The organism is Ensifer sp. EB106-05-01-XG146 (genome assembly GCF_058791875.1).
On sequence record NZ_JBYTDX010000001.1, the window covers coordinates 2666464 to 2722630 of the forward strand.

Below are 56167 nucleotides of genomic sequence, written 5' to 3' on the forward strand. Positions count from 1 at the left end.
GCACCGGCAAGACGGCCGCCTTCGGCCTGCCGATGATCGAGAAGCTCGTTGCCGAAGGCAAGCGCCCCGATCCGCGCAACATTCGCGCCCTGGTTCTGGCGCCGACCCGCGAACTGGTCAACCAGATCGCCGCCAACCTCAAGCTGTTCGTCAAGAAGTCACCGCTGAAGATCGGCGTTGTCGTTGGCGGCGTCTCGATCAACAAGCAGACCGAACAGCTCGCCCGCGGTGTCGACATCCTGGTCGCAACCCCCGGCCGCCTGCTCGACCTCGTTGCCCGCAAGGCCGTGACGCTGACGCAGGGCCGCTACCTGGTTCTCGACGAAGCCGACCAGATGCTCGACCTCGGCTTCATCCACGACCTGCGCAAGATCTCCAAGCTGGTGCCGAAGAACCGCCAGACGCTGCTCTTCTCGGCCACCATGCCGAAGCAGATCGCCGAGCTTGCTGGCGAGTACCTGACCAACCCGGTCAAGGTCGAAGTCACGCCTCCGGGCAAGGCTGCCGACAAGGTCGAACAGTATGTTCACTTCGTTCCCGGCAAGGACCTGAAGACGACCATCCTCAAGAAGACGCTGACAGAGAACCCGGACGGCCTGTCGCTGATCTTCAGCCGCACCAAGCATGGCGCCGAGAAGCTGATGAAGCATCTCGACCACGTCGGCTTCAAGGCCGCCTCGATCCACGGCAACAAGAGCCAGGGCCAGCGCGAGCGCGCGCTCAAGGCCTTCCGTGACGGCGAGATCCGCGTGCTGGTCGCGACCGACGTCGCCGCCCGCGGCATCGACATCCCCGGCGTTACTCACGTCTACAACTACGACCTGCCGGAAGTGCCGGATGCCTATGTTCACCGCATCGGCCGCACCGCGCGCGCCGGCCGCGACGGCATCGCCATCGCCTTCTGCGCGCCGGACGAAATCCGCCTGCTGCGCGACATCGAGAAGCTGATGGGCATCAACATTGCCGTTGCCAGCGGCGAGGCTCCCGCCGACCAGGCGCGTCCGGCCAAGGGCCGCGGCGGCCGTGGCAACAACGGCGCCGGCCACCGCAAGGGCAATGGCGGCGGTCACCACCAGAACGGCGGCCGTCCGCCGCGCCGTGAGCGTCCGGCCGGCGAGCCGGTTGCTGCGACCAGCGGCTTCACCGGCGACGACCTTTTGCGCGACGAGCGTCGCCCGCAGCGCCAGGAGCGCCGTGATCACGGCCATCCGCAGACCGACGGCCGTGGCGAAGGCAACCGCAACCACGAAGGCAAGAAGCACCACGGACGTCCCGGCCAGAAGCAGGGCGACCGTCGTGAGCGCAACCATGGCGGCCGCAACGAAAACCGTGGCGGTGGCGAGCGTCGCGAAGGCGGCCAGGGCCAGCGTCGGGGCAATGGCGGCAATCGCGGCCACCAGGGCTGACCGAGGCGCTGCGCGTCAACCGGGCGCGCAAAAGCCAGCGTAGAACTTTGAAATGTGAACGGCGGGCCGCTTCGGCCCGCCGTTTTAGTTTTGGGCCATGCGCATGTCGCAATTGCAAAACCGCTTCACACTCTCGCGCGTCGTGCTTCACGCCTGCTTGCGGTTGGTGAGATAGACGCCAGCAACGGCAATGATGGTGCCGATGACCATCGGCAGCGTCAGCGCTTCGCCGAAGAAGAGCCACGCCTGCACGGCGGCAAGCGGCGGCACGAGATAGATCAGCGACGCTGCGCGCGACACCTGCCCTCGACGGATCAGATAAAGCAGCAGCGCGATCGCGCCCATCGAGAGCCCGAGAACCGACCAGGCAAGTGCCAGAACCACCTGGAGGTTCCAGGTGACGTGCAGGTCTTCGAGCATCAGCGCCAGCGGGATCGTCACGATCAGCGCGCCGAGATATTGCAGCGCTGCGATGGTGCGGATGTCACCGCTCTGCAGATGGCGCTTCTGGTAGAGCGTGCCATAGGTGACGGCGCCCATGCCGAGCACGTTGATGATCACAGGCAGAAAGTGGATCGGCGTCGCCCCCGTGTCGATCGCCAGCACCTTCGGCAGGACGGCAAGCGCAATGCCGAAGAAGCCGAGCACCAGCCCGAGCTTCTGCTGCGTGCTCAGCCTCTCGTCGATGACGAAGGCCGCGGCGACCGCGGTCATCAGCGGCTGCAGGCCGGCGATGATGCCGGAAATGCCGGCCGGCACGCCCTCGCCGATCGCCCACCAGACCGACCCGAGATAGAGCCCGTGCAGGAACATGCCGGACACGATCGCATGACCGGCCATTTTCCAGGACTTCGGCCATCGTGCGCCGGTGACGACGCAGAACAGGATGAAGAGCGCGATCGCCAGCGTGTAGCGCAACACGAGAAAGGTCAGCGGATCTGCGTAGACCGCAGCATATTTCGCCACCACCCAGCCGGTGGACCAGAGCAGAACGAAGATGGCGGGAGCCAGACGGGCGAGCATGGTGAGCCTATCGGAATGACGGCGGCAGGTGGAAGCAATGAACCGCCCTCGCTGAAGCGCGTCGGGCTGTTGTAACGCTTTGATCTGCCGCTGATTTCGCGCTCAAATCCCTCCGATTTAAGCACTCATGCAAGTATCCGCGCCGGTATCGATGGTCAAAGCAATTTTTCTGATGGGAAGCATCAGCCAATCGGAACCATCAGCCTGAGCGAGGATAGCGACAGCGAGACGAAACCGGGATCGTACTCCTCGCGATAGTGCAGCAAGGCGGTATCGACCGCGTGGCCTTCGGCCGCGATCCAGTCGAACATTCTCTGGTAATGGGCAAAGACGTCGCCGCTATCAGGGTGATGCAGGGCCGTGACGAAGCGCATGGCCGGCAGGTCGACAAAGCCTGGGTGCACGGTCGTCTCTGCCAGGTCGGAAACATAGCCGACGAGATAGCGGAATCCATCCGGGCGATCGTTCCAGGAGATGCCGACCAATGCTGCATGATCGCCTGGGTGAAGATGCTGGTGATGCCCCTGCATTTCGGCGATCAGCCGGCGAACGGCACCATCGGCCGCCTCGCCGAAGGTGCCCTCCCAGAACGATCCGGAAATGCGCTGTGCGGGTCTCTCGACGATTTCGAACACCATGGTCACCTCTTAAAAAAGAGATCCTGCAGCGATTGCCAGGGGTCTCCCGCATGGCAAGCCCTGGAGCAAAACGGAATTTGCCTCAAAGCAGTTCCACGAAGGCCCGCGCCGCGTGGCTGAACTGCCTCTCGCGGTGGGTCAAAAGCTCGAAGCTGCGCTCAGCCAGTTCGAACGGCAGTTCCACGAGCCGGCCGCTATCGACGAAAGGTTGTGCTGCGAGCCGGGAAACGGCCGTGACGAAAGGACCGCTTTCGACCGCCGTCAGCACCGCCTCGTTCGAGGGCAGCTCAAGCTCGATCCTGAGCCGATCGACGTCTGCTCCATGATCATTCATCGATTGCAGGAACATTGCCCGCGTGCCGGAGCCTTCCTCGCGCAGCACCCAGCGCGCAGAAAGCAGCATTTCCAGATTGACGGCAGCCCCAACGAACGCGTGCGAGGGCGCGGCATAGACGGCGATGCGATCGACGGCGACGCGGCGATGGTCGAGCTTGGCGCCATCCACGCGCCCCTCGACGAAGCCGAGCTGCGCCGTGCCCTCTTCCACCGCCTCGGCGACGACGGCCGTGTTGCGCACGGTGAGCTTCACGTCGACCTGGGGATAGTCGTGGGTGAAGCGGGCAAGGCGCGACGGCAGCCAATAACTCGCGACCGTCTGGCTGGCGGCGATCGACAGTTCGCCGCGGCGAAGCTCCGAGAGATCGCGCAGGCAGGCGGTGGCGGCGAGCGCCCGGGCGAGCACCGCCTTTGCCTCCGGCAGGAAGATCTTGCCGGCATCGGTCAGCGTCAGGCCGCGGCCGACGCGATCGAACAATCTGATGTCGTGCTGGGTTTCGAGCGCCGCGATGGCCGCGCTTGCGGCCGACTGCGTGACGTTCATCGCCTCGGCGGCTTTGGTCATGTGCAGCCGCTCGGCGACCGCGACGAAGATTTTAAGCTGATCGAGTGTCATGGAAGATCAATCGCAAAAATCGATCAGAATGACAAGAATAATCCGTTAGACTGATTCATGGATGAGCGTAGGTTGCGCCCATGTCCAGATCGCATTCCCCATTTCGCTCCCAATTTTCCTCAGTCGCCTCCCGCCTGACGTGCATTCTTCCGGGCCTTTTCCTCTGCTGTCTCGTCGCACTTGCGGCCATCGGTCTGGAATGGATCGAGCGGCGCTGGACCGGCCGCGCTTGGCTGGAAGCGCTCGTTCTCGCGATCCTTCTCGGCGCTATCGTCCGCACCCTCTGGACGCCCGGCCCCCGCTTCCTCTCCGGCATCCACTTCTCGGCGAAAGTCCTGCTGGAGACAGCGATCGTGCTAATCGGCGCGATGCTGAGCTTCGACGCGATCGCAGCGAGCGGGCCGACCCTGCTCGTCACTATCGTCGCCATGGTTCTTCTGTCGATTTCCACCGGCTACCTGATTGCGCGCATGCTCGGGCTGCCGAAACGCCTGGCGACCTTGATTGCCTGCGGCAACGCCATCTGCGGCAACTCGGCGATCGCCGCCGTCGCACCGGCCATCGGTGCCCGCGGCGAGGAGGTCGCAGCTGCAATTTCTTTTACCGCCATCCTCGGCATCGCCGTCGTCCTGTCGCTGCCCTTCGTCGGCGGTTGGCTCGGCATGACGCCCCAGGGCTACGGCGTCTTTGCCGGCATGACCGTCTATGCCGTACCCCAGGTCCTGGCCGCGGCCAGCCCCTTCAGCCCGCTCTCGGTCCAGGTGGGCACGCTGGTCAAGCTCGTGCGCGTGCTGATGCTCGGCCCCGTCGTCTTCTGCTTCTCGCTAATTGGCAGCCGCGATACCGAGCCGGAATGCAAAGCGCCCAGACAACGGAAGTCGCGCCTCGCCACGATCCTCCATTTCGTTCCCTGGTTCATTCTGGGTTTCCTCGCCGTTGCGATCGCCCGCAACAGCGGCGCAATCTCCGACACACTCGCGACCGACGCCGTGACGGTCTCCACCTGGCTGACGGTCATCGCGATGGCCGCCCTCGGCCTTGAGGTCGACATCCGCGCGCTCGCCCATTGCGGGCCGCGTGCAAGTGCTGCCGCCACATTGTCGCTGCTGGTGCTCTGTCTCCTCGCGGTCCTCGCGATCGTCTGCCTGGGTCTCGGCTAGCTTCGGCGCCCGCGTCCAAATTTAGAGCAAGTGCATATTTCTTGCCCACCCGGTCGCAACCACTTTCTGCGACCGGATGCGGCTGCCCTGTCGTTGGGCAGATTTCCCCGCGAACGGGCGCTTCTGGCGTGGCCAACTTTCTTTTCAGGCGACTGAGCACGCTTCTTGCATTGCAACCAGCCTTGTACTCAAATGGTCAAAAATAAGGGGACCACGCCTTTGGCATTTGACGAAATGATGAATGCGGACAGCAGTCCGCGCCAGCCATATTCGACCTATCATGATTGGTATGCCAGCCAGGACAGAAATCGGCTCATAGCGAAATCCAAGGACGCCGAGAACATCTTCCGGAAAACCGGCATCACCTTCGCGGTCTACGGACACGCAGACAGTTCCGAAAAGCTCATCCCCTTCGATCTCATCCCCCGCATCATCTCCGGCCGCGAATGGCGCAAGCTCGCCCAGGGCATCGAACAGCGGGTCATCGCGCTCAACGCCTTTCTCGACGACATCTACCACAAGCAGGAAATCATCCGCGCCGGCCGCATCCCGCGCGAACTGATCGAAAAGAACGAAGCCTTCCTGCCGCAGATGATCGGTTTCCGCCCGCCGGGCGGCGTCTATACCCATATCGTCGGCACCGACATCGTCAGAACCGGCGAAGACCAGTTCTACGTTCTCGAAGATAACGCGCGTACCCCATCCGGCGTCAGCTACATGCTGGAGAACCGCGAAACGATGATGCAGATGTTCCCGGAACTCTTCCATCAAAACCGCGTGCGCCCGGTCGAGAACTACCCCTACCTGCTGCGCCAGAGCCTTTCTTCGCTCGCACCTCCCGGCTGCAGCGGCAAGCCGCGCGTCGCGGTGCTGACGCCCGGCATCTACAATTCGGCCTACTACGAGCACGCGTTCCTCGCCGACCAGATGGGCGTCGAGCTCGTCGAAGGATCGGACCTGCGGGTGATCGACGGCAAGGTGAAGATGCGCACCACCCGCGGCTACGAGGCGATCGACGTGCTCTACCGCCGCGTCGATGACGACTTCCTCGACCCACTCACCTTCCGACCGGATTCCGCCCTCGGCATTCCAGGCATCATGGACGTCTACCGCGCCGGCAACATCACCATTGCCAACGCGCCCGGCACCGGAATTTCCGACGACAAGGCGATCTATTCCTACATGCCCGAGATCGTCGAGTTCTATACCGGCCGCAAGCCGCTCTTGGAAAACGTCCCGACCTGGCGCTGTTCCGAGCCGCAGAGCCTCAAATACGTGCTCGAGCATCTGGAAGAGCTGGTGGTCAAGGAGGTCCACGGCTCAGGCGGCTACGGCATGCTGGTAGGCCCGACGGCGACCAGGAAGGAACGCGCCGTCTTCGCCGAGAAGCTGAAAGCCCGCCCGACCAATTACATCGCCCAGCCGACGCTTTCCCTTTCCACCGTGCCGATCCTCGTCAACAAGGGCATCGCGCCCCGGCACGTCGACCTTCGCCCCTATGTCCTCGTCTCCGACAAGGTCCAGATCATCCCCGGCGGCCTGACGCGCGTGGCGCTGAAAGCCGGTTCGCTCGTCGTGAACTCCAGCCAGGGTGGCGGGACCAAGGACACCTGGGTGCTGGAGGACTGAGAGATGCTCGGAAGAACTGCAAACGGCCTCTACTGGATGTTCCGCTATATCGAACGCGCCGAAAACAGCGCCCGGCTGATCGATGCCGGCCTGCGCATGGCGCTGACCCGCAGCGAGGCAACGGAGGGCGACTGGGACGGTGTGCTGCAAAGTGCGGGCGTGCGCGAACTTTATGACGAGGTGCACGAGACGCTGACGAGCATCGACGCGATCGACTTCCTGCTGCGCGACCGGGCCAATCCCTCAAGCGTGATGTCCTGCATCGAGGCGGGGCGTCACAATGCCCGCATGGTGCGCACGGCGCTGACGCGCGAAACCTGGGAAGCCACCAACGAGTGCTATCTCGAGATGAGGGCAATGCTGTCGAAGAAGGCGCGCCCGACGGACATGCCGGAGATCATCGACATGATCAAGCGCCGCGCCGGCCTCATCCGTGGCGCCTTCCACGGCACCATGCTTCGAAACGAGATCTTCAATTTCTCGCGCATCGGCACCTTCATCGAACGGGCCGACAACACCGCCCGCATCCTCGATGTTAAGTATTATGTGCTCCTGCCGGCGGTCGCCGCCGTCGGCTCGTCGATGGACAATGTGCAGTGGGAATCGATTCTGCGCTCGGTCTCGGCGCATCGCGCCTATGGCTGGGTCTATGACGCCGAGCTCCGCCCCGCCAACATCGCCGACTTCCTGATTTCCAACGGCCGCATGCCGCGCTCGCTTGCGTATTGCTACGAGAAGATCGCCAGCAACCTCGGCTACCTCGAACGGGAGTATGGCGAACGCCATGCCGCCCACGAGACGGCCGACCGGACGCTAGCGTCGCTGCGCAGCCAGTCGATCAAGGACATCATGGATCAGGGGCTGCATGAGTATCTCGAAGAATTCATCAGCCACAACAACCGTCTGGGACAGGAAATCTCCGACGGCTACCGATTCTACTAGAGCAGTTTCAGCGAAAGTGTAACGCCGTTTCGCGTTTGGAATTGCGTAAAAACAAGGAGATAGAGCGCTTTCACAACTCCGTTTTGACCGGAAGCGTTCTAGATCGGAGGATGGCATGCACCTGAAGATCAGCCACACGACCGAATATCACTATGACGAGCCCGTGCAGTATGCCCTGCAGCGCTTGCGGCTGACGCCGCTCACCCAGGTGGGCCAGACCGTGCTCGGCTGGGAGACCCTCGTCGATGGCGCTGCGATCGAAGTGAACTACGACGACCACTTCGGCAACCGTGTTCACCTCGTCAGCATCGACGGCGACCGCGAAACGATCCATATCACGGCCTCCGGCGAGGTCCACACGGAGGACCGCGCCGGCGTCTTCGGCCCGCACCAGTCTTATGTGCCGCTGTGGCTCTTTGCACGCGAAACACCGCTTACCAAGGCCGGAAAGCTCATCCGCGAGCTCGCAAAATCCGCCGAAGGTGACACCGCCCTTGCCCGCATGCATGCGCTGATGGAGACGATCCACGAGGCGGTGACGTACAAACCCGGCGAGACCCATGCGGAAACGACGGCCGAGGATGCGCTGGAAAGCGGCCAAGGCGTCTGCCAGGACCATGCCCATATCCTGATCGCAGCGGCCCGCTCGCTCGATCTACCGGCGCGCTACATCTCGGGCTACCTGATGATGGAGGGGCACCCCGAACAGACGGCCAGCCATGCCTGGGCCGAGGTGCATCTCAACGGGCTCGGCTGGGTCGGCTTCGATGCAGCCAACAAGATCTGCCCAGATGATCGCTATGTCCGCATCGCCTCCGGCCTCTGCTACCGCGACGCCGCCCCCATCTCCGGGCTGATCCACGGCGAGGCGAAGGAGACGCTGAAGGTGTCGGTCACGGTCGAACAGCAGCAGCAAAGCCAAAGCCAAAGCCAGAATCAAAGCCAGGCCCGGGGCCAGAGCCAAAATCAGAGTCAGTAGGTCGGAGACGGGGCGGCGGCGACGCCCCGTCGAAGCTACCGGATGTTCCGACTACCGCGAGGCGCTCGCCTGCAGGATGCGGCAGAGCGAAACCAGCCCGCTGTCATAACCGCCGCCAACGACATCGCGACAGCGTTTGATCAGCTTGACCCGCTCGCCGGCGGGCAGTGCATTGAACGCGGCCATCGAAGCGCCTGGTGAAACCGAGCCTCCCGAACCGCCTCCGGTTCCACCGCCAACGCTGCCGTCACCCCCGGAGCTCCCGCCGCCGGATCCCGTTCCAACTCCCACGCCGAGCCCAAGCCCGACGCCGTTGCCGCCGCCTGCATTGGCCTTGAGACCAGCAGTCAGGCCATTCCGTCCACCGACCGTGGCATTGACCGAAGTGTTGAGCCCTTTTCCGCCGCCAAGGCCGACATCGGCATCCGCGTTGATGCCATTGGCGCCGCCGGCGCTCGCCTGCACATCGGCGTTGACGCCTTGCGCACCGCCGATCGAGGCGTTTGCGTTGGCATTGACGCCGTTTGCGCCGCCGAGCGATGCGTCGATATCGGCCTTAAGGCCGTTCGAGCCACCAAGTCCGACATTGGCGTTCAGCCCGCTCGGGCCACCGACGGACACGCCGACGCCAAGACCGTTCGCACTCTGTGAAAATGCCGGCTGGGACAGCGCCACCGTCGCAAGAAGACCGAGCGACAACGCAAGAACATTCCTCCGCATGATCGTCCTCCTAACAAGGTCAGGGTCGGAATGGCCCCGACAAAGGGGATACGTCGCAGGATTGCTGCCGGTTGCAGCGGATCAGCCGAAAAGCGAGGGTTTTGCCCAGTGTGGATAACACACGGCAAAGATGCGGCCGAAGGCGTGTCTTTTCGAAACGATGGCCTTGGCACCCAAACAGGATCGCCGCACTGAAAGTGGTGCGGTGATCGTTCTGAGGCTCTTAGCCGATCAAAGGACGTCTGATGACGCTGGAAGGCTGGCCAATGGCCCGAAAAAACCGATGATGCGCGTAATGCGCGTCGCGTTGGGATCGAGGAATGCGATGTCCAGACCCTCGGGGAAAGATGATCCGTCGGGCATCACAAATCGCCAGGCGAAGCGTGCGATCCCATGATGAACATCCACGTCGCTTGTCCGAGTAATACGCGCGCCCGGGTGCCCAGCCTGAATACCTGCAATGTGCGCGAGCAGTTCTTCTGCACCGGCGGCATGAACCGTCGGGTCCGTGTACGTTGCGCCATCGGCCCAGATCGGCACCAGCAACGCCCGCCTCTGCTCGGCGTCCTCCGACGACCAGGCAGCGCAATACGAATCGATAAGATCTGTTAACGGCACGCTTCTTCACTCCCTTAGATCATAGGTTCCGACACGCTCCGACGGCCAAGCCGAGGCGCATGCTCCTTCTCGCCGCAAGATAGCTGACGGCTGTTCGGCTGCTGCATTTATCCTTCGATCGTCTCCGATCAATGGAGCACTGCCGCGGCCGCCCACCTGCAGGCACGCAACGTCGCGGGGGAAAACTATGACGTCGACGCTGCGACGCCAATACGCACCGCGCGGTCAGTGGTTACCCAGAGGTAAGGGAAGATGAACAGGCCCGCCGACTAGGGCTGATTGCAGCGATGAAGACGGTCGCGGGTCAGTGCCAGCATAAAAGTTACAGGTCCCGTCCCGCGACGATGCTTGCGGGTGCGCCAAGCCTGCTCAGCTCGCAGCGGCCTCCTCGACGCTGGCACCTGGGACCGTCGCACCGCAATTACGGTGCGACGGCGGCCTTTGCGCGTCTGATATGACGCGAGCTGTGTTGAGCGCCAAAGACAAGAGCGAACTGTCCGCTCTCGCGCCGACAGCGTCAGTGGCTGTCGCGGTTCATCGGAATTTCCGCGCCGCGCGGACCGACGAGGAAGTCGAGATCCGCGCCCGTGTCGGCCTGCATCACGCTCTTGACGTAGAGGCCGGCATAACCACCCTTGAGCGGCATCACCGGCGACACCCAGGCAGCGCGACGACGGGCCAGTTCTTCGTCGGAGACATCGAGATGGATGGTGCGGGCCGGCACGTCGACGGCGATCATGTCGCCGTTTTGAACCAGTGCCAGCGGGCCGCCATCGGCCGCTTCCGGCGCCGTGTGCAGGATGACCGTACCGTAGGCCGTGCCGGACATGCGCGCATCGGAGATGCGGATCATGTCGGTAATGCCCTTTTTCAGCACCTTCGGGGGCAGGCCCATGTTGCCGACCTCGGCCATGCCCGGGTAACCCTTCGGGCCGCAATATTTCAGCACCATCACGCAGGTCTCGTCGATGTCGAGATCATCGCGATTGATGCGGGCGTGGTAGTCCTCGATGCTCTCGAACACCACCGCCCGGCCCTTGTGCTGCATCAGGTGCGGCGATGCGGCGGACGGCTTCAGCACGCAGCCCTTGGGCGCAAGATTGCCGCGCAGCACCGCGATGCCGCCGGACTTGGTCAGCGCTTTGTCGCGCGGCACGATGACGTCGTCATTGTAGTTGACGACATCCTTGACGTCGTTCCAGATCGTGTCACCGGTGACGGTCACAGCATCCTTGTGAAGGAGGCCCATTTCGCCCACGGCCTTGATCACGACCGGCAGGCCGCCGGCATAATAGAACTCCTCCATCAGGTACTTGCCCGACGGCTGCAGGTTGACGATCGTCGGCACGTCGCGGCCGAGGCGATCCCAATCGTCGAGACTGAGGTCGACACCGACACGGCCGGCAAGCGCCAAGAGGTGCAGCACGGCGTTGGTCGAGCCGCCGACAGCGCCGTTGACGCGAATGGCGTTCTCGAAGGCCTGCTTCGTCAGGATATCCGAAGGCTTCAGATCCTCCTTGACCATGTCGACAATGCGGCGGCCGGAGAGCTGGGAGATCACCCGGCGGCGGGCATCGACGGCAGGGATCGCCGCATTGCCGGGCAGGGTCATGCCGAGCGCTTCGGCCATCGAGGCCATGGTCGAGGCCGTGCCCATGGTCATGCAGCTGCCGGCCGAGCGGGCCATGCCCTGCTCCGCATCCATGAATTCGGCGAGCGACATCTCGCCGGACTTCACCATTTCCGAGAACTGCCAGATCGCCGTGCCTGAGCCGACATCCTTGCCGCGCCACTTACCGTTCAGCATCGGGCCGCCGGAGACGAGGATGACCGGAATGTCGACGCTCGCAGCCCCCATCAGGAGGCTCGGCGTGGTCTTGTCACAGCCCCCAAGCAGCACGACGCCATCGACCGGATTGCCGCGGATCGCCTCTTCGACGTCCATGGCCGCAAGATTGCGGAACATCATCGCCGTGGGCCGCAGCGTGCTTTCGCCAACGGAAAACACCGGGAATTCGACCGGGAAGCCACCGGCCTCGTAGACGCCGCGCTTCACCCGCTCTGCGAGATCACGCAGATGCGCGTTGCACGGCGTCAGCTCCGACCAGGTGTTACAGATGCCGATGATCGGCCGGCCATCGAAGGTGTCGGCGGGCAGGCCCTGGTTCTTCATCCAGGAGCGGTGCATGATGGCATTCTTGCCGGTACCGCCGAACCAATCCTGCGAACGCAGCTTGCGCGGCCATTCAGCTTTCTTCTTCATCTCTTCCTTCCTTGTGCGGCCCGCACCGTTCACGCGGGCCCGATGACGGCGTGCTTCAGGCGAGCGTGTAGGCCGTCTTGACGGTGGTGTAGAACTCGGCGGCGTAGCGCCCCTGCTCGCGCGAGCCATGGGACGAGCCCTTGCGCCCGCCGAAGGGCACGTGGAAATCGACGCCCGCCGTCGGCAGGTTGACCATCACCATGCCGGCTTCGGCATTGCGCTTGAAATGGGTCGCGTGCTTGAGGCTGGTGGTGGCAATCCCCGAGGACAGACCGAAGGGCGTGTCGTTGGCGACCGTGAGTGCCTCATCGTAGTCCTTGACGCGGATGACGGCTGCGACCGGCCCGAAGATCTCTTCCCGAGAAATGCGCATCGCGTTCGTCGCTTCGGTAAACAGCGCCGGCTGCAGGTAGAAGCCGGGCGTGTCGCGCTTCAGAAGCTCGCCGCCGAAGGCAAGCTTGGCGCCTTCCTGTCGGCCGATGGCGATATAGTCGGTGTCCTGGTTGAGTTGGCTCTCATCGACCACCGGACCGATCTGGGTGCCGGCCTTCAAGGCGTCGTCGATCACAAGCCCCTTCATCCGTTCGCCCATGGCCGCCACGAACCGATCGTGAATACCCTCGGTGACGATGAGGCGCGAAGATGCCGTGCAACGCTGGCCGGTCGAGAAGAAGGCGGAATTGACCGCCGCCTCGACCGCGACCGCAAGATCGGCGTCGTCAAGCACGACGAACGGGTTTTTGCCGCCCATTTCCAGCTGGTATTTGCGATTGTGTTCGACGGAGGCGAGCGCCACGCGTTTTCCCGTGCCGGTCGAGCCGGTGAAGGTGATGGCGTGAATGTCGGGACTGTCGAGCATGGCCTGGCCGACGACCGAGCCCTTGCCCATCACGAGGTTCAACACACCCTTCGGCAGGCCGGCGCGGTGAAGAATGTCGACGATCGCCCAGGAACTGCCGGGCACCAGTTCGGCCGGCTTGAAGACGACGGTGTTGCCGTAGCAAAGCGCCGGCGCGATCTTCCAGGCGGGAATGGCGATCGGGAAGTTCCAGGGCGTGATGATGCCGACGACACCGACCGGCTCGCGGGTGATCTCGACGCCGATATTGGGTCTTGCCGACGGCAGCACTTCGCCCGCCAACCGCAGGCACTCGCCGGCGAAGAAGTCGAAGATCTGGCCGGCGCGCACCGTCTCGCCGATGCCTTCGGCCAATGTCTTGCCTTCCTCGCGCGACAAGAGCTTTCCGAGTTCGTCCTTGCGCGCAAGGATCTCGTCGGCGGTCTTCCTCAGGATCGCGTGGCGCTCGAGAATACCCGAGCGCGACCAGGCCGGAAACGCCGCCTTGGCGGCAGCGATCGCTGCGCGCGCATCGTCCGCCGACGCGTGGGCGTATTCGCCGACCACGTCGTTGGTGTTGGATGGGTTGATGTTGGCGACCCCGTCACCGCCGACCCATTCGCCGGCAATCAGGTTCTGGTGCAAAGTCATGGCCTCAGGCCTCCTTCATAGATGCGCATGACCGTCCCTCGCGAACGGTCGCGCTTAGGAGATGTGTCAGAGCTGGCGGATCGCGACCTCTTCGTCAGCTGCGATCGCGAGAGCGTTGCGGAGCGGAAGGCCGAAACCATCGGCCTCGATCTCAAACACGTCACCTTCCTCGGTGCGGATGCCATCACCGAAGGACAGCGTCGCCGTGCCGAACATGTGCACGTGGATGTCGCCCGGCTGGCGGAACAAGCCATACTTGAAATGGTGATGCTCGAGATTGGCGAAGCTGTGCGACATGTTGGCTTCGCCCGACAGGAACGGCTTTTCCCACAGCACCTTGCCGCCACGCAGGATACGCGACAAGCCGCGAATGTCCTCCGGTGCGACACCAATGCGGATCTCCGGACCGAAGCTCGCCTGGCGCAGCTTCGAATGCGCGAGCCAGAGATAGTTGACCCTCTCGGTCTTGTGGTCGGAGAATTCGTTGGCAACGGCAAAACCGATGCGGAACGGAACGCCCTTCTCGGAGATCACATAGATGCCGGCCATTTCCGGCTCTTCGCCACCATCCTCGGCAAAGGCGGGCGAGACGAGCGCATTCCCCGGCGCCACGGCGGAGGTGCCGTTGCCCTTGTAGAACCATTCCGGCTGCACGCCTGTTTCGCCGGCCCTCGGCTTGCCGCCTTCGAGCCCCATGCGGAACATCTTCATCGAGTCGGTCAGGGTTTCCTCGGCCGCCTCGCTCGTCTTCTTGTGCATGGCGTCGCGGGTCGCAGCCGAGCCGAGATGGGTGAGACCCGTGCCGGTCAGGTGCAGGTGTGCCGGATCCGGATGAGTGATCGGCGGCAGGAAGCGCCCCTCCGCATAGGCCTTTTCGAGGTCGACGGCGGCGCCGAGCCCCTTGGCCTCGATCGTCTGCTTCAGGCTCCGTCCGGCATTGGCCGCTTCCATCGCCAGCGCATAGACGCTTGTCGCGCCGTTCACCGCATGCGCCGCCTCACCCGGCAGCCGTACCGCCACCGTGATCGACCCGTCTTCGTTCCTGATCTGCGAAATCAGCACGATGCTATCCTTCCTATCGTCTTGGGTCGCTGTGTTCGCCTCTTCAAGGCAAAAGCGTCCCCGTGGGTGGCTTTCGCCACCCAATTCCGGCGGACCAATCCGCCGATCCTGGCAGCTGTGGCTGCCGGTGAATGTTACTGGTTCGCGTCGGGTCTTATGGCTTTCCGCTCAACCCTTGTTCTTGTTGTAGACATCGAAGAACACGGCAGCGAGCAGCACGAGGCCCTTGATCAACTGCTGGTAATCGATGCCGATGCCCATGATCGACATGCCGTTGTTCATCACGCCCATGATGAAGGCGCCGATGACGGCCCCGATGATCTTGCCTACACCGCCCGACGCCGAGGCACCGCCGATAAAGCAGGCCGCAATGACGTCGAGCTCGAAACCGACGCCGGCCTTCGGCGTTGCCGAATTGAGGCGAGCGGTGATGATCATGCCGGCGAGTGCCGCAAGCACGCCCATGTTGACGAAGGTGTAGAAGGTCAGCCGCTCGGTGTTGATGCCCGAAAGCTTGGTCGCCTTGACGTTGCCGCCCATGGCATAGATGCGGCGACCGATCGTCGAGCGCGTGGTGACGAAGGTATAGAGCGCAATCAGCACGGCCATGGCGATCAGCACGTTCGGCAGGCCGCGATAGGTCGCAAGCTGGAAGCCGATGAACAGCGCCACGGCAGCGATGACAGCCATCTGCACGGCGAAGAAAATGAACGGCTCGTTCTCCGTGCCGTGCTGCTCGTTGATCTTGCGGTCACGAATGCCCGCGTAGATCGCGTAGCCGACGAGCGCGATGACGGCGACGAGCGCCACCATGTTCTGAATGGTCTCGGGCGCCGGATTGAGGAAATAGAGGAAATCCGGAACGAAGCCGGTCGACAGCAGCTGGAATTCCTTCGGGAACGGACCGATCGGGCGGCCGCCGAGCACCACATAGGTGAGCCCGCGGAACACCAGCATGCCGGCCAGCGTCACGATGAAGGACGGGATCTTCTGGTAGGCGACCCAATAGCCCTGGGCCGCCCCCATGATGCCGCCAACGATCAGACAGGCGGGAATGACGATGATGGCGGGCAAGCCCCATTTCACCAGCATGATCGCCGAGATCGCGCCGATGAAGGCGACGATCGAGCCGACCGACAGGTCGATATGCCCGGCAACGATGATCAGCAGCATGCCGAGCGCCATGATGACGATGAAGGAGTTCTGCAGCACCAGGTTGGTGATGTTGACCGGCTTGAACAGCACGCCGTTGGTGACGAACTGGAAGAACAGCATGATCACCACGAGCGCGACGAGCAGGCCGTATTCGCGGATGTTGTTCTTGAGATAGTCCCCGATCGAGGGCTTGTTGTTTTGGGTGCTCGTATCGGCGACCATTAGTGTTTCTCCCCTGAACGCATGATGGCACGCATGATGGATTCCTGGCTCGCTTCCGCCTTCGAAAGCTCCGCGACGATGCGGCCCTCGTTCATGACGTAGATGCGATCGCAGGTTCCAAGCAGCTCCGGCATTTCCGATGAGATCATCAGGATGCCCTTACCCTCGGCGGCAAGCTGGTTGATGATGGTGTAGATCTCATACTTCGCGCCGATATCGATACCGCGTGTCGGCTCGTCGAGAATGAGAACTTCCGGATTGGTGAACAGCCATTTGGACAAGACGACCTTCTGCTGGTTGCCGCCCGAAAGGTTGACCGTTTCCTGATAGATCGAGTGCGAACGGATGCGCAGCTTCGAGCGATAGTCGGAGGCGACCTTCGCTTCCTTGCGATCGTCGATGACGCCGTTCGCGGCCACCGCCTTCAGATTGGAGAGCGTTGTGTTCTCCTTGATGTTGTTGATCAAGACGAGCCCGAGCTGCTTGCGGTCCTCGGTGACATAGGCAAGCCCCGCATCGATCGCACGCGGAATGGTGCTGACGTCGACGGGCTTGCCGCGCATCGTCACGTCGCCGGTGATCTTGTGGCCCCAGGACTTGCCGAAGAGGCTCATCGCCGTTTCGGTGCGCCCTGCCCCCATCAACCCGGCGATGCCGACGACCTCTCCGGCGCGCACGGTGAAATTGACGTCGTGCAGGAACTGCCGGTCGCGGTGCTGCTGGTGGAAGACGTTCCAGTTCTTCACTTCGAGCAGCGTCTCGCCGATCTTCGGTTCGCGCGGCGGATAACGATCTTCCATGGCGCGGCCGACCATGCCCTTGATGATCCGGTCTTCGCCAATGTCTTCGCTGTGACAGTCGAGCGTTTCGACCGTGCCGCCGTCGCGCAGGATGGTGATCTGGTCGGCAACCTTCCGGATCTCGTTCAGCTTGTGCGAAATGATGATCGAGGTCATGCCCTGGGTGCGAAACTCCATCAGCAGCTTCAAAAGCGCATCGGAATCGGTTTCGTTGAGCGAGGCGGTCGGCTCGTCAAGGATCAACAGCCGCACCTTCTTCGAAAGCGCCTTGGCGATCTCGACCAGTTGCTGCTTGCCGACACCGATGTCGGTGATCAACGTCGCCGGGGATTCGCTCAAGCCAACCTTCTTCAGCAGTTCCTGCGTACGGGCAAAGGTCTGCGGCCAGTGAATCACACCGTTGCTGGCGATCTCGTTGCCGAGGAAGATGTTCTCGGCGATCGACAGCAGCGGCACCAGCGCCAGTTCCTGGTGGATGATGATGATGCCGAGGTCTTCGCTGTCGGAAATCGTCGAGAAGCGGCGGGCTTCGCCGCCATAGTGGATTTCGCCATCATAGGTGCCGGCGGGATAGACGCCGCTCAGCACCTTCATCAGCGTCGACTTGCCGGCGCCGTTTTCGCCGACGAGTGCGTGGATCTCGCCTTCGCGGACCTTGAAGCTGACATTGTCCAGCGCCTTGACGCCCGGGAACGTCTTGGTGATGCCCCGCATTTCAAGAATGATATTGTCCATGTTCAGTCATTCCAGCGGCAGTCTTCAAGAGAGTACCGGCTCCGTCATCTGGATAAAAGGGCCCGCGCGCATGCACGGGCCCTCACGCTCAAAAAGATCAGTTGTTGATCTGGTCTTCGGTGTAGTAGCCCGAGCTGACGAGCACGTCCTTGATGTTGGACTTGTCGACGGCAACCGGCTTCAGCAGGTAGGACGGAACCACCTTGACGCCGTTGTCATAGGTCTTGGTGTCGTTCACTTCCGGCTCCTTGCCTTCCATGATCGCGTTGACCATGCCGACGGTGACCTTGGCGAGTTCGCGCGTGTCCTTGAAGATCGACGAATACTGTTCGCCGGCAAGGATCGACTTGACCGACGGCAGTTCGGCGTCCTGGCCGGTGACGGCAGGCATTGCCATGTCGCCCGAACCGTAGCCGACGCCCTTCAGCGCCGAAATGATGCCGATCGACAGGCCGTCATAGGGCGACAGAACGCCATCGACCTTGGCGTCGGTGTAGTTCGACGACAGCAGGTTTTCCATGCGGGCCTGGGCCACGGCACCGTCCCAACGCAGCGTGCCGACCTGGTCCATGCCCTTCTGGCCGGACTTGACGACGATCTTCTTGCTGTCGATCAGCGGCTGCAGGACCGACATCGCGCCGTCGTAGAAGAAGAAGGCGTTGTTATCGTCCGGCGAACCACCGAAGAGCTCGATGTTCTTCGGCTCGGTTGCGCCGTCGAGCTTGAGACCCTGGACCAGCGACGTTGCCTGCTGCACGCCGACCTGGAAGTTGTCGAAGGTGGCGTAGTAGTCGACATTGCCCGAGTCGCGGATCAGGCGGTCATAGGCGATGACCTTGACGCCGGCGTCGTGGGCCTTCTGCAGGATGTCGGAGAGCGTGGTGCCGTCGATGGCGCCGATGACGAGAACCTTGGCGCCCTTGGTCACCATGTTCTCGATCTGAGCGAGCTGGTTCGGGATGTCGTCGTCAGCAAACTGCAGGTCCGGCGTGTAGCCAGCTTCCTTGAACAGCTTCTCCATGGTCTCGCCGTCGGAAATCCAGCGGGTCGACGTCTTCGTCGGCATGGAAATGCCGACCGTGCCCTTGTCCTGCGCAAATGCCGGTGCAGCGAAGGACGCGATCGAAATCGCGGCGGCTGCGAGAAGCGAAGTCATCAATTTCATCAGTTCTCTCCCAAAAAAGTTGAAGCCGGCAGGCGAGAGCCTTTCCGTCTATGCGCAGCAATCCGCCGCCCGAGATCTTCGTCTCCGGCAGCGGATCAAGGTGAAGGAGAGGCCTCCCCGCCTCGCATGCTCCTACATGCGCTGGCACATAAGCAAAAACTGGAATGAAACCATATAACTGTCAAATACAATATTGCTTTGAATACATACCAAAAATGATATATCGAGCGCAAACAGTGTGATTTTTGAAAATCCCTGAAAACCAAAGAAAAAAACGCAGAGGTTGAAATGCGCGATCAGAAACCGAGCACCGCCGGCGAACTCTTCGATTCGACGCTTTTCCGCTCGGGCCTGAAGATCAGCCACCTCCGGCTGATTCTGGCGATCGACGATCACCGCCGCATCAGCGCCGCCGCTGACGCCCTCGGCATCTCGCAACCGGCGGCCTCGCGCATGCTCTCGGAAATCGAGACCATGCTGAAGGCGCCGGTCTGCGAACGCGTTGCCCGCGGTGTCCTGTTGACGCCCTATGGCGAAGCGCTGGCGCGACGCGCGCGCAGCATCTTTCTGGAACTCCGGGAGGCATCGCGCGAGATCAACGAGTTGAAGACCGGCAGCGGCGGCTCGGTTTCGCTCGGCTCGGTCACAGGCCCGGCGCTCAATCTCGCCGTGCCCGCCATCCGTCAGGTGATGACCGCCTATCCCGGCATCGAGATCAACGTCCAGATCGAAAACAGCAACGTGCTGGCAAGGGAACTGCTCGCCGCCCGCCACGATTTCATCATCGGCCGCATCCCCGACGACCAGCCGCCGCGGCTCTTCAACATGGTAGAGATCGGCTACGAGGAGGTTTGCCTGATCGTGCGCGACGGCCATCCGCTGCTCGACAAGCCCATGGTCGTCGCCGAGGACCTGCCCTCCTATGACTGGGTATTCCAGCCGCCCGGCACCCTTCTGAGACGCGCAGTCGAAGACAGTTTCGTGGCGGCCGGGGTGAGACTGCCGGCGACGGTGATCAACACCTCCTCGATCATCCTGACGCTGTCGATGGTGCGCAACACCAACGCGATTGCACCTGTGGCACTCGACGTCGCCAACCTGATTGCCGGCAACGGTACGCCGGCCGGCGAAATCCGCATCCTGAAGACCGAAATCCCGATCCGAATCAAACCCTATGGGCTGATCACTGCCGAGGGACGCGCGCTGCCGCCGAGCGCCAAGCTGCTCTACGACCTGATCCTCAAGCAGGGCCGCGCCTGATCAGCCCGGGCATGATCAGTCTGATCAGCCCGAGATAATCTCCGCCTGCCATGGTGCGCCGCGATCGGAGACGTCATGTTTGGAATGTCAGTCTTTCAGTCGGTGCTCGAGCGGCTGAAATCGGAAGAGGATATCGAACCGGCACCGGCCGAAGCGACGCGCGTCGCCACGCCTTACGCCCCGGCATTCGACAACGCCTTTGCGGCCGAAAGCGCCCGCTCGGCGGCCTTCGGCGCCGTGGAGCGCGCCTATCTCGATGCGTCCTTCGTGGAGCCGCCACCTCCGCCGGTGATGCCGGACTATCTCAGCCGTACGACCCTTGCCGACGTGGCCGAGGAACTGGCCCTTGTCGACAGCGAAACACAAATGACGCTTGCGGCAAAGCGCCGGGCCTTCGCGGCCCTGAACCATCCGGACCGTCTGCCGGCCGCGTTTCGCGCCAACGCCACCGTGCGCATGAAACTCGCCAACATGCTGATTGACGAAGCCGCAAAGCAGATGCGCGCCATCACCCCGGCGCCGTGAACCTCAGCCGGCAGCGTCGCTCCCGTCGCCCTTGCCTTGCCCCTCGTCCCCAGCTTTCTCGACGCCCTTCTCGCTCGGCTTGTAGAAAACCAAGAGAGCCGCCGAGGCATAGGCGGTCACCGCGAGGAAAATCATCCCCCACATCGCTTGCTCGCCCAGGAACTCGACCACTGTCCAGACGCCGCAGAAGCCCACGATCAGCAGACGGATCCACAGTGGGCGGTAGAAGGGATGGTCCGGATCGATGAATTTGAGCATTCTGTCCTCTGGTGGCCTTGTCGCGTGCGTCCCATTTAGGGGAAATTCGTCGCTGACGGCAAGGCCATGGCCTCCGACTCCCTTGACGGACGCAATAAAAATGGAATAAAAATTCCGAAATAATCTACATCGGCGACTTCATTCTAAATAGGAAGTTGCCGAGTAGAAACGGAGGTATCAAGGGAGAGGTGCTGAGCGCAGCGTTCCAACGCGCGGTCTTTCGTGGCAATTCTCCAAACCATTCGCGGAAGCAGCGTTCCGCGGCGCCTTTGCGCGATGAGCGCCGATCATCACGCCCCTTCCCGGTCGCGAACCGGAATTCGAGAGAAACAGAGATGACAGTCAGATTTGGTCTTCTGGGCGCCGGCCGCATCGGCAAGGTTCATGCGAAAGCCGTCAGCGGCAATCCCGACGCTGTGCTTGTTGCCGTCGCCGATGCCTTCCCCGCCGCCGCCGATGCCATCGCCAAGCAGTATGGCTGCGAGGTCCGCACCATCGAAGCGATCGAAGCGGCCAAGGACATCGACGCCGTCGTCATCTGCACGCCGACCGATACCCATGCCGACCTGATCGAACGCTTCGCCCGCGCCGGCAAGGCGATCTTCTGCGAGAAGCCCGTCGATCTCGACGCCGAGCGCGTGAAGGCCTGCCTCAAGGTCGTGAGCGAAACCAAGGCCAAGCTGATGGTCGGCTTCAACCGCCGCTTCGACCCGCATTTCATGGCCGTGAAGAAGGCGATCGACGCCGGCAAGATCGGCGATGTCGAAATGGTGACGATCACCTCGCGCGATCCGGGCGCCCCGCCGGTCGACTATATCAAGCGTTCGGGCGGCATCTTCCGCGACATGACCATCCATGACTTCGACATGGCCCGTTTCCTGCTCGGCGAAGAGCCGGTCTCGGTGACGGCAACCGCTGCCGTTCTCGTCGACAAGGCGATCGGCGAAGCCGGCGACTACGACAGCGTTTCGGTCATCCTGCAGACGGCGTCCGGCAAGCAGGCGATCATCTCCAACTCCCGTCGCGCCACCTACGGCTACGACCAGCGCATCGAAGTCCACGGCTCGAAGGGCGTGGCTTCCGCCGAGAACCAGCGCCCGGTCTCGATCGAGATCGCCAATGGCGACGGCTACACCCGCCCGCCGCTGCACGATTTCTTCATGACCCGCTATACCGAAGCCTATGCCAACGAGATCGAGAGCTTCATCGCCGCGATCGAAAAGGGTGCGGAAATCACGCCGTCCGGCAAGGATGGTCTCGCGGCTCTCGCGCTTGCCGATGCGGCTGTAAAGTCCGTCGTCGAAAAGCGCCAGATCAGCGTCGCCTGAGCCTTCGACCGACGACCGATCAAGGAAAAAGGCCGGGCGCCATATGCCCGGCCTTTTTCGTATCCGCACTGCCCGGCCGCGGCCGTTTCAACCGTCGGCGCGCGCCGGCACCTTCTCCCGGCGCGCGGTTTCCTGGCCGGTGCTGGGCGCGGCACCCGGCCGACCGGAGAGAAAGCCCTGTATCTGCAGGCAGCCCTCCTCCGCAAGGATCTGTCTTTGCCGTTCGGTTTCGACGCCCTCGGTCACGACCGCGAGCCTAAGGCTGTGGCCAAGCGCGATGATCGCCCGGACGATCGCCTGCGCCGAAGGGTCCTTTTCCAGCGCCGCGGTGAAGCTGCAGTCGATCTTCAGCTTGTCGAAGGGGAACGTCTGAAGGTTGCTCAGCGACGAATGGCCGGTGCCGAAATCGTCCATGACGATCCGCACACCAAGGACCCGTAGCCGCACCAGCACTGCCAGCACGTCCTCGCGATTGTGCATCAGCGCCGCCTCGGTGATCTCAAGTTCGAGCCGCCAGGGATTAAGGCCGGTGCGGCGCAGGATGTTCGCAACCTGGTCGAAGAGGTTGGGCAAAAGGAACTGGACCGGCGAAATGTTGACGGAGATCGGCAGGGGCTCGTTCCACTTCGCCGCTTCCGTGCAGGCTTGCTCCAGCACCCATTCGCCGATCTGGATGATCGAGCCGCTCTCCTCGGCAATCGGGATAAAGACATCCGGGCCGATCAACCCGCGCTGCGGATGCTCCCAGCGCAGCAGCGCTTCGTAGCCGATGATCCGGTCGCTCTGGACTTCGACCAGTGGCTGGTATTCGAGGAAGAATTGTCGGCGGAGCACCGCATGGCGCAGGTCGTTTTCGATCTGGCGGCGGGTGCGTACCGCCTCGTCCATCTCCCGGTCGAAGAAGCAGGCGATGCCCTTGCCGCTCTGCTTGGCGCGGTAGAGCGCCGTGTCGGCATTGTTGCGCAACTGATCCGCCGTCTGCCCGTCTGCCGGAAAGATCGCAGCCCCGATGCTGACGCCGACGGCGGTCGGGTCACGATTGGTGTCCATCTCGGCAGCAAACAGCGCCAGGATCCGGTCCGTCAACTGCCGCGCCGCCTCCGGCTCCCTGCCGCCCACCTGGATGATCGCGAACTCGTCGCCGCCGAGCCGGGCGATCGTATCCTGCTCGCCGACGGCTGCGCGCAGGATATCGGCGACCTTCATCAGGATGCGGTCGCCCTCGCCATGGCCGAAGATATCGTTGACCGCCTTGAAGCGGTCGAGGTCGAGGCAGAGGATCGCCAGTTCCTCGTTTCTCGCAGCCGCCGCCGCCAGCGTCTGGCCCAGCCTGCGGTCGAAGAAGGCGCGGTTCGGCAGGTCCGTCAGCGCGTCATGATGGGCGAGATGTTCGATCGTGCGCTCGGCTTCCTTACGCGCCCGCAGGTCACGCACGAAGATCACGTCACATTCCCGGCCGCGATACTCGATCGTACGGCACATGAACTCGACGGGAATGGTGCGCCCTTCTGCGTTCAAGAGGTCGATTTCGCCCGGACCGTCGCCGTGTCTGTGGGCGTCCAACCCCTCCTCGCCGAAGACGAAGATGTCTGCCGGGTGCCGTCCGGAAAGCTCCGAAAGCTTGCGACCTGTCAGGCCCGCGAAGCGCTCGTTGGCGTCCACGATTACGCCATCGAAGACGATCGCCATGCCTTCGAGCGATGCATTGGCGAGTCCGCGCAGATCCGTCAGATGCCGGTCGAGGAAGAGCGCGCCGAAGGCGAGCACGATCAATGTGGTCGAAGCGGCAATGACGCCGCCTGCAAGCCAGGCGGGATGGATGGTATCGGCAACGGCGACATTGGCCTCGGGCACCAGCGTGATGCCGCTCATCGAGGTGAAGTGCAACGCGCAGATGCCGACGACCAGCAGGAGCGACGCGACGACCAGGCGCCGCACGCCGCGCAAGAGCTGAAAGGCGTAGAGCGCGGCACCGGCCAGCACCGTCCCGGCGAGGACTGCGGAGACGGTGGATTGGGGATCGTAGGCAATATGTCCCTGGATCTCGATTGCCCGCATGCCGGTAAAGTGCATCGCCGCGATGCCGGCGCCGAGCAGCAGGCCACCGCAGGTCATCGAGAGATGCGAGCGCCCGCCAAGACCGATCGCAAAGGCCATCCAGGACGCTGCGATCGCCACGGCCACCGACAGGAGCGTGCCCCAGGCGCCATAGGCAACGGGAACGCCGCCGTCATAGGCGAGCATGGCGATGAAATGGGTGGACCAGACGCCGATACCGCAGGCAAAACCGCTTGCCGCGATCCACAAACCGCGTTGGCTGCCTTCGCTTCGTTGCGCGCGCAACAGGAGCAGCATCGTCGCGACGCTGCCTGCCAGGCAGACGATCGCGGCAACCAGGATGAGGCGCCAGTCATGATCGTCGCGTATGCATGCAATCACTGAAAACATAATCGTCTCCCGCGTCAGGGTCACCTTGACAAGGAGTCGCTAAATAACCGTAAATTGTATCACTGGAATTGTTCGCCTTCGGTACAACCCCAAAAATGGTTGCCCGAAAATTCGCCTCAACCGTGCATCGCCGATCCGCCGACGCTGGCGATGTCGCCATCGATCACACCCAGCGCCCGCGCCAGGTGCCCCTCGAAAACCAGGCGCTGCTCGTCGGCAACGACCGTGATTTCCGGCGGCCCCTGAAGACGGATCTGCATCGATTGGGCAAGCCCCTCCTCGATCCCGGGCAGCATCAGATCGAAGTATCGGATGCCGGGTCCGGTGACATGGACCGGCATGCGCTCGTAGAGGCTCAACATGCGCGAGATGCCGTTGCCGAGCGCGATGCCGGCCTGGCGAAAGGCATAGCCGGCCATGCGGTGGCCCTGTCGTGCGCTGGCGGCAATCTTGTCGAGCTCCGTCACCGGAACGAACTTGGCGGGGATCGTATCTGCCGGCACTTCGAACGCCGCGCGCAGGATGCCGTAGAACCCGGCCGCCGCCTCGATGCAGCCATAGGCGCCGCAGCGGCAAAGGCCCGCGGACGGCGCGTGCAGCATGTGGCCGAAATTCGGCGCGCTGACATCCATATCGCCGCTCTGGCTCTTGCGGGCAACACCAAGGCCGATGCTGTGGCCGAGCGAGATCGCCGCAAGCGCCCTGAAGCCGCTCTCCGGCTTGCGCTCTGCCTGGGCGGCGAGGGCCTGCGCGACCAGAAGGGTTTCGTTGCTGAGCATGACCTTCGCCCGCCAGTCCGGCGCGAGCAGCGCGGCGAAATCCAGTTCCTCCCGCCCGAACACCGGCGACCACAAGAGCCGCGCGGACGCGCCGTCGACCAGGCCCTTGCTGCTGATAGAGACGGCCAGTACCTGGTTCCGCTCCAGTCTCGACCGCTGCAACAGGCGCTCGAGCGCATCGACGAATGCCCGGGCGAAAGGGGCCGTACCGCGCTCGTCGTGGTTTCGGCTTTCGTCGAAGCGGTCGAGCAACGTGCCGCCGTAGTCGACCAGCGAATATTGCACGATGTCGGACGAGATCCGAACGACGATCAGATGACCGTGATCGCGGCGTGGCGTGAACAGCACCCGCGGCCGCCCGCGCCCGCCCTGGACCTGCTGCTCTGCCTTGGCGAGCGCACCAGCCTTTTCCAGTTCCGCCGTGATCGCCGAAACGGTCGCGGAGGCAAGCCCGGTCTCGGCAGAGATTTCCGTATGGGAGAGATTGCCGGCGCGCCTGAGCGCCGCAAGGACCAACGCGCTGTTTTGCTGACGCACGAGCTCAGTGCTGGACTTGGTCAGCATGAGACGTCCCTGTCAGTGGCGGATCCTTCGAACACATGCCCCTCCCAAAGCATCTGTTGAACGGCAAGACAAGGAGCAGAACGCCTTGTCGACAGCCTTGTGGCACCGATTTTCAGGGCGGTCGAGAAACATCGGACGCGACCGCTCGCGGAGCACCTTGTTGATGCCGCAACCAAGCTTTCGCACCGTGTTGACAGCCTCAAAAATCCATGACATTCATTTTCTCGACTGTCGAGAAAATAATTCCGCACAATGTAGCGGCACGATCTACGACAGCGTCTTAAGGCTGGCGGAGGATGGTGCGGGAGGTTCGCACGCTTGGCCGGCCCTCACTCGGGAGGATGAAATGAAAACCGTTTTGAAGCTGATGGCAGGGGTTGCCGTCATCGTTTCCCTGCATTCCGTTGCCCAGGCGAAGGACCTGGTCGTCGGCGTATCCTGGTCCAACTTCCAGGAAGAGCGTTGGAAAACCGACGAAGCCGCCATCAAGGCAGCCCTCGAAGCCTCGGGCGACAAGTACATTTCCGCTGACGCCCAGTCGTCCGCCGCCAAGCAGCTGACCGACATCGAGTCGCTGATCGCTCAGGGCGCCAACGCACTGATCGTGCTCGCCCAGGACAGCGACGCCATCGGCCCGGCGATCGAAAAGGCCGCTGCCGAAGGCATTCCGGTCGTCGGCTATGACCGCCTGATCGAAAACCCGGCCGCCTTCTACATCACCTTCGACAACAAGGAAGTGGGCCGCATGCAGGCCCGCGAAGTGTTCAAGGTCAAGCCGGAAGGCAACTATGTCTTCATCAAGGGCTCGTCCTCCGACCCGAACGCCGACTTCCTCTTCTCCGGACAGATGGAAGTGCTGAAGGAAGCCGTCGACGCCGGCAAGATCAAGAATGTCGGCGAAGCCTATACCGACGGCTGGAAGCCTGAAAACGCCCAGAAGAACATGGAGCAGTTCCTGACCGCCAACGACAACAAGGTCGATGCGGTCGTCGCTTCCAACGACGGCACCGCGGGCGGTGCGGTCGCAGCCCTCGATGCCCAGGGCCTGGCCGGCTCCGTTCCGGTCTCCGGCCAGGACGCCGACAAGGCGGCCCTGAACCGTGTTGCTCTCGGCACGCAGACCGTCTCGGTCTGGAAAGACAGCCGTGAACTCGGCAAGCGCGCCGCAGAAGTCGCCGTCGAACTTGCCGGCGGCAAGAAGATGGAAGAAGTCTCTGGCGTCACTACCTTCAACGGCGGCCCGAAGGGCGTGGCCATGCAGTCGGTCTTCCTGGCTCCCCTGCCGATCACCAAGGACAACCTGAACGTCGTCATCGACGCGGGCTGGATCTCCAAGGCTGAAGCCTGCCAGGGCGTCAAGGGCGACGTCGCGGCCTGCAAATAAGCCGCACCAGCAGAACTGAGCGCTGACAAAAGACAAGCGCCGCAACGCAACCCGTTGCGGCGCTTGCGCAAGGTGCGGACGCGGCGGACAATACCGCTACCGCGACCGCACAATCAGCACGAAGGCTCGGTTTCTGCCGTCGTACCGGACTTGTCGCGTCCACTTGGGGCTCTTGGTGCCACTGACGCGATGACATCAACAACATAAGTGGGGGGAAGGCACGTCCATGGCCGACATCACACAAGGCAACACAAAGGGCGCACAGACAAATCGCGCCCGTACAGCGGACGAGAACCCGGTAAAACGTTTCTTCCGCGCCACCGAGATCGACACCCGGCTGCTCGGCATGGTCGGCGCGCTCGTCATCATCTGGGTCGGCTTCCAGATCATGACCGGCGGGCTGTTCCTGACGCCGCGCAACCTGTGGAACCTGACGGTTCAGACCTCCTCCGTCGCCGTGATGGCGACCGGCATGGTGCTGATCATCGTCACCCGCAACATCGACCTCTCCGTCGGCTCCGTGCTCGGCTTCTGCGGCATGGTCATGGGGGTCATGCAGGCGAAGTTCCTGCCGCAATATCTCGGCCTCGAACACCCGGCCATCTGGATCATCACCCTTCTGAGCGGCATCGCCGTCGGTGCCGCCATCGGCGCGCTGCAGGGCTCGATCGTCGCCTTCCTCAACGTGCCCGCCTTCATCGTCACGCTGGGCGGCCTGCTCGTCTGGCGCGGCGCCACCTGGTTCGTCACCAGCGGCCAGACGGTCGCGCCGATGAACGCCACCTTCCGCCTGATGGGCGGCGGCACTGAAGGCTCGATCGGCGCAACGGCAAGCTGGATCGTCGGCATCCTTGCCTGCATCGCCATCGTCGCCGCCATCCTCAATTCGCGCAAGCAGCGCAAGCGCTTCCGCTTCCCGCTCCGTCCGATCTGGGCGGAGTATTTCCTGGCGATCCTCGGCTGTATCCTGGTTCTCGGCGCGATCGCCGTTGCCAACAGCTACTACTGGCCGACCAACATCGCCCGCAAATATGCCGACGCCAACGGCATCGCCTGGCCGGACGGCGGTCTGCTGATCTCCCACGGCATTGCCATTCCGGTGCTGATGGCGATCGCCGTCGGCATCGTCATGACCTTCATCGCCACCCGCCTGCGTTTCGGCCGCTACGTCTTTGCGCTCGGCGGCAACCCGGAAGCGGCCGAACTCGCCGGCATCAAGACCCGCTGGGTTACCGTCAAGATCTTCACGCTGATGGGCATCCTCTGCGCCATCGCCGCGGCGATCTCGACCGCCCGCCTCAATGCGGCAACCAACGCGCAAGGCGAACTCGACGAGCTCTACACGATTGCTGCAGCCGTCATCGGCGGCACCTCGCTTGCCGGCGGCGTCGGCACGATCGCCGGCGCCATGATCGGCGCGCTCGTCATGCAATCCCTACAGTCGGGCATGGTGCTCTTGGGGATCGACAGTCCGTTCCAGCGCATCGTCGTCGGCGTAGTCCTCGTCGTCGCCGTCTGGCTCGACACCGTCTACCGCGCCCGCGCCAAGTAAGGAGTACGATCCATGAAAGACCAACGCACTCCGCTTGTGGAAATGAAGAACATTTCCATCTCCTTCGGCGGCATTCACGCCGTGGACAACGCCTCCGTCGACCTCTACCCCGGAGAGGTCGTGGCGCTGCTCGGCCACAACGGTGCCGGCAAGTCGACGCTGATCAAGATCCTCTCGGGCGCCTACAAGCGCGATGCCGGCGAGATCCTGATCAATGGCGAGGCCGCCGACATCAACAACCCGCGCGACGCCAAGAAATACGGCATCGAGACAATCTACCAGACGCTCGCCGTCGCCGACAATGTCGACGCCGCCGCCAACCTCTATCTCGGCCGTGAGCTGCGCACCCCCTGGGGCACGCTCGACGACGTGGCGATGGAGGCCAAGGCCCGCGAAGTCATGGGGCGCCTCAACCCCAACTTCCAGCGCTTCAAGGAGCCGGTGAAGGCGCTTTCGGGCGGCCAGCGGCAATCGGTGGCGATCGCGCGCGCGATCCTCTTCGACGCCCGCATCCTGATCATGGACGAGCCGACGGCAGCCCTTGGGCCGCAGGAAACCGCCCAGGTCGGCGATCTCATCAAGCAGCTGAAGCGCGAAGGCATCGGCATCTTCCTGATCAGCCACGACATCCACGACGTCTTCGACCTCGCCGACCGCGTGTCTGTCATGAAGAATGGCCAGGTCGTCGGCCAGGCCCGCACCGAGGACGTCACCAAGGACGAGGTGCTCGGCATGATCATCATGGGCAAGGTGCCGCCAAAGGCGATCCCCGGCCCAGGCGCCATGCAGGTGGCGTAAGCCCAGCGTCGCACAAGACCACCCTCTCAATGACGCCGCGCCCCCCGGGCGCGGCGTTTCTATTTGCCCGATGGGGCTCGCCCCGCAGCACGGGCCGGCTCTGTGCCGCGCCCTTCCCCCGCGCTGCCGGCGCGAAAGATCAGCGTCCGGCTCAGCGCATAGTTCACCGAAAAGACCAGGAGCAGCGCCAGCGCCTGGGCAATGACATAGTGCATGACGGCCGATAGCAGCGTGAAGGCGACCGCGTTTATTCCGGCGCCGAAGGTCGACACCGCCAAGAACTTCGGCAACGCCTTCAGGTGCGGTTCGTCGGATCGGAAGGTGAAACGCCGCTGCAGGAAATAGTTGACGACGACGGCAAAGTAGAAAGCGATGGTGGACGCATAGACCGGTTCGAGCCGCGCCGTCTCGACCAGGACGGCGAGCGTAGCCACCTGCAGGCTCGCCGCGATGCAGCCGCAGGCGAAATAGCGAACAAAGCTCATATCCAGAAGGCGTCTCATCCGGTGCCTTTCGCATCGAGCGACATCCAGCGGCTGGCGCATAGATGGTCGCCGCCTGGTCGAAAACAACGTTTTAGTAGCTTTTGCTTATAAGAGCAGCTAGAAATACAGGCAGTAAAGAGCAGACAACCGTATTCATCAAAACAGCGCCAGGCTCCTTTCGAGGGGCCGGCTTGATAACGGGGCTCGGCCATGTCGCAGCACTTTCAACAGGCCATCCTGGCGCTCGGCGAGGCGATTGCCCATGAACGCGGCGCTACCGATGACAGCCGGGGCGCCCTGGGCGTACGTGCGGCAGAGTTTCTGCTGAAAGTTCATCGTCAGATGCCCGACTATCTGCGCCCGCCCTTCCATAGTCTCGTGCTTCTTTTCAATGCCTGGCCGCTGCTGCGCAGAGGCAAGTTCTTTCATCAGCTTTCGCTCGACGACCGACTGGCCGAACTCGACAAATGGCGGCAATCCCGCCTCGAGTTCCGTCGGCGCTTCGTCGAGTTCCATATGTCATTGGCATTATTCTGTATTTACTCAGACCTTTACGGCCAGGATTACCAGCATGAACCTGCAACCGGAGTACCTGCTAGCCCCTGAGAGGCTTGCCCCCGACATCATCGTCATCGGCTCCGGGCCGGGCGGTGCGGTGACCGCCACCCGTTGCGCGGAGGCGGGCAAGTCCGTGCTGATGATCGAGGAAGGTCCGCATCTGGCGCTCGAGTCTGCGCCGCATTTCTCCCGCGAGGAAATCCTTCAGAAGTACCGCAACGCCGGCATCAACATCGGCTTCGGCGCGACGAAGATCGCCTATGTCGAGGGCTGCTGCGTCGGCGGCGGCAGCGAGATCAACCGCGGCCTCTACCACCGCACGCCGCAAGCGGTGCTCGACCGCTGGCGCCGCGACTATCGGGTCGATGCCCTGACGCTCGAAGAACTGACCCCGCATTTCGACGCCTGCGAGGCAGTAGCCCGGGTCGAATACCTGCCCGGCCCTGCGCCGCAGCTGTCGACACGGCTCGATGAGGGTGCGCAGCGGCTCGGATGGTCTTCCCTCGAAGTGCCGCGCCTCTTTGCCTACGCCGCCGCCGGGGCCGGCGGATCTCCGGGCCGCAAGCAATCGATGTCGGCAACCTTCGTGCCGCGCTTCCTCGACGCCGGCGGTATGCTGCTCGCCGATACCTGCGCGACCAAGCTTACCCATGCGAACGGGCAGTGGACGGTGCATGCGCGCAGAAAGGGACCGGCGGGCACGAGCCAGATCGAACTGAAGGCAAAAACCGTCTTCGTTGCCGGCGGCGCGGTGCAGACCCCGTGGCTGCTGCGCCGCTCAGGCATCACGCGCCATGTCGGCGACAGCTTGCGCTTCCATCCGATGCTGAAGGTGGTGGCAGTCTTCCCCGACGAACTCAACACCCCTGGCGAACTCGAACCCGTCCACCAGATCAAGGAATTCGACCCGCGCTTCAGCATGGGCTGCTCGATGAGCAAACGGCCGGCGCTGGCGCTGGCCATGGCGGCACACCCGGAGATGATCGATGCGGTCGATCGGGACTGGCGGCGCATGGCGATCTACTACGTGCAGAGCACCGGCGGATCCGGCAAGGTGAGATCCCTGCCCGGCTTTCGCGATCCCCTGGTGCGGGTCGGCCTTCAACCGTCGGACCTGAAGGAACTGGCCGTCGGCCTTGCACGCCTCGCCGAAGTGCTCTTTGCCGCCGGTGCCCTTGCAGTCTATCCGAGCATTCCGGGCTATCCGGTGCTGAAATCGCTGGCCGATATCGCCAAGCTTCCCGAAACGCTCCCTCCCAAGCAGGCAAACGCCACTGCGCTTCACCTCTTCTCCTCCTGCCCGATGGGCGAGGACGCCGAGAAATGCGCTGCGAGTTCGTTCGGACGCGTGCATGGCGCCAGCAATCTCTACATCGCCGACGCTTCGCTTCTGTGCGGGCCGACGGTCGTCAATCCACAAGGGACAGTGATGGCCGTCGCGCTTCGCAACATCACACGCGCGCTCGAGGATCGGGCGATCTGATCAGAAAACTTCCGCAGACAGGGGCTGGAGGGACATATGCGACATCTCATCACCGGCGGATCAGGCTTCATCGGCAACCTCGCAGCTCGACGGTTGCGCGAACACGGCGACGAGGTGCGGGTGCTCGACCTCTGGGAGGATCGTTCCCGCCCGGCGGACATCGAGTTCGTCAATTGCTCCGTGCTCGACCGCGACAGCGTGCGCGCCGCCATGCGCGACGTCGACGTCGTCCACCACAATGCGGCGCTGGTGGCGCAGACGGATGCGGGGCGCGACTACTGGAACGTCAACGTCGAGGGGACCCGTATCGTCTGCGAGGAAGCCGCAAGAGCGGGCGTCCGGTCGCTGATCCATGTCAGTTCGACCGCCGCCTACGGCATCCCGCCTTCCGGCCCGATCACGGCGACAACCCCGCTTCGCCCGGTGGAGCCCTATGGAAAATCGAAGCGCGCCGGCGAAGAAGTGGCCGAGGCCATCTGCACGGCCGCCGATATGACCCTGATCACCATCCGGCCCCGCGCCACCCTTGGCGGCGGCCGGCTCGGCATCTTCCAGATCCTCTTTGAATGGATCAGCGAAAACCGCGCCGTCTATGTCATCGGATCCGGCAACATCAAGTTCCAGTTCGTCCACGCCCATGATCTCATGGATTTCTACATGCTGGCGCTCAAGGCCGGTCGGAGCGGCACCTACAATGTCGGCACCGACAGCTTCGGCACGCTGCGCCATGACCTAGAGGCCCTGATCCGCTATGCCGGCAGCACATCGAAAGTCCGGAGCCTTCCGACCGCCGCCACCATCAACACGCTGCGGGCGCTGCATTGGCTGAGGGTCTCGCCGCTGGTGCCCTGGCACTACCTCACCTACCACAAGGAATGCTACTTCGACGTCGAGCCCCTGCTTGCCATGGGCTGGCGGCCGAAATACTCCAACGAAGCCATGCTGCAGGAGAGCTACGACTGGTATCGCCAAAGCGCGAAGCTCGCGTCAGCCGTCACCGCAAAGAGCCCGCACCGCGCGCCGCTCAAGCAGGGCGCGCTCTGGCTGCTCAAGATGATATCGTAAGCGAGCGGGGCGCCGGAGCCGGCGCGCCCATCGGCTGCGGCTCCGTCACTGGCCAAAAGATCTCGTCGTCATAGCCGCGGAACGTATCGACGCCGGCAATTGGGCTTGCGCTGCGAATCAGGGCGCGCATGCCGTGGCTCTGCGCCACCGCCCAGTCGCGCTCCACCCGGTCGCCAATCATGATCGCCTGCTCCGCCGGCACCTGCGCACGATTGAGCACATGGGCAAGACCGGCCGGATGCGGCTTCAAAGCGCCGACTTCGGGATCCATGGCGGAGACGACGATACTGGCGCCAAGGCCAAGCGCCTTCAGTTTCTCCGACGCCGGATAGTCGGACAAAACCGCAATCGTCTTTCCCTGAACCGCAAGGCCGGCAAACACCCGCTCGACGCCGTGGCACCGGCAAGCCGGAAGGAGATCGAGCGGACGCCGTTCGATCCATTCCTCGACCGTCTTCCGGACGCTCTCCGGCGACTGCCCGCACCGCTCCGCAGTCAGTTCGTATTGCCGGGCTGCCACATCGGTCGCCAACGCATCGCCCAGTTCCTCGCGGCAGTCGCGAAAGGCGCGCAGGATGCGGATGGTGCCAAGGCTGCACCTGCGCGCCGCGTCCGCAACAAGCCGCAGCAGCATCCGCGCCCGCAGCCGCCGCTGGTCGTAGAGCGTGCCGTCGAGATCGAACACCACGAGGCGCACCCGATCCCAATCCACCGGTCCGTTTGGCAAGGCTCCGTTCGGCAGCGTCGAACCGGTCATTGCAGCGACGATATCGGCACGAGGAAAGAAGCGGCCAGGAAGTCCAGCATCGGCACGTTGACGAAGCTCGCGAACAGGAAGACGGCGATGGTCAAAGTCAGCATGACGTCCAGCCGCCGGGAGTGAAACAGCCTTTCCGGCCGTTGCACCACCGATCCGGGGCGCGTGGCAAGCCAGAGATAGACGGCGAAGAGGCCGCTAATGAACGGAAAGACGAGGATGTATTCCACCCGGTATTTCACCAGGAAAACGCCAAGCAGAAACGCCGTCATCATCGCGTAGACGAAGCAGGAAACGGTGAGGCTCTCCTCGGTGTAGTATTCGAACGACCGCCTATATTTCTTCAGGACGGCGACCCCCGCATTCGCGGCGATGTCGCGATACTCCCCGAGCCGCTTGGCCGCCATCAGGAAGGCGCCGGCCATCCAGTAGGCCGCAAGCACGCTGACCGGCGGCAAGGTCACCTGATCGACGATGGCCCAGCCGAGCAGGAAGCGGATCGGATTGTTGAGGCATTCCGTCAGCACATCGAGATAGGGCTTGTCCTTCGCCCGGATGGGCTCGACGTTGTAGAGGATGCCGGACAGCAGGAAGAGCAGCGACGTGGCGAAGAACAGCTTGCCGACGACCGACGCAAGCAGCAGTCCGATGACGGCAAGCAGCAGATATTCGCCGTAGACGATGCGCGGCTGCATCTCGACGACGACGGCGCGACGTTGTGATTTGGTCGGATGGGCCGCGTCGCGTTCCCGGTCGAGCCACTCGTTGATGACGTAATTGGCAGATGCGATCGAGACGGCGCTCAGAAGCCCCACGGGAATGTTGACGAAAAGAGCCGCCGGATCGGGCTCGCTGAGGGCACAGGCAAGGATCAGCCCAGGCAGGATGAAAACGTGCTTGGTGACATGGTCGAACCGGGCCAGCGACAGGTAGTCGCTTGCCCTCCCCCGCGGTTGGGGCCCCAACGCCTCGATAGGCGTCGTCTCTTCCGGGTTTGCTGGCATGTCCCTCTCCTTGTCTAGAGACCACGCGCCTGAGTCGGGACGCCTACGGCGCGCCGGTACTTGCCGTCTGGTAGATGCGACCGTCCCGCTCGGAGCGCACGAGCTTCAGCTTGGCGAGTTTGACGAGCTCTTTCTCCGTTACCAGGTAGAACCGCCAGTCGATCGCATCGACGAAGACGACATAGGCATTCTTCTGCGCCATATCCTCGCGAAACCGCTCTAGCTGTACGTCGAGCGACCCCGCGTCACTCTCAAGGCCGGTTCGCCTTTCGCTGTGGGAGGGGATCCAGTCCGTCGAGCGGCGCGTCAGGAAATTGAGCGGGTCGCACGCATTGGTGAAGATGACCGCATCTGCCGGCAACGCCCTGACGGCGCGCACGATCGGCGACGACTTCCAGGCCGTGCTCTGAAACCCCACCCCGTCACGGAAGGCCTCCGCCGTCTGGGCGGTGCTGCGCAGTCCGTGGATGGCGAGAAGGCAGAGCAGGATCAGCGCAAGCGAACGCCGGACGACAGGTGCTGCATCGACGCGACCGCAATAGTCCGCCGCCGCAATTACCAGAACGAAGATGATGGCGACATAGAAGGGAAGCGAGTAGCGCGAATTAAGCTGCAGGTTCGCCTCCACATGCACGGCGAGCACGACGAACAGCAGATAGAAATATCCAAACAGGCCGAAGATGAGGGTCATCAGATCGTGGTCGTCCGGCTGGCGTTCGGGCCAGTTTCGCTTCAGCGTCTGCACCAGAACAACCGTCGCCGCGACAAGCGCGAGAAGCAGCACCGGGATGCGGATCACCTGCGGCACCTGGCTCGGCAGGAGAAAGCTCGCCAGAAGCGACAGCCCGCCTAGCCAGCGATCGGCATCGGCATTGCCATAGAACCAGAGCGCGCGGCCAACCGACCGGCCGACAAGCAGCTTGCTGACGATCACCCAGGCGAGAAAGATACCGGCGCTACCAGCGAACAGGAGAACGACGTCGAGGAGCCTTTGGCGAAGGGATCGCGCCGAATTGTAGAAGAGCGCGATTGTGGCAAAGGCCGCCCCGACCGGAGGCGCCACGAAGCGAGCGAGCATGGCAAGCCCGACGCAGGCAGACGAGGCAAGCAAGGGCCCCCGCCCTTCACCGCGCATATAGCGAATGAAGAAACGGATGGCGAGAAATGTCAGCGCAAGGAACAGCGCCTCCGACATCGCTATCGTGCTCGTCCAGAGGAATGTCGGATTGACGATGATCAAAAGCGTTCCGACGGTCACGAAGAACGGTTGATCCGGCAGTGCCGTCCTGAACAGCGAAAAGACGAGCCAGGTATTGAGAAGATAAAGCAGAAAGGCGATGCCGAGCGCGACATGCTCAAGCGCGAACCCAAGGGATCCCCCGGCACCCAGCATCCACGCGTAAAGCGGCGCGTCATAGGGCGTGCTGACGATCTGCATGTAACGCGTCGAATCCGGAAGGATGCCGATACCGTTCCAGGTGTTCAGCACGAAAAGCACGGCCGCGAGAGCAACAAGAAACATCAATGCGGGATCGGAGCGCAGCCTCTCCAACGCCGGTTCGCCGGTCGTGAGATATCGGTTGACCAAAACTTGCCCCCTCGCCTGAAAAAATTACGCGAGCACTGGGTACTGGAGCACTTGGTTACTGGAACGCTTGCCTACTTGAGCACTAGCACTTTAATTTAGAATTATCTTTAATGCAGAATTTATAACGCGCCGCCTTTCGTCGCAAGGACGTTCGCCTGACCAATTCTAGCTACATCGGGTGGGTGATCCCGTCAGATGGGTTGACCATCGCCCCGCGCCATTGCCCGAAGCGATGCGCCGCGACCACAACGCAAGCACAGGATGGCGGTTTCTACCACAATCTCTTGCAATGACCATTGAAGCGACGCGCAAGCTAGGCTAAGAACCGCTCACAGCCTGCTTCGGCGGCCCTGCCGCCAACGGATGCACCCGTAGCTCAGCTGGATAGAGTGTTGGATTCCGATTCCAAAGGTCACAGGTTCGAATCCTGTCGGGTGCGCCATTTTACGTCTTGAAATTGTTGATTGATAACGTGCCGTCTTCAAGATGCGAGAAGCGCTGGTTGATGGCAGGCAATCCGTACATGTCCGCGCCCTTCCGATTTTCCTAGACTACCGTTTCGGCCTCGAGTGCCTGCAATTCCCTGAAGGAAGCCATCCACCCCTCGGGAAGGCCGTGTGACGCGTTCACCGGCGTGTCGGGCGCTTTGATATGGATCGCTTGGTTAACCCAGACCAATCCGCAATAGACCTTCATGAGATATGCCCGCTTCTGCCAGCGCGAAAGCGGCCACTGAGGATCGGCACCGCAAGCGATCTGCGACACCAGTTCCCCACCGTCCACGCTCTGGTCGACGCGATGAAGCGAACAGCCGAGCAGGCGAGCCTTCGCTTCATAGGCGTCCTCCACGCCTCTCAACCCCTTGAACGCCGGCAAGGCTGCCGGATGGATGTTGAACGTATCGACGCTATCAAACAGTTCGCTCGAAACCAGACGGTCAAAGAACAGCAGTATATTGTTGACGCGCAGGTCTTGAAGGGCTGCGGCCACCTTGCTGGAAAACAGCTTCCTGTCTCGCTCTTCGATGCGGATGTGCTTCGCGTTGACGCGGCCGGCAACCACCTCCGCCCCACACCCTCTATCAGTGATCACCGTGAAATCGACGCCGTCGTGTCGAACAATGCGAGCCACCTGTTCAAACGCTGCCCCACCAGAAGATACAAGGACGGCGAGTTTCATGTCTTGCGCTCCGTAGATATTTTACCGCCCCGAGGAATGCCCCGACATGGCGCAGCTACCGCGTCGCACGTCTGGTGAGACGCTGAAAGCACTGTAGGTTTTCGAACTGCCACACTTTCCATCCGTGTGGATGCCATGAAAGGACGCATGACGCAGAGGCAGGCAGACGGAAGTATCAGATCACCCCCTGCTTTGAGAAGACTATGGCACTTGCGCTTCAACCGATTGATGCGGCGGCCGCCGTGCTCTGTCGTTCCGCGAAACACAGGGCAACATATTCGTCGACCGATGGGCCAACGAGAAAAGTACCGGGCTGCGCATAGCCACGCCCGCCCGTTGGTGGCTATGCGCCCTGGTCTTCTGTGCTGAACGACGCGCTGATGGCCAACACATGTAGTCCATTCCGCGTTGGCGGAAGCGACCGCCCACGGTCGTTGGAAGCCGCCGCCCGCTCAAGTCGCGTCGCGTTCCGTCCTGAGATTGGAGACGACGCGGCGGTTCTGGACCTTGCAGGAGCGCTCGGTGCAGTCGCGCACCTCGCGGTCGTTGCCGTAGCCTTTGGCCCACAAGCGATTGGGGTCCACACCCTTGGACACCAGATAGGCCATTACCGCATCGGCGCGTTTCTGAGACAGCGTTTCCATCTTGGAAACAGAGCCGCTGTCGTCGGAGAAGCCCTGTAGCTTGACCAGCCAGCGCGGGTTGCTGTTAAGCCAGATCGCCTGCTTGTCGAGTGTCGCCTTGGCGACGCTGTCGAGTGCGGAGGAATCCTGGGTGAAGTAGGTCCGGCGGCCGACATTGAGGATAAAGTCCTCTTCGGTACCGACCGATACGGTTTCGAAGCCGGGTGCCGGGTCGTCGGTTTTTCCGGTCATCGGCACGGCTGCGGGCTCTTCGACTGCGGCCATCTCGGTGGTGTTGCAGGAAGCAAACGTCAAGAGAATGGCGGCCGCGGAAAGCAGCCTCGTCAATCCGGTCATAGCGGGCATCGGGTGATATTCCTCATTCGACCGGAGTTGCGACCGGGGTTGCTTGGCTGACCTCGGGGGCCTTTTCGGCGATATGCGGCAGCACCTGCACCGCCGTGCCGATGGGGCAACGCTGGTAAAGGTCGATCGCATCCTCGTTGAACATGCGGATGCAGCCGCTGGAGGCATCCTTGCCGATGCTGCCCGGCTCCAGCGTGCCATGGAAGCGGTAACCGGTATCGACGCCGTCGCGCAGCAGGTACATGGCGCGGGGGCCGAGCGGATTTTTCGGCGAACCGCCCTCGACGAACTCAGGCAGTTCGGGGTGGCGCTCACGCATCTCCGGTGGCGGCGTCCAACGCGGCCACAGCGATTTCCTGTCGATCGTCGCCCGGCCGTACCATTTGAAACCCTCTTTCCCGACGCCGACGCCGTAGCGGATGGCCGTCTTGTTCTCCATGATCAAGTAGAGAAAGTGGTGCCTGGTATCGACGACGACGGTGCCGATCGGCTCGCTGCTGAAATACTTGACGACCTGGCGCTGCCATTTCCTGTCAATGTTGGCGAAATTGGTGCTCCGGTATGTCACGCCGTTGTCCACGGCCGGGCCGGAAAAATAGGCTGTCGCCTTTGCCAGTGCCGGGCTCTGAAGCGCATTGGCGCCAAGCAGCGCCAAACCACCAAGCATAGTCTCCCTGCGGGTCCACACCATCGGCAATATCCCCCGAAAGCCAATTAGCGAGGCTGCAGTAAATCAGATTTTTGAACTGCTACAACAGAAAATTCTCAAGCATCGATTCTTTCGCGACGACCGGACAATAGATTGGATCTTCTCGGCGTTCGTCGCAAACGAAAAGGCGGCAGACATCGCCAGCCCACCGCGGACGTGCCTTCGCCCGCCTCGCCGTTGCAACTGCGCGGCGCCGGCCGCGGCGCAAGCGTCAGCTGCGTTTACCGGCAATATGCGGCGAACTACTTGATATCGCGTGCCTGACCTGACGCCCTGAGCTCCGCGAGCGTCTTTCCAAGGCAACTCCCGCCGGCATCAGAGCCAACCGCCTTGGCCGCGCCGTCCAGAGTGATCGTACCGGCGAAGTTGTCAGAAGCCTGATAGGTTGCGGTTCCATCCGCCGTCACCTTGGACAAATAGAAGGCGTGCTGGGTGCCCTTGTATTCGCAGGCAACGGCAAACGGAAATTGATCGAACAGGACGCCTTCGGCACGTGCCGAGGTACCGAAGGACTGAACGCTGGTCGCAACCAGCAGCACTGCCAGAGACTTGGACATATTCGCAGAGCGTATGCGCACCATCGATCCCCCAACCCAGTTAGATAAAGGTATCCGTCGAGCGCGATGGTGCCGCCTAGCATGCGCTTTGACAAGCCCGACTGGCAGATTCAAGCACAGCAAATATCGACCAGCGGTTGGCCGCTCCTTCCCGCTTCAAGCGGATGGCGCCAAGGAACAGGCGGCAGGCGTCACGCCAGCGCAAACAAGATCGTTCTGAACGGCCAGTCACGCCGGATGGCTGAAGCGGGCGATCTGCGCGCCCCGCATCAGGTTGCGGAAATTCGCGCCGCTCATGTGCACCAGCGTCCGGTGATCGCCGCCTTCGAAATAGACGTCGCTGACATCGCCGAGGCTTTCGTCTAGCAGCACCGGCACGTCATAGGCCGAACCAACCGGCGGCACGGCGCCGATGTCGCAATCGGCAAAGAGATTGCAGACCTCCTCTTCCGAAGCGAGGCCGAGGCGGCGGTCCATTACGTCCTGCAGGGTCGAGAGTTCGACCCGGTGCGTGCTCGGCACGACGGCGAGCACGTAGCCCATTTCGTGGTGAACGACCACGGATTTGGCAAGCCGGCTGCCCGGCACATGCGCCGCCCGTGCCGTCTGGCTGGTGGTCGCGGTGCGGTGATGGTCGACGGTGTCATAGGCGACACCCGAACCGTCGATATAGTCCTGAAGTTTTCTGGCGATCGTCATCGTCGACACCCCTTCTCTCTCGTGGTGGCGCGGAGAGGTTATTGTCCTCCCATCCCTCACGAAGTCAACGACGGGCGGCGACGATCCTGTTCGGCAGCAAAGGGAGCGCCTGGTCGCGCGGCGACATTTGCGAGACCGGCAACGGCCAGGCGATCGCGAGCCCCGGATCGAGCGGGTTAAGCCCGCCTTCGGCCTCGGGCGCATAGGGCTTGTCGTGCAGATAAATCAGCTCGCAATCCTCGGTCAGCGTCTGGAACCCGTGGGCAAAACCGCCAGGGATCATCATCGAGCGACCATTGTCCGCACTCAGCACCTCCCCGTGCCATTGCAGATAGGTCGCAGAATCCGGCCGCAGGTCGACCGCCACATCGAAGACAGCGCCGGAAAGGCAGGAGACGAATTTCGCCTCGTCGTGCGGCGCCTGCTGGAAGTGCAGGCCGCGGATCGTGCCTGCTGCCTGCGTCAGGGTATGGTTGATCTGCGCGATCTTTCCATCGCCGCCGAAATCGGCCAGCGCCTCGCGACAGAAGAAGCGCGAGAAGAAACCGCGATCATCGCCCCTGCGTTGCCGCTCGACGACGATGAGACCCGCTATGGGTGTAGAAATTCGATCGAATCGCGACATGGTTCCTTCCGCCAGAGACCAAGGACTACCCGTCTTTTCGCCCTTAAGAAACCGGCCTTGACCGTATTTGCAATTGCCGACATGAAAGCGTTCACAGGAAAGCGTTGCGAATCGGCGAAAGCGCCAGGGATCGCGATTCGCGGTCGAGAGCGTATCCATAGGTTGTATCCGAAGAAGGGCATCAGACAGCAATGGCAGTGGAAGACGATCGTCTCGCATTCGAAGCCCACAAGACCGAAATGGCCCTTGCGCTCGGCAAGGATCAGGGCGCTTTCCAGCAGGCACACGACACTGTGGTAGCGCTCGACAAGTACGACTACTCCTATCTCTGGTCCTTCATGGGCGTGCCGATCATACAGATGCCGGCTGACGTCATGGCGACCCAGGAAGTCATCTGGAACACGAAGCCGGACATCATCATCGAGACGGGCGTTGCCCGCGGCGGCTCGATGATCTTCATGGCCGCAATGCTGCAACTGATCGGCAAAGGCAAAGTCATCGGCGTCGATATCGATATCCGCGCCCACAATCGTGACTCGATCGAAAACCACCCGATGTCCTCGCGCATCACGCTGATCGAGGGGCCGTCGACGACGGCCGAAACGCTGGCGAGGGTCGCGGCCGAAATCCCAGAGGGTGCTTCGGTCATGGTGGTACTCGACAGCGACCACAGCCGTGATCACGTGCTGGACGAATTGCGGAACTACGGACCTCTGGTGACCGAAGGGCAATATCTCGTGGTCGCCGACACGCTGCTTGGCTATGGCGACGCGTCTCAGACACCTACGAAGCGCTCGAAAATCTGGCATCCGGGCGATGAGCCCTACGCCGCGCTCAACGCCTACCTCAAGGAAACGGATCGCTTCGAAACGGACCCGGTTCTCAACGGCAAGCTTGTGCTTTCGAGCTCCCCCGGAGGCTATCTGAAGTGCGTGCGCAACTAGGAACCGGAGATATCCCAAGCGCGCTGTTCGAGGGTCCTTGCCACGACACGGATGGAGACCTCGACACCATCTTCGCGCCGGACGAGCCCCACGTATGACCGCCGTCGTCATCTCCCAGCCGATGCTTTTTCCCTGGCCGGGCTTTTTCGAACAACTGGCGCTTGCCGACGGCTACATCTACCTCGACGATGCCCAATTCTCGAAAGGCAGCTTCACCAATCGCATCCAACTCCTGAAAGGCAACGATCGTTGCTGGATGACGATACCGCTTGCGGGAAAAGGAAGCTTCCAGAAGATCCAGGATCTTTCGGCGACCGCCGACAACTGGCGCGCCAGCCATCGCTCGTTGCTGCGCCAGTCGCTTGATGGCGCGCCCTACATCGATGACGCGCTGGCAATCTTAGACGAGGTCTACGCCAACGACGGCCTATGTGATCTTCTGATTGCGAGCACCGAGGTCCCGGCCCGCTATCTCGGCATCGGCTTCGAACGCATCATCCGGCGCTCCTGCGACATGGCTTCGAATGGAACGTCCTGGCAGCGCGTGCTCGACCTGGTGCTTGAGGCGAACGGAACGCGCTATCTGACCGGACACGGCGCTGCCAACTATCTCGATCATCAGGCCTTCGAGGCTGCCGGTGTTTACGTCGAATACATGAATTACAGCTGCACGCCGTGGCCCCAGCCCCGCGAAACCTTCACGCCTTATGTTTCCGTCCTGGACCTCATTGCGCGCACTGGGCCCGATGCGCGCAAGCATTTGTTACCAAAAACCATTTCGTGGCGGGAATTCCTGAAGGAGGAAGCAAGCGTATCATGAAGAACGGCACCATCATTTCCGAAAGCGCGCGCCAGGAATTCGAGACCAAGGGTTATCACGTCGTACCCGGCTTCTACGACATTCAGTCAGAGATTGCCCCGATCCACGAAGGCATCCGCCAGACCCTCGAACTGATCTGCAACAAGTACGGCGTCGACGCCCCGACCGACACGGCGCACGAGGCGATGACGATCGCCTATCGCAAGCTGATTGCGGTCAATCGCTCCTGGGGCGGTGAAGTCTATGATGCGATAAAGCAGATTCCTGCCTTCATGCGGCTCGTCAGCTCGGCTGCCAACGACGAGGTCTTTAAGGCACTTCGGCCCGGCAGCATCCCGGGCATCGCAGCTGGCGGCTACGGCATGCGCATCGACAATCCCGGCGAAGAAAAGTTCCGCGCGCAATGGCATCAAGAATTCCCCTCGCAACTGCGCAGTGTCGACGGCATCGTTTTCTGGACGCCGCTTTTGCCGGTCACCGAAGACATGGGTCCGGTCCAGATTGCCGAGGGGTCGCAGGCCGAAGGTCTCGTTCCGGTCTATGAAGACGACGCCGGCGCTGGCAAGACCGGCGCCTATGCGTTGCATCTTCACAAGGGTGAAGAGCGACTTGCCCGCTACAAACACGTTGCTCCCTTGAGCAGGCCCGGCGATCTGATCCTGATGGACTTCCTGACCTTGCATCAGTCGGGTCACAACGTTTCGCAGACGCCGCGGTGGAGCATCCAGTTCCGCTATTTCAACTACGCCGAGCCGCTCGGCATCCGCATCGGCTGGAAGGGCTCGTTCGCCGCAGGCGTAAAGTTCGCCGAGGTTCTGCCGGAGCTGGTTGCACCGCAGGGAGAATTGGCATGACGAACTGCCGTGTGTGCGGCGGCCACATTGGCGCACCGACCTACGACGTGCCCGCGCCGGCGCTGACCTCGATCATGACGCTGCTCGACGTACCGACACGCGTCTTCGTCTGCGGCGCTTGTGGACATGCCCAAAGCGACGATATTCCCGATATCCAAGCCTTCTACGACACCGGCTACCGGATCTCGCTGACCAGCGAAAATCATGATCAGATCTTCGCGGTCGCAACCGATGGCACGATCACCTATCGCACCGATCACCAGGCCGCACTGGCGCTGCGGTTGCTCGATCTGCCCGAGGGCGCCTCAATCCTCGACTATGGTGCAGCAAAGGCAGTGACACTGCGCAAGATGGTTGCGAACCGCAGCGACTTGCGTCCGCACGTCTTCGACGTCAGTGCCGATTATGCGGCCGCCTGGCAGGGCTGGGTGCCGGAAGCGGCCCAGGCCACCTACGCCGCGCCCGAAGGCTGGCAGAACAAGTTCGACGCCGTCATGAGCCACTTCGTCATCGAGCACGTGGCCGATCCCGTCGGCTTCATGCGCGACGTGCGCAACCTCCTGCGGCCGGGCGGCAGCTTCCTGTTTTCCATGCCCGATGTCGCCGGCAACCCGGGCGACATGGCCGTCGCCGATCACGTCAACCATTTCAGCGAAGCCTCGCTTGCCCATGCCCTGGCAAGCGTCGGGTTCGAACTGCAGGTGATCGACTCGACCTCGTTCCCTGGCGCCTTCTTCGTCGTTGCAAAGCGCGCGGAAGCGACCGTCGAGGCCGCCCACACGTCGAAATCCGCCGCCGATGCGGCCAAGGAAGCCCGCGACATCTGCGCCTTCTGGGATCGGGCGTCGGAAACGCTCGCGAGCGGGGCAGATCGCTACGCCAAGCGCAAGGTCGCGATCTACGGCGCCGGTTTCTACGGAAGCTGGATCTACTGCCGGATCGGCCAGGCCGTCGATGTCGTGGCATTCCTCGACCGCAACGAGAACATGAAGGGCGCCACCCATTTCGGCATCCCGGTGCTTTCGCCTGAGGACCTGCCAGCGGAAGCCGAAGCACTGTTCATCGGTCTCAACCCGCTGAAGGCCCGCGCTGCGATTGCCGCGCAACCCTGGCTGCAGCGGCCTGGGCTCGACCACGTCTGGCTCTGACAAGAGCACACAGCAAGAAGCCGGAGCGGGACGAAATCTCGACAAAATCCCGCCCGGCATCCACGCCCCTTTCGAACTCCCGGTTCTCACCAAGCGCTCCCCATGAAACCCCGCATCCTCTACACCAAACCTTCGATCACCGACCGTGAAGTGACCTATGCGACCGATGCGGCGGCCAATGGCTGGGGCGAGCGCTGCTACGACTACATCAACCGCTTCGAGGCGGCCTTCGCCGCGCATCTCGGCACGACGCACGCGATCTCGACATCGAGCTGCACCGGCGCGCTGCACATGGGGCTTGCGGCACTCGGCGTCGGAGCCGGCGACGAAGTGATCCTTGCGGACACCAACTGGACGGCGTCTGCCGCGCCGATCGTTCACCTCGGCGCAAAACCGGTCTTCGTCGACGTGCTTGCCGACAGCTGGTGCATCGACCCGGAAAAGGCGGAGGCAGCGATCACGCCAAGAACCAGGGCGATCCTTGCGGTTCACATCTACGGCAATCTCTGCGACATGGACCGGTTGCTTGAGATCGGCGCCCGGCACGGCATTCCTGTTGTCGAGGATGCGGCCGAAGCGCTCGGATCCGAGTGGCGCGGCCGCAAGGCCGGATCGCTTGGTGCCTTCGGCGCCTTCTCCTTCCACGGCACCAAGACTGTGACGACGGGCGAAGGCGGCATGTTCATCACCAGCGACGAGACGCTCTACGAAAAGGTGCTGACGCTCTCCAATCACGGCCGCGCCCGCGGGCAAAAAAAGCAGTTCTGGCCGGACGAGATCGGCTTCAAATACAAGATGTCGAACCTGCAGGCCGCCGTCGGCCTCGCGCAGATCGAGCGCGTCGGCGAGCTGGTCGATCGCAAGCGAGAAATCTTCTACGCCTATCGCGAGCAGCTTGCAGGCGTGAACGCCATTGCCATGAACCCAGAGCCGGAGGGAACGAAGAACGGCTTCTGGATGCCGACCGTCGTCTTTGCGCCGGAAACCGGCGTCACCCGGGAGGCTTTGCAGAACGCCTTTGCGGCCGAGAACATCGACGCCCGTGTCTTTTTCTGGCCGCTGAGTTCGTTGCCGCCCTTTGACGAGGTGCCAGCGAACACCGTGGCCTATGACCTGCCCGGCCGCGCGATCAACCTGCCGAGCTATCACGACATGACATGCGACGAGATCGGCCGCGTGGTCGAGGTCCTGCGGGGCTGCCTCGCCGCCTGAGAGCAGGCGCGCGCAGACCACCTCCGCGCAAGGTCGCCAGGATATTAGGACTTTGCAATGCGCCATGCCGAGTGGCCGGCGCAAATACGGGGCGGTCGCATGAAAATCGTCATTCTCGCCGGTGGCTACGGCACGCGGATCTCGGAGGAGAGCCATCTCCGGCCAAAACCGATGATCGAAATCGGCGGGCGGCCGATTCTCTGGCACATCATGAAGATCTACAGCCACTACGGCTTCTCGGATTTCGTGATCTGCCTCGGCTATCGCGGCTACATGATCAAGGAATACTTCGCCAACTACGTGCTGCATTCCTCCGACGTCACCTATTGCATGGCGACGGGTGAAACCCTGTTCCATTCGAACAAGGCCGAGCCCTGGCGCGTGACGCTCGTCGATACCGGAACGGACTCCATGACCGGCGGGCGCCTGAAACGCGTGGCCGACCATCTCGGCGATACGTTCTGCCTCACCTATGGCGACGGCGTCGCCGACATCGATATCAAGGCGCTGACCGACTTCCACCGCCATCACGGCCGCCAGGCGACGGTCACCAGTGTGGTCCCGCCCGGCCGCTATGGCGCGCTTGCTGTCAGCGACGGGCGGGTCAGAAGCTTCATCGAAAAGCCGGCAGGCGACAACGGTCACATCAATGGCGGCTTTTTCGTCCTCAACCGTTCGGTGCTCGATCGCATTGAGGGCGATCAGACGCCGTTCGAAGCGGAGCCTCTGGAAGGTCTCGCCGCAGACGGCCAGTTGATGGCCTTCGAACACGCCGGTTTCTGGCGCCCGATGGATACGTTGCGCGACAAGAACCAGCTCGAAGACCTCTGGCAGAGCGGAGCGGCCCCCTGGAAAGTCTGGGCATGAGCAGGCTTGCGAACCCGTTCTTCTGGGCCGGAAAACGGGTGATGCTGACTGGTCACTCCGGCTTCAAGGGAAGCTGGGCCCGCCTGTGGCTGACACAAATGGGCGCTGAGGTGACCGGATACGGCCTGTCACCGGCGGCCACCCCCTCGCTGCACGCACTGCTCGGATCGGAATCGGCCACCAACGAACATTTCGCCGACATCCGCGACGGCGACACGCTCGCATCCGCCGTCCGCACTTGCGACCCGCAGATCGTCCTTCACATGGCGGCCCAGCCTCTGGTTCGCGAAAGCTACCGGACGCCGGTCGAAACCTTCGACGTCAACGTCATGGGCACGGCGCGCCTGCTGGAGGCAACACGCGCAGCCCCTGCCCTCAAGACCGTCCTTGTCGTCACCACCGACAAGGTCTACCGCAACGACGAAAGCGGCCGGCATTTTCCGGAAGACGCCGTGCTTGGCGGCCATGATCCTTATTCCGGTTCGAAGGCCGCCTGCGAGCTGGTCGTTTCGACCTGGCGGGATTCCTATCTGCGTGAGCGCGGCATAAGGGTGGCAACCGCCCGTGGCGGCAACGTGCTCGGCGGCGGCGATTTTTCCGCGGACCGGCTGGTTCCGGATATCGTTCGCGCTGCCCTTACGGGCGAGACGCTGGACATCCGCAGCCCGATGGCGACACGTCCCTGGCAGCACGTGCTCGACTGCCTCAACGGATACTTCGTCTATGCCGAGGCGCTTCATGGCGGCCAGACCGATGTGGCGGCGCTGAATTTCGGCCCGGCTCCGGACGAGCGACAGATCCCGGTTCGGGACGTTGCCGCCGCCATCCAGACCGCAATGGGCTTGCCCACGCGATGGCGTGACGCGTCATCCGAGGACCAGCCGCACGAAATGAAGACGCTCGGCCTCGATCCGGCACTTGCCGGACGGACGTTGTCATGGGCAACCCGTCTATCGCAGGACGAGGCGATCGCCTGGACCGCCCACTGGTATGACGGCTGGCGCCGCGGCGCTGACGCCCGTGATCTGACACTCGGCCAAATCGACGCATTCATGAGAGGCTAACGACTTCGATGTCCCACAACTGCCGTTTCTGCTCGACACCGCTCAAGACCGTCGTTGCCGACCTGGGCTCCACGCCCTGGTCCAATTCCTTTCTCGAACCGACGAAGGAAGCCATCGCCCGCGAGCGATCGTTTCCGCTGAAGGCGATGGTCTGCTCCGAGTGCCTGCTGGTGCAGACGACGGAAAACGTGCCGGCCGATGAAATCTTCACCGACGGCTACGCCTACCTCTCTTCCTTCTCCACAAGCTGGCTCGAACACGCACGCCGCTACGCCGAGAGCATGACCGAACGCTTCGCGCTCGATGACAATTCACAGGTCGTCGAGATCGCCTCGAACGACGGCTATCTGCTGCAGTATTTCGTCGCCAAGGGCATCCCGGCGCTCGGCATCGAACCGGCCGCCAATGCCGCGCGACTGGCCGAGGAGCGGCAGGTCCCGACCGAGGTCGCCTTCTTCGGACGGGAGACGGCAACCGAACTCGTCAAGCGTGGCATTCGCGCCGACCTCACGGCGGCCAACAACGTGCTCGCCCATGTGCCCGATATCGCCGACTTCGTCGGCGGCTTCGCCATCCTGCTGAAGCCCGATGGCGTTGCGACGTTCGAGTTCCCCCATCTGCTGCGTCTGATGGAAGGCGTGCAATTCGACACGATCTACCACGAGCACTATTCCTATCTGTCGCTGGCGGCCGTCGAACGCATCTTCGAAAGCTCAGGCCTCAAGGTCTTCGACGTCGAGGAACTGCCGACCCATGGCGGTTCGCTGCGCGTCTATGCGCAGCTGAGGTCCGGCGTGCGCGAGACCACGCTGGAACTCGAGCGGTTGCGAGCGACTGAGGCGCTTGCCGGGCTGATGCGGATGGAGACCTACACGGCATTCGACGACCGCATCGCCGCCGTCTGCAAGGATTTTCAGAATTTCCTGGCGAACGCCAAGGCGGAGGGAAAAATCGTAGCCGCCTATGGCGCCGCTGCGAAAGGCAACACGTTCCTCAATGTCTGCGGACTGTCGCCCAGCGAAATCGCCTTTGCCGTGGACCGCAATGACCTGAAGCAGGGCAAGCTTCTGCCCGGTACCCATATTCCGGTGCACGCGCCGACGGTCATCGAGGATGCAAAGCCCGATTATCTCGTCATCCTGCCCTGGAACCTGAAGACGGAAATCGTCGCCGACAACGAGGCGATCCGTGACTGGGGCGGCCGCTTCGTCGTCGCCATTCCGAAGCTGAGCGTCTTCTAATCCTAGACGCCAGGAAGTGTGGACAGTCCTCAACCAGATCGCGTTGAGCCGCCCAAAATCGACTTTATTGATCGCCTTAGGTCGCTTTGCCGTAAATTCGGTGACTTTGCCGTAAATTCGGCACGATCTAAGTGAACGTCAGGGTTGGCGTGGGTATTGACGGTTGAAAAAAATGCACCCAAGGAGGTGCTATGTCCACGATTGACCTATGCCTTGTCGCCACCCGGCGCCCGGACCTGCTTGCCCAGACGCTGGCGAGCTTCCGGGACAAAATCTTTTCCAGGCTCGACCTGCGCGGCGCCTATCTCAATCTCGATCCGGTTTTCGGATCGGAGGAGGATCATCGCGCCTGTGTCGAGATATTCCGCAACCATTTCCCCGACGGAACCGTGTTCCAGCCCGAGAGCCCGGGCTTTTGTGCGGCCGTCGCGAAACTCTGGTCGGCCACCAGCGCCGACTACGTCTTCCACCTGGAGGACGACTGGATCTCGCTGAGGGACATGGGCGAAGAACTGCTGGCGCCCTTCGCGGACCCGGCGATCAGCCAGGTCTCGTTCCACACGGCGGACCAGAACTGGAATATCCGCCGCAAGGGCCATTTCCATCGGCGCAACGAATACGCGTATCTGTTCGGGATCAAGATCCCGTTGTTTCGCACTTTCCCGAAATTCACGACGTCGCCGTCGATCCTTCGCGGCGACTTCGCGCGGCAATGCGCCGGCCTGATGGACCTCTCGCGTGATCCGGAAAAGCAGTTCTATTCGGGCGTCAACCCGGCGATGGAGGCCTATGTCGCCAGTCGCCGCAACTATATCTTCTCGCCCGAGGCGCAGCCGGTCATCAAGGATATGGGCCGGGAATGGCGCGAGCAACGCCGCATCCAGAAGGTGATCACCGACTCGACCTCGGTCTGGCGGCAAAGCGCCTAAGCGGCCGGACCGGATGGCTCGAAACGAAGCGATACAAGCGGGACGATGGCCCCGCTTGTATCGGTACCGTCACGCAGTCACGGCAGCGTCCTTGCGCTGAAAGCCCTTGCTCGCGACCATAAGGCTGCGCGTGTAATCTTCACCGATACGCCCGGCGACGAGGTCCGCCGAGGACAGGCGTTCGACGACACGTCCACCCTGCATCACCGCCAACCGATCGCACATATGGGTGACGACACCGAGATCGTGGCTGACCATGATGAAGGTCAGCTTATGGTCGCGCCGGACCTGTTCCAGGAGATTCAAGACTTCCGCCTGGACCGAGGCGTCGAGCGCCGAAGTCGGCTCGTCGAGCAGCAGGATCGATGGTTCGAGGATCAGCGCCCGGGCGATCGCAACGCGCTGGCGCTGACCGCCCGACAGCTGGTGCGGATAACGGAAGCGGAAACCCGACCCGAGACCGACCTCGTCAAGCGCCTTCAGGATGCGCCGCTCGCCGTCGGCCACGCCGTGGATCGCCAGCGGCTCCAGCAATTGCCGGTCGATCGTCTGGCGCGGGTGCAGCGAGCCATAGGGATCTTGAAACACCATCTGCACGGCGCGGTAGAAGGCCTTGTCGCGCTTTGCCCCCTGCAGAACACGATCGTGCACGCGAATGGTGCCGCCCGTGACGGGCGCGAGACCGGCGATCGCCCGAAGCAAGGTCGACTTGCCCGATCCGGACTCGCCGACGAGCCCGAAGGATTCGCCCGGCGCAATCTCGACGCTGACGTCGTTCAGCGCCTTGAACTCGTCATAGGTGACGGAAAGGTTCGAAACGGAAACGGCTGAGGTCATTGGGCCCACTCCGGCTTGCGGTCGAGAACCGGCAGAGGATGACGATCGGATCCGATCGCCGGCATGCAGTTCAGCAAACCTTGGGTATAGGGATGCTTGGCATTGGCAAGCTCGGACGCCGCCAGTTCCTCGACGATCCGGCCGGCATACATGACGATCACGCGGTCACAGAAGGACGACACGAGCCGCAGATCGTGCGACACGAAGACCAGACCCATGCCTCGATCGGCGACGAGCTTGTCGAGGATGCCAAGCACTTCGAGCTGTACCGTCACGTCGAGCGCCGAGGTCGGCTCGTCGGCGATCAAGAGTTCCGGCCCGGCAACCAGCATCATCGCGATCATCGCGCGCTGGCCCATGCCGCCCGAAACCTCGTGCGGGTAGAGATCGTAAACGCGCTTCGGATCACGGATCTGCACCGCGGCCAGCATGTCGAGTGCCCTCTCCCGGGCCTCGCCGCGGCTGACATTTTCGTGCTGCCGTAGCGTCTCGACGATCTGCCGGCCGATGCTCATCACCGGGTTCAACGAGTACTTGGGGTCCTGCAGGATCATCGCGATCCGCTTGCCCCTGAGATCCCGGCGGACCTTCGGCGATGCGGAGAGCAGGTCGATGCCGTCAAAGTTCAACTGCTTTGCCGTCACCTGCGCATGACCAGGCGTCAGCCCCATGATCGCCCGGCCGGTCTGCGACTTGCCGGAGCCGCTTTCGCCGACGATGCCGAGGCGCTCGCGGCCGAGCGTGAAGGAGACGCCGCGCACGGCCTCGACGAGGCCGGTGCGGGTCGGGAACGAGACCTTGAGGTCTTCAACGGTCAGAAGCGCACTCATTGGCCGCTCTCCCGCGGATCGAGCGCGTCGCGCAGACCGTCGCCGAGCAGGTTGAAACCGAGGCTGACGATCAGGATCGCGATGCCGGGCATCGTTGCCACCCACCACTGGTCGAGGATGAAACGGCGACCGGAAGCGATCATGGCGCCCCATTCCGGCAGCGGCGGCTGCGCGCCGAGGCCGAGGAAGCCGAGGCCCGCGGCCGTCAGAATGATGCCGGCCATGTCGAGCGTGACACGCACGATCAACGACGACATGCACATCGGCATCACATGGCGGAAGACGATACGGATCGGCGATGCGCCCATGAGCTGCACGGCGGCGATGTAGTCGGAGTTGCGCACCGTCAGCGTCTCGGCGCGGGCGATACGCGCATAGGGCGGCCAGGAGGTGATGGCGATCGCGATGACGGCGTTCTCGATACCCGGTCCGAGCGCTGCCACGAAGGCGAGCGCCAGAACCAGTTTCGGGAAGGCGAGGAAGATATCGGTGATACGCATCAGCACTGCGTCGACCCAGCCGCCAGCATAGCCGGCGACAGCGCCGACGATGAGCCCGACAGGTGCTGCAATGATCGCAACGAGAAGCACGACGGCAAGCGTCAGCCGCGAACCATGGATCAGCCGCGAGAGAATATCGCGGCCGAGATCGTCGGTGCCGAGCAGGTAGCCGGGGGTTCTCGGCGGCAGCAGACGGGCGTTGGCAAGATCCCCGATATAGGGCGAATGCGGCGCCAGGAAATCGGCGAAGGCGGCAACGAAGACCAACGCCAGCAGGATGAGCAGGCCGAGAACGGCGAGCTTGTTGGCGGCAAAACGCTGCCACGTCATATAGGCACGGCCAAGCCGGGCCTGGGTGCGCGACTGCGGGCGATCGGACAGCAGCCATTCGCGACGCGTCATCGCACGGGTTTCGGTAACGGTACTCATCGCTGGCGCGTCCTCGGGTCGAGCGTCCGGTAGAGAAGATCGGACAGGAGATTGATGCCGATGAAGACCGAACCGATGATGATGGTGCCACCAAGCACGGCGTTCATGTCGGCATTCTGCAGCGAGTTGGTGATGTAGAGACCGAGACCTGGCCAGGCGAAGACGGTTTCCGTCAAGACCGAGCCCTCGAGCAGGCCGGCATAGGAGAGCGCAATCACCGTCACGAGCGGCACGGCCGCGTTCCGGAGCGCGTGGCCCCAGATGATCCGGGTCTCGGACAGGCCCTTGGCGCGCGCCGCGACGATGTATTCCTGCTGCAGCTCGTTGAGCATGAAGCTGCGCGTCATGCGGCTGATATAGGCGAGCGAGAAGTAGCCGAGCAGCGAGGCCGGCAGAATGATGTGGCGGAACACATCCCAGAGCACGTCCCACTGCCGCTGCCAGAGCGCGTCGAACAGGTAGAAGCCTGTGATCGGCGTGAACGTGTACTCGAACACGATATCGATACGGCCGGGATAGGCGACCCACTTCAGCCGCGCGTAGAACACCAGCAGCGACAGGAGCGCCAGCCAGAAGATCGGCACGGAATAGCCGACAAGGCCGATGACGCGCACGATCTGGTCGGCAATGCTGCCGCGCTTGACGGCCGCAAGTACGCCGAGCGGAACGCCGAACAGGGCGCCGATGAGCGTGCCGAGCGTCGCGAGCTCCATGGTCGCCGGGAAGACGCGGCGGATGTCGGTCATGACCGGATTGGTCGTCAGCACCGAAACGCCGAAGTCACCGGTCAGCGCCTGGCGGACATAGATGAAGAATTGTTGGTAGAGGGGCAGATTGAGCCCCATCGCCTCGCGCGTCCTTTCGACGACATGCGTCGGCGCCCGGTCGCCGAGAACGGCCAGAACCGGGTCGATCGGGATTACCCGGCCGATGAAAAAGGTGACGGCCAGAAGGCCGAGATAGGTGGTGACGACAACGACAAGAAAGCGCAGCACCGCTGCCACGATCTTACCGGGACGGGCGCGTTTGCGCCCGCCCACTGTCCCTGTTGCGCTCATGCTCAAGGGAACGATCCTTTCGGTTTATTCCTTCGAGACGGCTTATTCTTTGGTGATGCCGGCGACGAAGTTGGTGTCGAAGCTCGGACCGAGCTTCAGGCCCTTGACGTTGCCGCGGTAGCCGGCGACTTCGGTCTGCTGGAAGATGATGACGAACGGGCTTTCGCCCAGCACCGTCTTCTGCAGTTCCTTGTAGGTCTCCGCACGCTTGGCGCTATCGCGCTCGAGCAGAGCGTCCTTGGTCTTCTTCGTCAGCTCCGGAACGTCCCAGGCATTGCGCCAGGCTAGGGTCTTGTTCTTGCCTTCGTCGGAGTTATCAGGGTTGCTGGTGAAGGTTTCGGCGTTCGAGTTCGGGTCGAAATAGTCCATGCCCCACTGACCGATATACATGTCGTGGTTACGGGCACGATACTTCGTCAGCGTCTGCTTGCCGTCGCCGGGGATGATTTCGAGCTTCACGCCGGCCTGGCCCAGCGTCTGCTGGAAGGACTCGGCAATGCCGGTGACCGGCTGGCCGTTGCGAACGTCCATGGTGACGGTGAAGCCGTCGGCAAGGCCGGCCTTGGTCAGCAGTTCCTTCGCCTTGGCAACGTCGAGCTTGTAGGGGTTCTCGTCGAGTGCACCCAGAACGCCCTTCGGCAGGAAGCTCTGGTGGATCTCGCCGATGCCCTTGATGAGGGTCGAGCCGATGGCATCGTAGTCGACCAGATACTTGAACGCTTCGCGCACTTCGGGCTTTGCGAGGTTCGCATTCTTCTGGTTGAGGCTGATGTAGTAGACCGTGCCCTTCGGCGCGTTCGTGGTGGCGAGTTCGGCATTCTTCGAAACGGCGTCGAAATCGCCCGGCTCGAGGTTGCGTGCCACGTCGATATCGCCCGCTTCCAGCGCCAGGCGCTGGCCCGAGCTTTCCTTCATGTGGCGATAGATGACGCGAGCAAGCTTTGCCTGTTCGCCATAGTAGTTCTCGTTGCGCTCGAGAACGATGACTTCGTTGGCGCGCCATTCGCGCAGCTTGAATGGGCCCGAGCCGGCATAGCCGGTCTTCAGCCATTCATTGCCGAAGTCGTTGTCATACTTGTACTCGTCCGTCGGCGTGACCGGCTTGACGTTTTCGAGCACGAGCTTCTTGTCGAGCACGGCGCCCACGGTTGCCGTCAGGCAGTTCAAGACGAAGCTCGGCGCATAGGCCTGATCGACGGTGAAGACAAAGGTCTGCGCGTCCGTTGCCTTGGCCTTTTCCGTCACGTTGTCGCCCGTAAGGCCGAACTGGGTGAGGATGAAGGCCGGGCTCTTGTCGAGCTTCACGGCACGCTCGAAGGACCAAGCGACGTCTTCAGCGGTCACCGGATTGCCGGAAGCGAACTTCAGGCCGGGCTTCAGCTTGAACGTATAGGTCAGGCCGTCGTCGGACACGGTCCAGCTGTCGGCGAGGTCGCCGACGACCTTGGTCGTGTCGTTGATGTCGAGGCGCACCAGCATGCTGTAGGTGTTGCCGGTGATTTCGGCCGCGGTCAGCTCGAAGGCTTCGCCCGGATCCATGGTAATCACGTCGTCGATCGCAAAGGCTTCGACCAGCGTGTCCTTCGGCGTTTCCGCAAAGGCCGGTGCGGTTGCAGCCATCACCATGGCCAGCGCCGCAGAAGCCGTCAGAAGACGAAGACGTCCATTGAGCTTGTGCATCATGTTTGCAGTTCCCTCGTTTGCGCCCTTTTGGGCCCCTTCTTCATGGGTTCAGGCGGCCTCGTGCCAAGCCTGTCCCAGAACTCTCCACCAGTTCTCCCGGCATATCTTTGCCAGTTCGGCATCACCATATCCGGCGCTTCTGAGCGCCGCAACGAGCGCCTGACTACCGGCCGCATCAGCAATCTCCTCGGGGATCGTT

The 56167-nt window shown here is 62.7% G+C and carries 53 protein-coding genes and 1 tRNA gene (2 of these 54 running past the window's edge); 24 read left to right on the forward strand and 30 right to left on the reverse strand.

The window, feature by feature from the left end:
• On the forward strand, positions 1–1406 hold the 3' portion of the coding sequence (locus AC3WVQ_RS13295) for a DEAD/DEAH box helicase (RefSeq protein ID WP_090298528.1). The gene continues 145 nt to the left of window position 1, outside the view; only the last 1406 of its 1551 coding nucleotides appear in the window; the start codon falls outside the window, past its left edge; its stop codon occupies positions 1404–1406.
• Between the two features lie 147 nt (positions 1407–1553).
• Here the strand turns inward: AC3WVQ_RS13295 and AC3WVQ_RS13300 are convergent, their stop codons facing one another.
• The 3 genes from AC3WVQ_RS13300 to AC3WVQ_RS13310 form a co-directional block, all read right to left on the reverse strand.
• Entirely contained in the window at positions 1554–2429 is an 876-nt protein-coding gene (locus AC3WVQ_RS13300; RefSeq protein WP_034803471.1) for a DMT family transporter, read from the reverse strand.
• A 182-nt stretch (positions 2430–2611) separates the two neighbouring features.
• Positions 2612–3067 carry a GyrI-like domain-containing protein gene (locus tag AC3WVQ_RS13305; RefSeq protein ID WP_210336604.1) on the reverse strand — a complete coding sequence of 152 codons (456 nt, stop codon included), beginning with the start codon at positions 3065–3067 and terminating at the stop codon, positions 2612–2614.
• 82 nt (positions 3068–3149) lie between these two features.
• Positions 3150–4019, reverse strand: coding sequence for a LysR family transcriptional regulator (locus tag AC3WVQ_RS13310; protein WP_090298350.1), 870 nt, complete (start codon positions 4017–4019; stop codon positions 3150–3152).
• 80 nt (positions 4020–4099) lie between these two features.
• On the opposite strand from AC3WVQ_RS13310, the gene AC3WVQ_RS13315 reads away from it, so the two are divergent.
• The 4 genes from AC3WVQ_RS13315 (at position 4100) to AC3WVQ_RS13330 (ending at position 8729) form a co-directional block, all read left to right on the forward strand.
• Complete coding sequence (locus AC3WVQ_RS13315) at positions 4100–5179, forward strand: YeiH family protein (protein ID WP_090298347.1); 1080 nt, start codon at positions 4100–4102, stop codon at positions 5177–5179.
• 234 nt (positions 5180–5413) lie between these two features.
• Entirely contained in the window at positions 5414–6808 is a 1395-nt protein-coding gene (locus AC3WVQ_RS13320) for a circularly permuted type 2 ATP-grasp protein (protein ID WP_034803477.1), read from the forward strand.
• Between the two features lie 3 nt (positions 6809–6811).
• Positions 6812–7750, forward strand: coding sequence for an alpha-E domain-containing protein (locus AC3WVQ_RS13325; RefSeq protein ID WP_034803460.1), 939 nt, complete (start codon positions 6812–6814; stop codon positions 7748–7750).
• Positions 7751–7865: 115 nt separating this feature from the next.
• On the forward strand, positions 7866–8729 hold the full coding sequence (locus AC3WVQ_RS13330; protein WP_060518839.1) for a transglutaminase family protein: 864 nt from the start codon (positions 7866–7868) through the stop codon (positions 8727–8729).
• 51 nt (positions 8730–8780) lie between these two features.
• Here AC3WVQ_RS13330 and AC3WVQ_RS13335 read toward each other — a convergent pair whose 3' ends face one another.
• The 8 genes from AC3WVQ_RS13335 to chvE form a co-directional block, all read right to left on the reverse strand.
• Complete coding sequence (locus AC3WVQ_RS13335; RefSeq protein ID WP_090298344.1) at positions 8781–9449, reverse strand: hypothetical protein; 669 nt, start codon at positions 9447–9449, stop codon at positions 8781–8783.
• Between the two features lie 231 nt (positions 9450–9680).
• Positions 9681–10067 (reverse strand): hypothetical protein, encoded by a 387-nt coding sequence (locus tag AC3WVQ_RS13340; RefSeq protein WP_089045052.1) that lies wholly within the window; start codon positions 10065–10067, stop codon positions 9681–9683.
• Positions 10068–10584: 517 nt separating this feature from the next.
• Positions 10585–12330, reverse strand: a complete 1746-nt coding sequence (gene araD, locus AC3WVQ_RS13345; protein WP_034803454.1) for an L-arabinonate dehydratase — start codon at positions 12328–12330, stop codon at positions 10585–10587.
• A gap of 55 nt (positions 12331–12385) precedes the next feature.
• Positions 12386–13819, reverse strand: coding sequence for an aldehyde dehydrogenase family protein (locus AC3WVQ_RS13350; RefSeq protein WP_492382797.1), 1434 nt, complete (start codon positions 13817–13819; stop codon positions 12386–12388).
• 66 nt (positions 13820–13885) lie between these two features.
• Positions 13886–14881 (reverse strand): AraD1 family protein, encoded by a 996-nt coding sequence (araD1, locus tag AC3WVQ_RS13355; RefSeq protein WP_090298117.1) that lies wholly within the window; start codon positions 14879–14881, stop codon positions 13886–13888.
• 168 nt (positions 14882–15049) lie between these two features.
• Positions 15050–16258 carry a multiple monosaccharide ABC transporter permease gene (mmsB, locus tag AC3WVQ_RS13360; RefSeq protein ID WP_060582451.1) on the reverse strand — a complete coding sequence of 403 codons (1209 nt, stop codon included), beginning with the start codon at positions 16256–16258 and terminating at the stop codon, positions 15050–15052.
• Complete coding sequence (gene mmsA / locus AC3WVQ_RS13365) at positions 16258–17793, reverse strand: multiple monosaccharide ABC transporter ATP-binding protein (protein WP_034793889.1); 1536 nt, start codon at positions 17791–17793, stop codon at positions 16258–16260. Before mmsA ends, mmsB begins: the two co-directional genes overlap by 1 nt.
• Positions 17794–17890: 97 nt before the next feature.
• Positions 17891–18958 carry a multiple monosaccharide ABC transporter substrate-binding protein gene (gene chvE, locus AC3WVQ_RS13370; protein WP_034793892.1) on the reverse strand — a complete coding sequence of 356 codons (1068 nt, stop codon included), beginning with the start codon at positions 18956–18958 and terminating at the stop codon, positions 17891–17893.
• Between the two features lie 288 nt (positions 18959–19246).
• On the opposite strand from chvE, the gene AC3WVQ_RS13375 reads away from it, so the two are divergent.
• Positions 19247–20218: a LysR family transcriptional regulator gene (locus AC3WVQ_RS13375; protein WP_034793895.1), complete on the forward strand. Its 972-nt coding sequence runs from the start codon at positions 19247–19249 to the stop codon at positions 20216–20218.
• Positions 20219–20293: 75 nt separating this feature from the next.
• On the forward strand, positions 20294–20743 hold the full coding sequence (locus AC3WVQ_RS13380; RefSeq protein WP_060582450.1) for a hypothetical protein: 450 nt from the start codon (positions 20294–20296) through the stop codon (positions 20741–20743).
• 3 nt (positions 20744–20746) lie between these two features.
• Here AC3WVQ_RS13380 and AC3WVQ_RS13385 read toward each other — a convergent pair whose 3' ends face one another.
• The gene (locus AC3WVQ_RS13385; RefSeq protein WP_090298120.1) at positions 20747–21001 is read right to left on the reverse strand and encodes a hypothetical protein; all 255 of its coding nucleotides are present in this window, start codon (positions 20999–21001) and stop codon (positions 20747–20749) included.
• A gap of 335 nt (positions 21002–21336) precedes the next feature.
• On the opposite strand from AC3WVQ_RS13385, the gene iolG reads away from it, so the two are divergent.
• Positions 21337–22329: an inositol 2-dehydrogenase gene (gene iolG, locus AC3WVQ_RS13390; RefSeq protein ID WP_034793914.1), complete on the forward strand. Its 993-nt coding sequence runs from the start codon at positions 21337–21339 to the stop codon at positions 22327–22329.
• Between the two features lie 87 nt (positions 22330–22416).
• Here iolG and AC3WVQ_RS13395 read toward each other — a convergent pair whose 3' ends face one another.
• Positions 22417–24777 carry a bifunctional diguanylate cyclase/phosphodiesterase gene (locus AC3WVQ_RS13395; protein WP_090298123.1) on the reverse strand — a complete coding sequence of 787 codons (2361 nt, stop codon included), beginning with the start codon at positions 24775–24777 and terminating at the stop codon, positions 22417–22419.
• 116 nt (positions 24778–24893) lie between these two features.
• Positions 24894–26120 carry an ROK family transcriptional regulator gene (locus AC3WVQ_RS13400; protein ID WP_060518848.1) on the reverse strand — a complete coding sequence of 409 codons (1227 nt, stop codon included), beginning with the start codon at positions 26118–26120 and terminating at the stop codon, positions 24894–24896.
• 346 nt (positions 26121–26466) lie between these two features.
• Here AC3WVQ_RS13400 and xylF point away from each other — a divergent pair, with 346 nt between their 5' ends.
• From xylF to AC3WVQ_RS13415, 3 genes are all read left to right on the forward strand, one after another.
• A complete protein-coding gene (xylF, locus tag AC3WVQ_RS13405; RefSeq protein WP_034793921.1) occupies positions 26467–27504 on the forward strand; it encodes a D-xylose ABC transporter substrate-binding protein in 1038 nt (345 codons plus the stop codon).
• A 226-nt stretch (positions 27505–27730) separates the two neighbouring features.
• Positions 27731–29056 carry a sugar ABC transporter permease gene (locus AC3WVQ_RS13410; protein ID WP_060518850.1) on the forward strand — a complete coding sequence of 442 codons (1326 nt, stop codon included), beginning with the start codon at positions 27731–27733 and terminating at the stop codon, positions 29054–29056.
• 12 nt (positions 29057–29068) lie between these two features.
• Complete coding sequence (locus AC3WVQ_RS13415) at positions 29069–29854, forward strand: ATP-binding cassette domain-containing protein (RefSeq protein WP_034793927.1); 786 nt, start codon at positions 29069–29071, stop codon at positions 29852–29854.
• Between the two features lie 59 nt (positions 29855–29913).
• Here AC3WVQ_RS13415 and AC3WVQ_RS13420 read toward each other — a convergent pair whose 3' ends face one another.
• A complete protein-coding gene (locus AC3WVQ_RS13420) occupies positions 29914–30357 on the reverse strand; it encodes a GtrA family protein (RefSeq protein WP_051659298.1) in 444 nt (147 codons plus the stop codon).
• 192 nt (positions 30358–30549) lie between these two features.
• On the opposite strand from AC3WVQ_RS13420, the gene AC3WVQ_RS13425 reads away from it, so the two are divergent.
• From AC3WVQ_RS13425 to AC3WVQ_RS13435, 3 genes are read left to right on the forward strand one after another with little or no spacing between them, the layout of a single operon-like run.
• A complete protein-coding gene (locus tag AC3WVQ_RS13425) occupies positions 30550–30945 on the forward strand; it encodes a hypothetical protein (RefSeq protein WP_143034243.1) in 396 nt (131 codons plus the stop codon).
• Positions 30911–32380 (forward strand): GMC family oxidoreductase N-terminal domain-containing protein, encoded by a 1470-nt coding sequence (locus AC3WVQ_RS13430; protein WP_210207581.1) that lies wholly within the window; start codon positions 30911–30913, stop codon positions 32378–32380. Before AC3WVQ_RS13425 ends, AC3WVQ_RS13430 begins: the two co-directional genes overlap by 35 nt.
• A gap of 36 nt (positions 32381–32416) precedes the next feature.
• Complete coding sequence (locus AC3WVQ_RS13435; protein ID WP_492382798.1) at positions 32417–33445, forward strand: NAD-dependent epimerase/dehydratase family protein; 1029 nt, start codon at positions 32417–32419, stop codon at positions 33443–33445.
• On the opposite strand, the gene AC3WVQ_RS13440 is transcribed toward AC3WVQ_RS13435, so the two are convergent.
• The 3 genes from AC3WVQ_RS13440 to AC3WVQ_RS13450 are packed head-to-tail and all read right to left on the reverse strand — an operon-like array spanning position 33429 to position 36728.
• Positions 33429–34202 (reverse strand): HAD family hydrolase, encoded by a 774-nt coding sequence (locus AC3WVQ_RS13440; protein WP_090298132.1) that lies wholly within the window; start codon positions 34200–34202, stop codon positions 33429–33431. The genes AC3WVQ_RS13435 and AC3WVQ_RS13440 overlap by 17 nt on opposite strands.
• Positions 34199–35206 (reverse strand): UbiA family prenyltransferase, encoded by a 1008-nt coding sequence (locus AC3WVQ_RS13445; RefSeq protein WP_090298134.1) that lies wholly within the window; start codon positions 35204–35206, stop codon positions 34199–34201. The genes AC3WVQ_RS13440 and AC3WVQ_RS13445 overlap by 4 nt, the downstream gene beginning before the upstream one ends.
• A 43-nt stretch (positions 35207–35249) precedes the next feature.
• Positions 35250–36728 carry an ArnT family glycosyltransferase gene (locus AC3WVQ_RS13450; RefSeq protein ID WP_134886360.1) on the reverse strand — a complete coding sequence of 493 codons (1479 nt, stop codon included), beginning with the start codon at positions 36726–36728 and terminating at the stop codon, positions 35250–35252.
• A gap of 431 nt (positions 36729–37159) precedes the next feature.
• Between AC3WVQ_RS13450 and AC3WVQ_RS13455 the strand changes: the two genes are divergently transcribed.
• Positions 37160–37236: transfer RNA gene (locus tag AC3WVQ_RS13455), tRNA-Arg, on the forward strand.
• A gap of 104 nt (positions 37237–37340) precedes the next feature.
• Here AC3WVQ_RS13455 and AC3WVQ_RS13460 read toward each other — a convergent pair.
• From AC3WVQ_RS13460 to AC3WVQ_RS13485, 6 genes are all read right to left on the reverse strand, one after another.
• Positions 37341–37973, reverse strand: coding sequence for a formyltransferase family protein (locus AC3WVQ_RS13460; protein WP_090298141.1), 633 nt, complete (start codon positions 37971–37973; stop codon positions 37341–37343).
• Between the two features lie 452 nt (positions 37974–38425).
• The gene (locus AC3WVQ_RS13465) at positions 38426–38962 is read right to left on the reverse strand and encodes an OmpA family protein (RefSeq protein WP_090298144.1); all 537 of its coding nucleotides are present in this window, start codon (positions 38960–38962) and stop codon (positions 38426–38428) included.
• Positions 38963–38975: 13 nt separating this feature from the next.
• Positions 38976–39653 (reverse strand): L,D-transpeptidase, encoded by a 678-nt coding sequence (locus AC3WVQ_RS13470; protein WP_034793947.1) that lies wholly within the window; start codon positions 39651–39653, stop codon positions 38976–38978.
• A 260-nt stretch (positions 39654–39913) separates the two neighbouring features.
• Entirely contained in the window at positions 39914–40228 is a 315-nt protein-coding gene (locus AC3WVQ_RS13475; RefSeq protein WP_051659302.1) for a hypothetical protein, read from the reverse strand.
• A 228-nt stretch (positions 40229–40456) separates the two neighbouring features.
• Positions 40457–40927 carry an aminoacyl-tRNA deacylase gene (locus tag AC3WVQ_RS13480; protein WP_034794215.1) on the reverse strand — a complete coding sequence of 157 codons (471 nt, stop codon included), beginning with the start codon at positions 40925–40927 and terminating at the stop codon, positions 40457–40459.
• Between the two features lie 64 nt (positions 40928–40991).
• The gene (locus AC3WVQ_RS13485) at positions 40992–41552 is read right to left on the reverse strand and encodes a dTDP-4-dehydrorhamnose 3,5-epimerase family protein (protein ID WP_034794218.1); all 561 of its coding nucleotides are present in this window, start codon (positions 41550–41552) and stop codon (positions 40992–40994) included.
• A 191-nt stretch (positions 41553–41743) separates the two neighbouring features.
• Here AC3WVQ_RS13485 and AC3WVQ_RS13490 point away from each other — a divergent pair, with 191 nt between their 5' ends.
• From AC3WVQ_RS13490 to AC3WVQ_RS13530, 9 genes are all read left to right on the forward strand, one after another.
• Complete coding sequence (locus AC3WVQ_RS13490; RefSeq protein WP_060518869.1) at positions 41744–42496, forward strand: cephalosporin hydroxylase family protein; 753 nt, start codon at positions 41744–41746, stop codon at positions 42494–42496.
• A 94-nt stretch (positions 42497–42590) separates the two neighbouring features.
• Complete coding sequence (locus tag AC3WVQ_RS13495; RefSeq protein ID WP_090298147.1) at positions 42591–43316, forward strand: WbqC family protein; 726 nt, start codon at positions 42591–42593, stop codon at positions 43314–43316.
• The gene (locus AC3WVQ_RS13500) at positions 43313–44170 is read left to right on the forward strand and encodes a phytanoyl-CoA dioxygenase family protein (RefSeq protein WP_089045611.1); all 858 of its coding nucleotides are present in this window, start codon (positions 43313–43315) and stop codon (positions 44168–44170) included. Before AC3WVQ_RS13495 ends, AC3WVQ_RS13500 begins: the two co-directional genes overlap by 4 nt.
• Complete coding sequence (locus tag AC3WVQ_RS13505; RefSeq protein WP_090298151.1) at positions 44167–45318, forward strand: class I SAM-dependent methyltransferase; 1152 nt, start codon at positions 44167–44169, stop codon at positions 45316–45318. The genes AC3WVQ_RS13500 and AC3WVQ_RS13505 overlap by 4 nt, the downstream gene beginning before the upstream one ends.
• Before the next feature lie 102 nt (positions 45319–45420).
• Positions 45421–46530, forward strand: a complete 1110-nt coding sequence (locus AC3WVQ_RS13510; RefSeq protein ID WP_110819322.1) for a DegT/DnrJ/EryC1/StrS family aminotransferase — start codon at positions 45421–45423, stop codon at positions 46528–46530.
• A gap of 99 nt (positions 46531–46629) precedes the next feature.
• Complete coding sequence (gene rfbF / locus AC3WVQ_RS13515) at positions 46630–47397, forward strand: glucose-1-phosphate cytidylyltransferase (RefSeq protein WP_034793969.1); 768 nt, start codon at positions 46630–46632, stop codon at positions 47395–47397.
• Complete coding sequence (gene rfbG, locus AC3WVQ_RS13520) at positions 47394–48461, forward strand: CDP-glucose 4,6-dehydratase (RefSeq protein WP_090298158.1); 1068 nt, start codon at positions 47394–47396, stop codon at positions 48459–48461. Before rfbF ends, rfbG begins: the two co-directional genes overlap by 4 nt.
• A gap of 8 nt (positions 48462–48469) precedes the next feature.
• Positions 48470–49702 carry a class I SAM-dependent methyltransferase gene (locus AC3WVQ_RS13525; protein WP_090298161.1) on the forward strand — a complete coding sequence of 411 codons (1233 nt, stop codon included), beginning with the start codon at positions 48470–48472 and terminating at the stop codon, positions 49700–49702.
• A 191-nt stretch (positions 49703–49893) separates the two neighbouring features.
• Positions 49894–50631, forward strand: coding sequence for a hypothetical protein (locus tag AC3WVQ_RS13530; protein WP_226020614.1), 738 nt, complete (start codon positions 49894–49896; stop codon positions 50629–50631).
• A gap of 69 nt (positions 50632–50700) precedes the next feature.
• On the opposite strand, the gene AC3WVQ_RS13535 is transcribed toward AC3WVQ_RS13530, so the two are convergent.
• The 6 genes in view from AC3WVQ_RS13535 to AC3WVQ_RS13560 are tightly spaced (at most 48 nt apart) and all read right to left on the reverse strand, a layout consistent with a single transcriptional unit that may run on beyond the window.
• Positions 50701–51468: an ABC transporter ATP-binding protein gene (locus tag AC3WVQ_RS13535; RefSeq protein ID WP_034793978.1), complete on the reverse strand. Its 768-nt coding sequence runs from the start codon at positions 51466–51468 to the stop codon at positions 50701–50703.
• Positions 51465–52298 (reverse strand): ABC transporter ATP-binding protein, encoded by an 834-nt coding sequence (locus AC3WVQ_RS13540; protein ID WP_034793982.1) that lies wholly within the window; start codon positions 52296–52298, stop codon positions 51465–51467. Before AC3WVQ_RS13540 ends, AC3WVQ_RS13535 begins: the two co-directional genes overlap by 4 nt.
• The gene (locus AC3WVQ_RS13545) at positions 52295–53227 is read right to left on the reverse strand and encodes an ABC transporter permease (RefSeq protein ID WP_090298164.1); all 933 of its coding nucleotides are present in this window, start codon (positions 53225–53227) and stop codon (positions 52295–52297) included. Before AC3WVQ_RS13545 ends, AC3WVQ_RS13540 begins: the two co-directional genes overlap by 4 nt.
• Entirely contained in the window at positions 53224–54285 is a 1062-nt protein-coding gene (locus tag AC3WVQ_RS13550) for an ABC transporter permease (protein ID WP_034793987.1), read from the reverse strand. Before AC3WVQ_RS13550 ends, AC3WVQ_RS13545 begins: the two co-directional genes overlap by 4 nt.
• Positions 54286–54327: 42 nt before the next feature.
• Positions 54328–55968: an ABC transporter substrate-binding protein gene (locus AC3WVQ_RS13555; RefSeq protein WP_090298167.1), complete on the reverse strand. Its 1641-nt coding sequence runs from the start codon at positions 55966–55968 to the stop codon at positions 54328–54330.
• A 48-nt stretch (positions 55969–56016) separates the two neighbouring features.
• Positions 56017–56167, reverse strand: partial view of a dipeptidase gene (locus AC3WVQ_RS13560; protein WP_034794001.1) — the end only. It continues 905 nt past the right edge of the window; only the last 151 of its 1056 coding nucleotides appear in the window; its start codon lies off the right edge, out of view; the stop codon is at positions 56017–56019.

Bases quoted from the DNA above. Each gene is read 5' to 3' on its own strand.
- AC3WVQ_RS13300 (WP_034803471.1), bottom strand. From the start codon at position 2,429: ATGCTCGCCCGTCTGGCTCCCGCCATCTTCGTTCTGCTCTGGTCCACC.
- AC3WVQ_RS13305 (WP_210336604.1), bottom strand. From the start codon at position 3,067: ATGGTGTTCGAAATCGTCGAGAGACCCGCACAGCGCATTTCCGGATCG.
- AC3WVQ_RS13310 (WP_090298350.1), bottom strand. From the start codon at position 4,019: ATGACACTCGATCAGCTTAAAATCTTCGTCGCGGTCGCCGAGCGGCTG.
- AC3WVQ_RS13315 (WP_090298347.1), top strand. From the start codon at position 4,100: ATGTCCAGATCGCATTCCCCATTTCGCTCCCAATTTTCCTCAGTCGCC.
- AC3WVQ_RS13320 (WP_034803477.1), top strand. From the start codon at position 5,414: ATGATGAATGCGGACAGCAGTCCGCGCCAGCCATATTCGACCTATCAT.
- AC3WVQ_RS13325 (WP_034803460.1), top strand. From the start codon at position 6,812: ATGCTCGGAAGAACTGCAAACGGCCTCTACTGGATGTTCCGCTATATC.
- AC3WVQ_RS13330 (WP_060518839.1), top strand. From the start codon at position 7,866: ATGCACCTGAAGATCAGCCACACGACCGAATATCACTATGACGAGCCC.
- AC3WVQ_RS13335 (WP_090298344.1), bottom strand. From the start codon at position 9,449: ATGCGGAGGAATGTTCTTGCGTTGTCGCTCGGTCTTCTTGCGACGGTG.
- araD (WP_034803454.1), bottom strand. From the start codon at position 12,330: ATGAAGAAGAAAGCTGAATGGCCGCGCAAGCTGCGTTCGCAGGATTGG.
- AC3WVQ_RS13350 (WP_492382797.1), bottom strand. From the start codon at position 13,819: ATGACTTTGCACCAGAACCTGATTGCCGGCGAATGGGTCGGCGGTGAC.
- mmsB (WP_060582451.1), bottom strand. From the start codon at position 16,258: ATGGTCGCCGATACGAGCACCCAAAACAACAAGCCCTCGATCGGGGAC.
- mmsA (WP_034793889.1), bottom strand. From the start codon at position 17,793: ATGGACAATATCATTCTTGAAATGCGGGGCATCACCAAGACGTTCCCG.
- chvE (WP_034793892.1), bottom strand. From the start codon at position 18,958: ATGAAATTGATGACTTCGCTTCTCGCAGCCGCCGCGATTTCGATCGCG.
- AC3WVQ_RS13375 (WP_034793895.1), top strand. From the start codon at position 19,247: ATGCGCGATCAGAAACCGAGCACCGCCGGCGAACTCTTCGATTCGACG.
- AC3WVQ_RS13380 (WP_060582450.1), top strand. From the start codon at position 20,294: ATGTTTGGAATGTCAGTCTTTCAGTCGGTGCTCGAGCGGCTGAAATCG.
- AC3WVQ_RS13385 (WP_090298120.1), bottom strand. From the start codon at position 21,001: ATGCTCAAATTCATCGATCCGGACCATCCCTTCTACCGCCCACTGTGG.
- iolG (WP_034793914.1), top strand. From the start codon at position 21,337: ATGACAGTCAGATTTGGTCTTCTGGGCGCCGGCCGCATCGGCAAGGTT.
- AC3WVQ_RS13395 (WP_090298123.1), bottom strand. From the start codon at position 24,777: ATGTTTTCAGTGATTGCATGCATACGCGACGATCATGACTGGCGCCTC.
- AC3WVQ_RS13400 (WP_060518848.1), bottom strand. From the start codon at position 26,120: ATGCTGACCAAGTCCAGCACTGAGCTCGTGCGTCAGCAAAACAGCGCG.
- xylF (WP_034793921.1), top strand. From the start codon at position 26,467: ATGAAAACCGTTTTGAAGCTGATGGCAGGGGTTGCCGTCATCGTTTCC.
- AC3WVQ_RS13410 (WP_060518850.1), top strand. From the start codon at position 27,731: ATGGCCGACATCACACAAGGCAACACAAAGGGCGCACAGACAAATCGC.
- AC3WVQ_RS13415 (WP_034793927.1), top strand. From the start codon at position 29,069: ATGAAAGACCAACGCACTCCGCTTGTGGAAATGAAGAACATTTCCATC.
- AC3WVQ_RS13420 (WP_051659298.1), bottom strand. From the start codon at position 30,357: ATGAGACGCCTTCTGGATATGAGCTTTGTTCGCTATTTCGCCTGCGGC.
- AC3WVQ_RS13425 (WP_143034243.1), top strand. From the start codon at position 30,550: ATGTCGCAGCACTTTCAACAGGCCATCCTGGCGCTCGGCGAGGCGATT.
- AC3WVQ_RS13430 (WP_210207581.1), top strand. From the start codon at position 30,911: ATGAACCTGCAACCGGAGTACCTGCTAGCCCCTGAGAGGCTTGCCCCC.
- AC3WVQ_RS13435 (WP_492382798.1), top strand. From the start codon at position 32,417: ATGCGACATCTCATCACCGGCGGATCAGGCTTCATCGGCAACCTCGCA.
- AC3WVQ_RS13440 (WP_090298132.1), bottom strand. From the start codon at position 34,202: ATGACCGGTTCGACGCTGCCGAACGGAGCCTTGCCAAACGGACCGGTG.
- AC3WVQ_RS13445 (WP_090298134.1), bottom strand. From the start codon at position 35,206: ATGCCAGCAAACCCGGAAGAGACGACGCCTATCGAGGCGTTGGGGCCC.
- AC3WVQ_RS13450 (WP_134886360.1), bottom strand. From the start codon at position 36,728: ATGTTTCTTGTTGCTCTCGCGGCCGTGCTTTTCGTGCTGAACACCTGG.
- AC3WVQ_RS13460 (WP_090298141.1), bottom strand. From the start codon at position 37,973: ATGAAACTCGCCGTCCTTGTATCTTCTGGTGGGGCAGCGTTTGAACAG.
- AC3WVQ_RS13465 (WP_090298144.1), bottom strand. From the start codon at position 38,962: ATGCCCGCTATGACCGGATTGACGAGGCTGCTTTCCGCGGCCGCCATT.
- AC3WVQ_RS13470 (WP_034793947.1), bottom strand. From the start codon at position 39,653: ATGGTGTGGACCCGCAGGGAGACTATGCTTGGTGGTTTGGCGCTGCTT.
- AC3WVQ_RS13475 (WP_051659302.1), bottom strand. From the start codon at position 40,228: ATGTCCAAGTCTCTGGCAGTGCTGCTGGTTGCGACCAGCGTTCAGTCC.
- AC3WVQ_RS13480 (WP_034794215.1), bottom strand. From the start codon at position 40,927: ATGACGATCGCCAGAAAACTTCAGGACTATATCGACGGTTCGGGTGTC.
- AC3WVQ_RS13485 (WP_034794218.1), bottom strand. From the start codon at position 41,552: ATGTCGCGATTCGATCGAATTTCTACACCCATAGCGGGTCTCATCGTC.
- AC3WVQ_RS13490 (WP_060518869.1), top strand. From the start codon at position 41,744: ATGGCAGTGGAAGACGATCGTCTCGCATTCGAAGCCCACAAGACCGAA.
- AC3WVQ_RS13495 (WP_090298147.1), top strand. From the start codon at position 42,591: ATGACCGCCGTCGTCATCTCCCAGCCGATGCTTTTTCCCTGGCCGGGC.
- AC3WVQ_RS13500 (WP_089045611.1), top strand. From the start codon at position 43,313: ATGAAGAACGGCACCATCATTTCCGAAAGCGCGCGCCAGGAATTCGAG.
- AC3WVQ_RS13505 (WP_090298151.1), top strand. From the start codon at position 44,167: ATGACGAACTGCCGTGTGTGCGGCGGCCACATTGGCGCACCGACCTAC.
- AC3WVQ_RS13510 (WP_110819322.1), top strand. From the start codon at position 45,421: ATGAAACCCCGCATCCTCTACACCAAACCTTCGATCACCGACCGTGAA.
- rfbF (WP_034793969.1), top strand. From the start codon at position 46,630: ATGAAAATCGTCATTCTCGCCGGTGGCTACGGCACGCGGATCTCGGAG.
- rfbG (WP_090298158.1), top strand. From the start codon at position 47,394: ATGAGCAGGCTTGCGAACCCGTTCTTCTGGGCCGGAAAACGGGTGATG.
- AC3WVQ_RS13525 (WP_090298161.1), top strand. From the start codon at position 48,470: ATGTCCCACAACTGCCGTTTCTGCTCGACACCGCTCAAGACCGTCGTT.
- AC3WVQ_RS13530 (WP_226020614.1), top strand. From the start codon at position 49,894: ATGTCCACGATTGACCTATGCCTTGTCGCCACCCGGCGCCCGGACCTG.
- AC3WVQ_RS13535 (WP_034793978.1), bottom strand. From the start codon at position 51,468: ATGACCTCAGCCGTTTCCGTTTCGAACCTTTCCGTCACCTATGACGAG.
- AC3WVQ_RS13540 (WP_034793982.1), bottom strand. From the start codon at position 52,298: ATGAGTGCGCTTCTGACCGTTGAAGACCTCAAGGTCTCGTTCCCGACC.
- AC3WVQ_RS13545 (WP_090298164.1), bottom strand. From the start codon at position 53,227: ATGAGTACCGTTACCGAAACCCGTGCGATGACGCGTCGCGAATGGCTG.
- AC3WVQ_RS13550 (WP_034793987.1), bottom strand. From the start codon at position 54,285: ATGAGCGCAACAGGGACAGTGGGCGGGCGCAAACGCGCCCGTCCCGGT.
- AC3WVQ_RS13555 (WP_090298167.1), bottom strand. From the start codon at position 55,968: ATGATGCACAAGCTCAATGGACGTCTTCGTCTTCTGACGGCTTCTGCG.